General features: G+C 60.7%; 31 protein-coding genes, 2 tRNA genes and 6 rRNA genes (2 of these 39 cut by a window edge). 29 read left to right on the forward strand and 10 right to left on the reverse strand.

The genetic code is table 11. The features are described from left to right. The 8 genes from ABNP31_RS00595 to rrf (ABNP31_RS00630) form a co-directional block, all read left to right on the forward strand. Positions 1 to 1,745, forward strand: a 23S ribosomal RNA gene (locus ABNP31_RS00595); it begins 1,147 nt to the left of the window's first position. Between the two features lie 136 nt (positions 1,746 to 1,881). Further along, a 5S ribosomal RNA gene (rrf, locus tag ABNP31_RS00600) occupies positions 1,882 to 1,997 on the forward strand. 446 nt (positions 1,998 to 2,443) lie between these two features. Continuing rightward, positions 2,444 to 3,980 (forward strand): 16S ribosomal RNA (locus ABNP31_RS00605). Between the two features lie 85 nt (positions 3,981 to 4,065). Continuing rightward, positions 4,066 to 4,142 (forward strand) — tRNA-Ile (locus tag ABNP31_RS00610). A 24-nt stretch (positions 4,143 to 4,166) separates the two neighbouring features. Continuing rightward, positions 4,167 to 4,242, forward strand: a tRNA-Ala gene (locus ABNP31_RS00615). Positions 4,243 to 4,485: 243 nt separating this feature from the next. Then, positions 4,486 to 7,377, forward strand: a 23S ribosomal RNA gene (locus ABNP31_RS00620). A 136-nt stretch (positions 7,378 to 7,513) separates the two neighbouring features. After that, positions 7,514 to 7,629, forward strand: a 5S ribosomal RNA gene (gene rrf / locus ABNP31_RS00625). Positions 7,630 to 7,738: 109 nt separating this feature from the next. Further along, a 5S ribosomal RNA gene (gene rrf, locus ABNP31_RS00630) occupies positions 7,739 to 7,854 on the forward strand. The 16S, 23S and 5S rRNA genes sit together here with 2 tRNA genes alongside, the layout of an rRNA operon. A 133-nt stretch (positions 7,855 to 7,987) precedes the next feature. Here the strand turns inward: rrf (ABNP31_RS00630) and ABNP31_RS00635 are convergent. The 4 genes from ABNP31_RS00635 to ABNP31_RS00650 form a co-directional block, all read right to left on the reverse strand. Next, a complete protein-coding gene (locus ABNP31_RS00635) occupies positions 7,988 to 10,402 on the reverse strand; it encodes a TonB-dependent siderophore receptor (protein WP_350012901.1) in 2,415 nt (804 codons plus the stop codon). Between the two features lie 296 nt (positions 10,403 to 10,698). Next, entirely contained in the window at positions 10,699 to 11,655 is a 957-nt protein-coding gene (locus ABNP31_RS00640; RefSeq protein WP_350013398.1) for a FecR family protein, read from the reverse strand. A gap of 4 nt (positions 11,656 to 11,659) precedes the next feature. Continuing rightward, positions 11,660 to 12,163, reverse strand: coding sequence for a sigma-70 family RNA polymerase sigma factor (locus ABNP31_RS00645; RefSeq protein WP_085619538.1), 504 nt, complete (start codon positions 12,161 to 12,163; stop codon positions 11,660 to 11,662). A 110-nt stretch (positions 12,164 to 12,273) separates the two neighbouring features. Then, the gene (locus ABNP31_RS00650; RefSeq protein WP_025337254.1) at positions 12,274 to 12,963 is read right to left on the reverse strand and encodes a GntR family transcriptional regulator; all 690 of its coding nucleotides are present in this window, start codon (positions 12,961 to 12,963) and stop codon (positions 12,274 to 12,276) included. Positions 12,964 to 13,167: 204 nt separating this feature from the next. On the opposite strand from ABNP31_RS00650, the gene lapG reads away from it, so the two are divergent. After that, on the forward strand, positions 13,168 to 13,929 hold the full coding sequence (gene lapG, locus ABNP31_RS00655; protein ID WP_170929341.1) for a cysteine protease LapG: 762 nt from the start codon (positions 13,168 to 13,170) through the stop codon (positions 13,927 to 13,929). Between the two features lie 10 nt (positions 13,930 to 13,939). Next, entirely contained in the window at positions 13,940 to 15,886 is a 1,947-nt protein-coding gene (gene lapD, locus ABNP31_RS00660; protein ID WP_085665774.1) for a cyclic di-GMP receptor LapD, read from the forward strand. 160 nt (positions 15,887 to 16,046) lie between these two features. On the opposite strand, the gene ABNP31_RS00665 is transcribed toward lapD, so the two are convergent. Then, positions 16,047 to 17,423, reverse strand: coding sequence for an HlyD family type I secretion periplasmic adaptor subunit (locus tag ABNP31_RS00665; RefSeq protein ID WP_038407794.1), 1,377 nt, complete (start codon positions 17,421 to 17,423; stop codon positions 16,047 to 16,049). Continuing rightward, positions 17,413 to 19,569, reverse strand: coding sequence for a type I secretion system permease/ATPase (locus tag ABNP31_RS00670; protein ID WP_085665773.1), 2,157 nt, complete (start codon positions 19,567 to 19,569; stop codon positions 17,413 to 17,415). The genes ABNP31_RS00665 and ABNP31_RS00670 overlap by 11 nt, the downstream gene beginning before the upstream one ends. Positions 19,570 to 20,562: 993 nt before the next feature. Here ABNP31_RS00670 and ABNP31_RS00675 point away from each other — a divergent pair. The 6 genes from ABNP31_RS00675 to ABNP31_RS00700 all read left to right on the forward strand — a co-directional run bounded on the left by ABNP31_RS00675 (position 20,563) and on the right by ABNP31_RS00700 (position 41,897). Next, positions 20,563 to 37,365 carry a retention module-containing protein gene (locus ABNP31_RS00675; protein ID WP_350012902.1) on the forward strand — a complete coding sequence of 5,601 codons (16,803 nt, stop codon included), beginning with the start codon at positions 20,563 to 20,565 and terminating at the stop codon, positions 37,363 to 37,365. 305 nt (positions 37,366 to 37,670) lie between these two features. Beyond that, positions 37,671 to 38,012 carry a hypothetical protein gene (locus ABNP31_RS00680; RefSeq protein WP_025337260.1) on the forward strand — a complete coding sequence of 114 codons (342 nt, stop codon included), beginning with the start codon at positions 37,671 to 37,673 and terminating at the stop codon, positions 38,010 to 38,012. A 199-nt stretch (positions 38,013 to 38,211) separates the two neighbouring features. After that, positions 38,212 to 39,111 carry a TauD/TfdA dioxygenase family protein gene (locus ABNP31_RS00685; RefSeq protein WP_085664210.1) on the forward strand — a complete coding sequence of 300 codons (900 nt, stop codon included), beginning with the start codon at positions 38,212 to 38,214 and terminating at the stop codon, positions 39,109 to 39,111. Between the two features lie 18 nt (positions 39,112 to 39,129). Further along, positions 39,130 to 40,149 (forward strand): ABC transporter substrate-binding protein, encoded by a 1,020-nt coding sequence (locus ABNP31_RS00690; protein ID WP_025337262.1) that lies wholly within the window; start codon positions 39,130 to 39,132, stop codon positions 40,147 to 40,149. A 6-nt stretch (positions 40,150 to 40,155) separates the two neighbouring features. Beyond that, positions 40,156 to 41,019, forward strand: coding sequence for an ABC transporter ATP-binding protein (locus tag ABNP31_RS00695; RefSeq protein ID WP_085664209.1), 864 nt, complete (start codon positions 40,156 to 40,158; stop codon positions 41,017 to 41,019). 14 nt (positions 41,020 to 41,033) lie between these two features. After that, complete coding sequence (locus ABNP31_RS00700) at positions 41,034 to 41,897, forward strand: ABC transporter permease (RefSeq protein WP_085664208.1); 864 nt, start codon at positions 41,034 to 41,036, stop codon at positions 41,895 to 41,897. A gap of 56 nt (positions 41,898 to 41,953) precedes the next feature. On the opposite strand, the gene ABNP31_RS00705 is transcribed toward ABNP31_RS00700, so the two are convergent. Further along, positions 41,954 to 42,514: a WYL domain-containing protein gene (locus ABNP31_RS00705; RefSeq protein ID WP_025337264.1), complete on the reverse strand. Its 561-nt coding sequence runs from the start codon at positions 42,512 to 42,514 to the stop codon at positions 41,954 to 41,956. 207 nt (positions 42,515 to 42,721) lie between these two features. On the opposite strand from ABNP31_RS00705, the gene ABNP31_RS00710 reads away from it, so the two are divergent. The 9 genes from ABNP31_RS00710 (at position 42,722) to ABNP31_RS00750 (ending at position 52,026) form a co-directional block, all read left to right on the forward strand. Next, the gene (locus ABNP31_RS00710; protein ID WP_025337265.1) at positions 42,722 to 43,516 is read left to right on the forward strand and encodes a tetratricopeptide repeat protein; all 795 of its coding nucleotides are present in this window, start codon (positions 42,722 to 42,724) and stop codon (positions 43,514 to 43,516) included. Between the two features lie 234 nt (positions 43,517 to 43,750). Continuing rightward, a complete protein-coding gene (locus tag ABNP31_RS00715) occupies positions 43,751 to 44,203 on the forward strand; it encodes a MarR family winged helix-turn-helix transcriptional regulator (protein WP_025337266.1) in 453 nt (150 codons plus the stop codon). Further along, positions 44,200 to 46,287, forward strand: coding sequence for an FUSC family protein (locus ABNP31_RS00720; RefSeq protein ID WP_085664207.1), 2,088 nt, complete (start codon positions 44,200 to 44,202; stop codon positions 46,285 to 46,287). The genes ABNP31_RS00715 and ABNP31_RS00720 overlap by 4 nt, the downstream gene beginning before the upstream one ends. Further along, entirely contained in the window at positions 46,284 to 46,496 is a 213-nt protein-coding gene (locus ABNP31_RS00725) for a DUF1656 domain-containing protein (protein WP_003255905.1), read from the forward strand. The genes ABNP31_RS00720 and ABNP31_RS00725 overlap by 4 nt, the downstream gene beginning before the upstream one ends. Beyond that, positions 46,493 to 47,368 carry an efflux RND transporter periplasmic adaptor subunit gene (locus tag ABNP31_RS00730; RefSeq protein ID WP_010951565.1) on the forward strand — a complete coding sequence of 292 codons (876 nt, stop codon included), beginning with the start codon at positions 46,493 to 46,495 and terminating at the stop codon, positions 47,366 to 47,368. The genes ABNP31_RS00725 and ABNP31_RS00730 overlap by 4 nt, the downstream gene beginning before the upstream one ends. After that, the gene (locus tag ABNP31_RS00735) at positions 47,365 to 48,783 is read left to right on the forward strand and encodes a TolC family protein (protein WP_350012903.1); all 1,419 of its coding nucleotides are present in this window, start codon (positions 47,365 to 47,367) and stop codon (positions 48,781 to 48,783) included. Before ABNP31_RS00730 ends, ABNP31_RS00735 begins: the two co-directional genes overlap by 4 nt. A gap of 556 nt (positions 48,784 to 49,339) precedes the next feature. Beyond that, positions 49,340 to 49,615 (forward strand): hypothetical protein, encoded by a 276-nt coding sequence (locus ABNP31_RS00740; RefSeq protein WP_350012904.1) that lies wholly within the window; start codon positions 49,340 to 49,342, stop codon positions 49,613 to 49,615. Then, a complete protein-coding gene (locus ABNP31_RS00745; RefSeq protein WP_350012905.1) occupies positions 49,612 to 49,863 on the forward strand; it encodes a DUF3077 domain-containing protein in 252 nt (83 codons plus the stop codon). Before ABNP31_RS00740 ends, ABNP31_RS00745 begins: the two co-directional genes overlap by 4 nt. A gap of 219 nt (positions 49,864 to 50,082) precedes the next feature. Beyond that, positions 50,083 to 52,026: an FTR1 family protein gene (locus ABNP31_RS00750; protein ID WP_350012906.1), complete on the forward strand. Its 1,944-nt coding sequence runs from the start codon at positions 50,083 to 50,085 to the stop codon at positions 52,024 to 52,026. Positions 52,027 to 52,159: 133 nt separating this feature from the next. Here ABNP31_RS00750 and ABNP31_RS00755 read toward each other — a convergent pair whose 3' ends face one another. Together ABNP31_RS00755 and ABNP31_RS00760 are read right to left on the reverse strand one after the other, a co-directional pair. Next, on the reverse strand, positions 52,160 to 52,405 hold the full coding sequence (locus ABNP31_RS00755) for a TIGR02647 family protein (protein ID WP_085664202.1): 246 nt from the start codon (positions 52,403 to 52,405) through the stop codon (positions 52,160 to 52,162). A gap of 70 nt (positions 52,406 to 52,475) precedes the next feature. Beyond that, a complete protein-coding gene (locus tag ABNP31_RS00760; RefSeq protein WP_085591763.1) occupies positions 52,476 to 52,778 on the reverse strand; it encodes a hypothetical protein in 303 nt (100 codons plus the stop codon). Between the two features lie 147 nt (positions 52,779 to 52,925). Between ABNP31_RS00760 and ABNP31_RS00765 the strand changes: the two genes are divergently transcribed. After that, positions 52,926 to 53,588, forward strand: coding sequence for a glutathione S-transferase (locus tag ABNP31_RS00765; RefSeq protein WP_085664201.1), 663 nt, complete (start codon positions 52,926 to 52,928; stop codon positions 53,586 to 53,588). A gap of 105 nt (positions 53,589 to 53,693) precedes the next feature. Here ABNP31_RS00765 and argH read toward each other — a convergent pair whose 3' ends face one another. Then, the gene (gene argH / locus ABNP31_RS00770; protein ID WP_025337274.1) at positions 53,694 to 55,088 is read right to left on the reverse strand and encodes an argininosuccinate lyase; all 1,395 of its coding nucleotides are present in this window, start codon (positions 55,086 to 55,088) and stop codon (positions 53,694 to 53,696) included. A gap of 297 nt (positions 55,089 to 55,385) precedes the next feature. Between argH and ABNP31_RS00775 the strand changes: the two genes are divergently transcribed. From ABNP31_RS00775 to ABNP31_RS00785, 3 genes are all read left to right on the forward strand, one after another. After that, positions 55,386 to 56,129, forward strand: a complete 744-nt coding sequence (locus tag ABNP31_RS00775; protein ID WP_015268539.1) for a LytR/AlgR family response regulator transcription factor — start codon at positions 55,386 to 55,388, stop codon at positions 56,127 to 56,129. Between the two features lie 195 nt (positions 56,130 to 56,324). Beyond that, positions 56,325 to 57,266, forward strand: a complete 942-nt coding sequence (gene hemC / locus ABNP31_RS00780) for a hydroxymethylbilane synthase (protein ID WP_238067129.1) — start codon at positions 56,325 to 56,327, stop codon at positions 57,264 to 57,266. Beyond that, a protein-coding gene (locus ABNP31_RS00785; RefSeq protein ID WP_350012907.1) for a uroporphyrinogen-III synthase crosses the window boundary here: on the forward strand, positions 57,263 to 57,671 show its 5' portion. It continues 359 nt past the right edge of the window; the window shows 409 of its 768 coding nt (coding positions 1–409); the start codon lies at positions 57,263 to 57,265; its stop codon lies beyond the right edge, outside the window. The genes hemC and ABNP31_RS00785 overlap by 4 nt, the downstream gene beginning before the upstream one ends.

Genomic DNA, 57,671 nt, shown 5'->3' on the forward strand with positions numbered 1-57,671 from the left:
AGCTACGGGTGTCATCTTTGATGACGCGGTAGAGGAGCGTTCTGTAAGCCTGTGAAGGTGAGTTGAGAAGCTTGCTGGAGGTATCAGAAGTGCGAATGCTGACATGAGTAACGACAATGCGAGTGAAAAACTCGCACGCCGAAAGACCAAGGTTTCCTGCGCAACGTTAATCGACGCAGGGTTAGTCGGTCCCTAAGGCGAGGCTGAAAAGCGTAGTCGATGGAAAACAGGTTAATATTCCTGTACTTCCAGTTATTGCGATGGAGGGACGGAGAAGGTTAGGCCAGCCTGGCGTTGGTTGTCCAGGTTTAAGGTGGTAGGCTGAAATCTTAGGCAAATCCGGGATTTCAAGGCCGAGAGCTGATGACGAGTTGCCTTCAGGCGACGAAGTGGTTGATACCATGCTTCCAAGAAAAGCTCCTAAGCTTCAGATAACTGGGAACCGTACCCCAAACCGACACAGGTGGTTAGGTAGAGAATACCAAGGCGCTTGAGAGAACTCGGGTGAAGGAACTAGGCAAAATGGCACCGTAACTTCGGGAGAAGGTGCGCCGGCGAGGGTGAAGGACTTGCTCCGTAAGCCCATGCCGGTCGAAGATACCAGGCCGCTGCGACTGTTTATTAAAAACACAGCACTCTGCAAACACGAAAGTGGACGTATAGGGTGTGACGCCTGCCCGGTGCCGGAAGGTTAATTGATGGGGTTAGCGCAAGCGAAGCTCTTGATCGAAGCCCCGGTAAACGGCGGCCGTAACTATAACGGTCCTAAGGTAGCGAAATTCCTTGTCGGGTAAGTTCCGACCTGCACGAATGGCGTAACGATGGCGGCGCTGTCTCCACCCGAGACTCAGTGAAATTGAAATCGCTGTGAAGATGCAGTGTATCCGCGGCTAGACGGAAAGACCCCGTGAACCTTTACTATAGCTTTGCACTGGACTTTGAATTTGCTTGTGTAGGATAGGTGGGAGGCTTTGAAGTGGGGACGCCAGTTCTCATGGAGCCATCCTTGAAATACCACCCTGGCAACTTTGAGGTTCTAACTCAGGTCCGTTATCCGGATCGAGGACAGTGTATGGTGGGTAGTTTGACTGGGGCGGTCTCCTCCCAAAGAGTAACGGAGGAGTACGAAGGTGCGCTCAGACCGGTCGGAAATCGGTCGTAGAGTATAAAGGCAAAAGCGCGCTTGACTGCGAGACAAACACGTCGAGCAGGTACGAAAGTAGGTCTTAGTGATCCGGTGGTTCTGTATGGAAGGGCCATCGCTCAACGGATAAAAGGTACTCCGGGGATAACAGGCTGATACCGCCCAAGAGTTCATATCGACGGCGGTGTTTGGCACCTCGATGTCGGCTCATCACATCCTGGGGCTGAAGCCGGTCCCAAGGGTATGGCTGTTCGCCATTTAAAGTGGTACGCGAGCTGGGTTTAGAACGTCGTGAGACAGTTCGGTCCCTATCTGCCGTGGACGTTTGAGATTTGAGAGGGGCTGCTCCTAGTACGAGAGGACCGGAGTGGACGAACCTCTGGTGTTCCGGTTGTCACGCCAGTGGCATTGCCGGGTAGCTATGTTCGGAAGAGATAACCGCTGAAAGCATCTAAGCGGGAAACTTGCCTCAAGATGAGATCTCACTGGGATCTTGAATCCCCTGAAGGGCCGTCGAAGACTACGACGTTGATAGGTTGGGTGTGTAAGCGCTGTGAGGCGTTGAGCTAACCAATACTAATTGCCCGTGAGGCTTGACCATATAACACCCAAGCAATTTGCGCACGAAAGCCAAATTGTGGTGGTGAAGACGAAAGAACCGAAAGTTCGCAACATCACAAATATCGCATATCCGAATTCGCTGGGCTGTCCATCTGGACATTCTGGCAACAGAATTTCTTGACGACCATAGAGCATTGGAACCACCTGATCCCATCCCGAACTCAGCAGTGAAACGATGCATCGCCGATGGTAGTGTGGGGTTTCCCCATGTGAGAGTAGGTCATCGTCAAGATTCATTTCGCAAAACCCCTATCTGCGCATGCAGGTAGGGGTTTTGTCTTTAAGTAGAAGCTATCGCTTCTCCTGGTAGGCTGAAGGCCAGCCGGTGGTGGTAAAAAGGTGGTTGACAGCGTTTCCGAATGCTGTATTATTCACCTCCCGCGACGAGAGATCGAAGCGAGTTAAGTGTTTGAAGTTAAACGAGTTTCTCGCAAAAACTTCAAAATAAACGCTTGACAGGCCCTGAGGAAAGCGTAGAATGCGCGCCTCGGTTGAGACGAAAAGCTCTTAACCAAACGCTCTTTAACAAATCGAATCAAGCAATTCGTGTGGGTGCTTGTGAGTACGGATTGATAGTCACAAAGATTATCAGCATCACAAGTGGCCATGCGAGAAATCACATAGTCATTTGAGATTGCTGAGCCAAGTTTAGGGTTTCTTAAAAACCCAAGCAGTATTGAACTGAAGAGTTTGATCATGGCTCAGATTGAACGCTGGCGGCAGGCCTAACACATGCAAGTCGAGCGGATGACGGGAGCTTGCTCCTTGATTCAGCGGCGGACGGGTGAGTAATGCCTAGGAATCTGCCTGGTAGTGGGGGACAACGTTTCGAAAGGAACGCTAATACCGCATACGTCCTACGGGAGAAAGCAGGGGACCTTCGGGCCTTGCGCTATCAGATGAGCCTAGGTCGGATTAGCTAGTTGGTGGGGTAATGGCTCACCAAGGCGACGATCCGTAACTGGTCTGAGAGGATGATCAGTCACACTGGAACTGAGACACGGTCCAGACTCCTACGGGAGGCAGCAGTGGGGAATATTGGACAATGGGCGAAAGCCTGATCCAGCCATGCCGCGTGTGTGAAGAAGGTCTTCGGATTGTAAAGCACTTTAAGTTGGGAGGAAGGGCAGTAAGTTAATACCTTGCTGTTTTGACGTTACCGACAGAATAAGCACCGGCTAACTCTGTGCCAGCAGCCGCGGTAATACAGAGGGTGCAAGCGTTAATCGGAATTACTGGGCGTAAAGCGCGCGTAGGTGGTTCGTTAAGTTGGATGTGAAAGCCCCGGGCTCAACCTGGGAACTGCATCCAAAACTGGCGAGCTAGAGTACGGTAGAGGGTGGTGGAATTTCCTGTGTAGCGGTGAAATGCGTAGATATAGGAAGGAACACCAGTGGCGAAGGCGACCACCTGGACTGATACTGACACTGAGGTGCGAAAGCGTGGGGAGCAAACAGGATTAGATACCCTGGTAGTCCACGCCGTAAACGATGTCAACTAGCCGTTGGAATCCTTGAGATTTTAGTGGCGCAGCTAACGCATTAAGTTGACCGCCTGGGGAGTACGGCCGCAAGGTTAAAACTCAAATGAATTGACGGGGGCCCGCACAAGCGGTGGAGCATGTGGTTTAATTCGAAGCAACGCGAAGAACCTTACCAGGCCTTGACATGCAGAGAACTTTCCAGAGATGGATTGGTGCCTTCGGGAACTCTGACACAGGTGCTGCATGGCTGTCGTCAGCTCGTGTCGTGAGATGTTGGGTTAAGTCCCGTAACGAGCGCAACCCTTGTCCTTAGTTACCAGCACGTCATGGTGGGCACTCTAAGGAGACTGCCGGTGACAAACCGGAGGAAGGTGGGGATGACGTCAAGTCATCATGGCCCTTACGGCCTGGGCTACACACGTGCTACAATGGTCGGTACAGAGGGTTGCCAAGCCGCGAGGTGGAGCTAATCTCACAAAACCGATCGTAGTCCGGATCGCAGTCTGCAACTCGACTGCGTGAAGTCGGAATCGCTAGTAATCGCGAATCAGAATGTCGCGGTGAATACGTTCCCGGGCCTTGTACACACCGCCCGTCACACCATGGGAGTGGGTTGCACCAGAAGTAGCTAGTCTAACCTTCGGGGGGACGGTTACCACGGTGTGATTCATGACTGGGGTGAAGTCGTAACAAGGTAGCCGTAGGGGAACCTGCGGCTGGATCACCTCCTTAATCGACGACATCAGCCTGCTGATGAGCTCCCACACGAATTGCTTGATTCATTGTAAAAGACGATGCTGTAACGCGACCCTGTTATAGGTCTGTAGCTCAGTTGGTTAGAGCGCACCCCTGATAAGGGTGAGGTCGGCAGTTCAAATCTGCCCAGACCTACCATTACATGGTTCAGCCGTAGAATACGGGGCCATAGCTCAGCTGGGAGAGCGCCTGCCTTGCACGCAGGAGGTCAGCGGTTCGATCCCGCTTGGCTCCACCACTTTTGCCGTACGCAGTAGCTTGTCAGAACTTAGAAATGAACATTCGCTTCGAATGTTGATTTCTGGCTTTTGTCAGATCGTTCTTTAAAAATTCGGATATGTGATAGATATAGACTGATGACCAGTTTCACTGCTGGTTGATCAGGCTAAGGTAAAATTTGTGAGTTCTGCTCGAAAGAGCAACATGCGAATTTTCGGCGAATGTCGTCTTCACAGTATAACCAGATTGCTTGGGGTTATATGGTCAAGTGAAGAAGCGCATACGGTGGATGCCTTGGCAGTCAGAGGCGATGAAAGACGTGGTAGCCTGCGATAAGCTTTGGGGAGTCGGCAAACAGACTGTGATCCAGAGATCTCTGAATGGGGGAACCCACTCAGCACAAGCTGAGTATCTTGTACTGAATACATAGGTGCAAGAGGCGAACCAGGGGAACTGAAACATCTAAGTACCCTGAGGAAAAGAAATCAACCGAGATTCCCTTAGTAGTGGCGAGCGAACGGGGACCAGCCCTTAAGTTGATTTGAGATTAGTGGAACGCTCTGGAAAGTGCGGCCATAGTGGGTGATAGCCCCGTACACGAAAATCTCTTGTCAATGAAATCGAGTAGGACGGAGCACGAGAAACTTTGTCTGAATATGGGGGGACCATCCTCCAAGGCTAAATACTACTGACTGACCGATAGTGAACCAGTACCGTGAGGGAAAGGCGAAAAGAACCCCGGAGAGGGGAGTGAAATAGAACCTGAAACCGTATGCGTACAAGCAGTGGGAGCCTACTTTGTTAGGTGACTGCGTACCTTTTGTATAATGGGTCAGCGACTTATATTCAGTGGCGAGCTTAACCGAATAGGGGAGGCGTAGCGAAAGCGAGTCTTAATAGGGCGTTTAGTCGCTGGGTATAGACCCGAAACCGGGCGATCTATCCATGGGCAGGTTGAAGGTTAGGTAACACTGACTGGAGGACCGAACCGACTACCGTTGAAAAGTTAGCGGATGACCTGTGGATCGGAGTGAAAGGCTAATCAAGCTCGGAGATAGCTGGTTCTCCTCGAAAGCTATTTAGGTAGCGCCTCATGTATCACTCCAGGGGGTAGAGCACTGTTTCGGCTAGGGGGTCATCCCGACTTACCAAACCGATGCAAACTCCGAATACCTGGAAGTGCCGAGCATGGGAGACACACGGCGGGTGCTAACGTCCGTCGTGAAAAGGGAAACAACCCAGACCGTCAGCTAAGGTCCCAAAGTCATGGTTAAGTGGGAAACGATGTGGGAAGGCTTAGACAGCTAGGAGGTTGGCTTAGAAGCAGCCACCCTTTAAAGAAAGCGTAATAGCTCACTAGTCGAGTCGGCCTGCGCGGAAGATGTAACGGGGCTCAAACCATGCACCGAAGCTACGGGTGTCATCTTTGATGACGCGGTAGAGGAGCGTTCTGTAAGCCTGTGAAGGTGAGTTGAGAAGCTTGCTGGAGGTATCAGAAGTGCGAATGCTGACATGAGTAACGACAATGCGAGTGAAAAACTCGCACGCCGAAAGACCAAGGTTTCCTGCGCAACGTTAATCGACGCAGGGTTAGTCGGTCCCTAAGGCGAGGCTGAAAAGCGTAGTCGATGGAAAACAGGTTAATATTCCTGTACTTCCAGTTATTGCGATGGAGGGACGGAGAAGGTTAGGCCAGCCTGGCGTTGGTTGTCCAGGTTTAAGGTGGTAGGCTGAAATCTTAGGCAAATCCGGGATTTCAAGGCCGAGAGCTGATGACGAGTTGCCTTCAGGCGACGAAGTGGTTGATACCATGCTTCCAAGAAAAGCTCCTAAGCTTCAGATAACTGGGAACCGTACCCCAAACCGACACAGGTGGTTAGGTAGAGAATACCAAGGCGCTTGAGAGAACTCGGGTGAAGGAACTAGGCAAAATGGCACCGTAACTTCGGGAGAAGGTGCGCCGGCGAGGGTGAAGGACTTGCTCCGTAAGCCCATGCCGGTCGAAGATACCAGGCCGCTGCGACTGTTTATTAAAAACACAGCACTCTGCAAACACGAAAGTGGACGTATAGGGTGTGACGCCTGCCCGGTGCCGGAAGGTTAATTGATGGGGTTAGCGCAAGCGAAGCTCTTGATCGAAGCCCCGGTAAACGGCGGCCGTAACTATAACGGTCCTAAGGTAGCGAAATTCCTTGTCGGGTAAGTTCCGACCTGCACGAATGGCGTAACGATGGCGGCGCTGTCTCCACCCGAGACTCAGTGAAATTGAAATCGCTGTGAAGATGCAGTGTATCCGCGGCTAGACGGAAAGACCCCGTGAACCTTTACTATAGCTTTGCACTGGACTTTGAATTTGCTTGTGTAGGATAGGTGGGAGGCTTTGAAGTGGGGACGCCAGTTCTCATGGAGCCATCCTTGAAATACCACCCTGGCAACTTTGAGGTTCTAACTCAGGTCCGTTATCCGGATCGAGGACAGTGTATGGTGGGTAGTTTGACTGGGGCGGTCTCCTCCCAAAGAGTAACGGAGGAGTACGAAGGTGCGCTCAGACCGGTCGGAAATCGGTCGTAGAGTATAAAGGCAAAAGCGCGCTTGACTGCGAGACAAACACGTCGAGCAGGTACGAAAGTAGGTCTTAGTGATCCGGTGGTTCTGTATGGAAGGGCCATCGCTCAACGGATAAAAGGTACTCCGGGGATAACAGGCTGATACCGCCCAAGAGTTCATATCGACGGCGGTGTTTGGCACCTCGATGTCGGCTCATCACATCCTGGGGCTGAAGCCGGTCCCAAGGGTATGGCTGTTCGCCATTTAAAGTGGTACGCGAGCTGGGTTTAGAACGTCGTGAGACAGTTCGGTCCCTATCTGCCGTGGACGTTTGAGATTTGAGAGGGGCTGCTCCTAGTACGAGAGGACCGGAGTGGACGAACCTCTGGTGTTCCGGTTGTCACGCCAGTGGCATTGCCGGGTAGCTATGTTCGGAAGAGATAACCGCTGAAAGCATCTAAGCGGGAAACTTGCCTCAAGATGAGATCTCACTGGGATCTTGAATCCCCTGAAGGGCCGTCGAAGACTACGACGTTGATAGGTTGGGTGTGTAAGCGCTGTGAGGCGTTGAGCTAACCAATACTAATTGCCCGTGAGGCTTGACCATATAACACCCAAGCAATTTGCGCACGAAAGCCAAATTGTGGTGGTGAAGACGAAAGAACCGAAAGTTCGCAACATCACAAATATCGCATATCCGAATTCGCTGGGCTGTCCATCTGGACATTCTGGCAACAGAATTTCTTGACGACCATAGAGCATTGGAACCACCTGATCCCATCCCGAACTCAGCAGTGAAACGATGCATCGCCGATGGTAGTGTGGGGTTTCCCCATGTGAGAGTAGGTCATCGTCAAGATTCATTTCGCAAAACCCCTATCTGCGCATGCAGGTAGGGGTTTTGTCTTTAAGTAGGAACTACAGAGATTCGCAGGTACGTCCGAGGGACGGGCCAGCACACAGAATTTCTTGACGACCATAGAGCATTGGAACCACCTGATCCCATCCCGAACTCAGCAGTGAAACGATGCATCGCCGATGGTAGTGTGGGGTTTCCCCATGTGAGAGTAGGTCATCGTCAAGATTCAAATCCAAAGCCCCTGTCTGCGATGCAGACAGGGGCTTTGTCTTTTCCGGGGGCGCACTTTCATGCGAGCGCGCTTCCCGTGTAGGAGCGGCCTTGTGTCGCGATCGGACGCGTAGCGACCATCATAGAGTCAGAACTGATAGCTGACCGTGGCACTGATATTGCGCTCTTCACCCATGTAGCAGTAGTTCAGGCTTGCACACGAGGTGATGTAGCTTTCATTGGTGAGGTTATTGGCGTTCAGGCGTACATCCATCCCTTGGAGGCCGACCTTGCCCAGGTCATAGCCGATCGAGGCGTCGAACAGGGTATAGGAGGGCACCTTCATGCTGTTTTCCGCATCCACCCAGCTGTACCCCACATACCGCACCCCACCGCCCAAGCGCAGGCCATCCAGGGCCCCCTGGTGGAAGTTGTAGTCAGCCCAAAGCGAGAACATCTGTTTCGGTGCCTGGGTTGGCGAATTGCCCTTGTTATCCAGGTTGCCAGACACCAGGCTGGGCATCGACTTTGCGTACTCGATATCGGTAAAGGTATAGCCGCCCAGCAGCTTCAAGCTGTCGGTCAGTTGCACATGGGCCTCCAGTTCCAGCCCTTGTGAGCGCACTTGCCCTACAGGGCGATAGAAATCTTCGTCAGGCTGCTTCGAGGCCAGGTTCTCCTGCTCGATGCGGAACACCGATGCGGTGAACAGGTTGTCGCTACCCGGCGGCTGATACTTGATACCAGCCTCCCATTGAGTGCCCTCGGTCGGTGCCAGAGGGCGGCCTTGCTGGTCGGATACGGTATTGGGGTTGAACGACTCCGAGTAGCTGACATAGGGCGCAATACCGTTCTCGAACAGGTAGAGCACACCTGCGCGGGTAGTGAACCTGGAGCGCTGGTCACTGACCTTGGTGTTGCTGTCGCGATTCTCCTCGGACACCTTCACCCAGTCCTGGCGCAGCCCCAACGAGAAGCGCCATTGGTTCAGCTCCACCAGGTCCTGCAGGTAAACGCCCGTTTGCTGCAAACGCCGCTGGTAGCGGTTCTCGCCCAGCACCTGAAGGTTGCCGTTGCCGTACTGCGGGTTGCCTGCATCCAACGGATCGACTGTGCCATAACGCCAGGCCACATCAGCCTTGCGTCGCTGGTAGTCGGTGCCCAGCAGCAAGGTGTGTTTGGCGGCCCCGGTGAAGAATTCCGCCTGCAGCATGTTGTCGATGATGTACGAATGCAGGCGTTCGTCGCCGCCGGTATAGGCGCGGTTGAGGATATTGCTGTCGGCATCCGCCCAACCGGCGGAATACACCTGGTCCATCGACACGTCGGAATCCTGATAACGGAAGTTCTGGCGTGCCGTGAATACATCGTTGAAGCGATGCTCGAACTGGTAGCTGAAGGACTGTTGGGTACGCTCGTAGTTGTCGATACCCGGCTCGCCCTCGAAGAAGTGGTCCGACAGGCGCAAGCCGTTGCGTTTGTGCAGCATTCCATCTGCGGGGTTACCGCCGTGATAGCCGCCGTTGGGGTCGTGTTGCAGGTAGGCCTGCAGGGTCAGCGAAGTGTCTTCGCTGAAGTCGATGCTGACGGCCGGCGCGATGGCGTAGCGTTCTTCCTTGTTGTGGTCGAACTGCGTGTCGGAAGTATCCGCCAGGCCTGTCAGGCGATAAGCGATACGCTTGTCGTCATCCACGGGGCCGCTGAAGTCGAAACCCATGCCACGCTGGCCTTGGGTACCGATGGTGGCCTGGACTTGATGGTAGGGGGTAAACAGCGGCTTCTTGGTGGTCAGCGCCACCAGGCCTCCTGGCGAGCTACGGCCATACAGTACCGAAGACGGTCCCTTGAGAATATCGATGCGCTCCAGGAAGTACGGGTCCACCTGCATTGTGCTGTAGGTGCCGTTGTCTCCCATCGACTTGAGCCCGTCGACGTAGATGTTGTCCACCGAGCCGTCGTTGAAGCCTCGCATGGCCACATAGTCATAACGATGGGTCGCCCCGTAGGGGTTGGTCAGTACCCCAGGTGTGTAGCGCATGGCTTGGGCAACGGTTTGTGAGCCTTGGTCGTCCATCTGCTGTCGGGTAACCACCGAGACCGATTGTGATGTCTCTACCAGCGGCATGCTGGTCTTGGTCGCCACTTGGCTATGGGTAGCGTTGTAACCCTCCGTGCTGCCCAGTGCATTGCCGAGGGTGAAGCTGCGGATATCGGTGTCTGGCAATGACAATGCAGCACTTTGGGGTTGTGCCTGCAGCACGTAGCTCCGGCCGTCCTGGCTGACGGCTTCCAGGCCGCTGCCATTGAGCAACTGGTGCAGTGCCTGATCGGTTGGGTATTGCCCCTGCAGGCCGTTCGACTGCAAGCCTTGGGTGAGCTGGGGTGTGCTCGACAAGGTGATGCCAGCCTGGCGGGCGAACTGGTTGAGCACGTCATCCAACTGGCCGGCCGGGATCGCATAGTGGTGACTCATCTGGGCCGTTTCAGCTGCCATGGAAAGTTGCGTGACGGCTGTAAGGCCCAAGGCGGTGCCAAACAGGGCAGCCCGGACTGCTTTGCGCAAAGGCACTGAGTGCAAGACAGGTCGAAAATCATTCGCGTTGAAGGTGCGCGTGTGCACGGGGGCGGTAGGCATGAGGGGTCCGTTGAAGTGTGAGGGCAGGAGGTGTCGCTTACTGTCCTAGCCGGACCGGCATTCAAAACCCGTCAAAAAAGTTATTGGGCCGCTACGCGCCCCATCGCCAGCAAGCCAGCTCCCACAGGTATTGCATAGCCCTCAGGCCTTGTGCGATCCCTGTGGGAGCTGGCTTGCCGGCGATGGGCTGCATAGCAGCCCTGAACGCAATAGCCCCCGTCAGATCAGGCCAGCCCCTCCACGCGAACCCACCAGCGTGTACGTTGGCGAAGCCGCACGGGCAGCGTCCGTGGTAGCAGTTGCAGCAGTTGCTCCGGGTCTTCGAGGCGGAATACACCCGACAAGCGCAAATCGGCAATATCGTCGCTGCAGCTCAGATAGCCATGCCGATAACGGCTGACCTGCGAGAGGAAGTCGAACAGGCGCATGTCCCGGGTGACGATCAGGCCCTCGGTCCAGGCCATCGCATCCATGTCCACCTGCTCGAGCCGGTGTGTACCCTGCGCATCCAGGCGCCAGTTCTGGCCGCTTTCGATCCATTGCAGCGGGCCAATGCCAGGCCGGTGTATCGCCACCCTGCCATGGCTGACACTGACCTGCGTGCAGTCGCTGTCCTGGCGCGCCACAAAGCGCCCTTCGAACCCTTCCAGCAACGCGTCACGAGTTTGTACAAGCAAGGGACGCTGCCGGCTGCAGGCAATCATCAGTTCCCCCTGCTTCAGGCGGACCAGGCGCTGCTGGTCATTGAAGGCCAGGTCGACGGCACTGCGGGTATTGAGTTGCATCAGCGAGCCATCGGGAAGCGCAAAGCTGCGTCGTTCGCCCGTGCCGGTGGCGTAGTCCGATGTCCAGGTGTTGACCGCATCGAGGTCTTTTCCCAGCCATGCCGCCGTCCCCGCCATGGCAACGCCACCAAGCAGCTTCAGCGCCTGCCGACGGTGCAGGCGGCGCTGGCTGGTCTCCAGGGTCTGCAAAGCCAGCCCGGCGCCAGGCACGGCACGCAGGTCGAGGTCCTGATGCAGGTGAATCACCCGTTGCCAGGCCTGTTCGTGTTCGTGGTGGGCAGCGCGCCATTGCCTGCACTGTTGCTGCAAGGCAGGGTCATGCCCGCTCTCCCGCAGCCTCAGCATCCACTGGATGGCCTGTTTGACCGCTGTTGCGCCAGGCTGTGCGGCGGTCATCATCTCAGCACTCGTCGGTGTAGCGCAGCAGGTAGCAATGGTAGAGCGCGTCGGCGATGTAGCGCTCCACGGTACGTACCGAGATGCCCATCTGGTCGGCGATGGCCTGGTGCTTCAGCCCCTCGCATTGGGCCAGCAGGAATGCGCGGCGTACTTTGGGCTTGAGGCCTTCGAGCATGCGCGCGATGCGCTCCAGCAATTCCAGCAGCAGCTCACGGGTTTCGGCCGAGGGGGCCTGTGCTTCCGGCAACTGTGCCAATGCCTCGAGATAGGCCCTGTGCAGTTCCTCGCGCCGCCAGTGGTCGATCACCAGCCCGCGCGCGACCGTCCGCAGGAACGCCCGTGGCGTGTTCAGTTGCAGGTGTTCGCGACGCTGCAACAGGCGCACGAAGGTGTCCTGGGCCAGGTCTGCGGCATCGGCGGCGTTGCCCAGCTTGCTGCGTAGCCAGGCATGCAACCAGCCGTGGTGGTCACTGTAGAGCGTTTGCACGGAATCGTTGCTGGGCATGGGTGAGGGCGCTGCCATCAATGGACATGAATGATAATTAGTCTCATTGTTGGCGGGGTCCGATCATTTTGCAACCCAGCCGACTGCACCATGCGCGCAGTCACTACCCGCTAGCGCCCCAGTTGCGTATCCAGATACTTGCGGATTACCCGCGATGCGTTATTCAGGTGCCGTTCCAGCACCGCTACCGCTTCGTCCACCAGCTTGTCGCCAGCCGCATCCGCCAGTGCGTTGTGATCGTCCTGGGTGAGCTTGCCCAGGCCCATGGACGAAAGATGAAACCGCAGGAAGCGCTCTTCCTCATTCAGTTCGTCCTCGATCAGGCGCAGAAGCTTCTTGTTCGGCGCCTTGTTGTACAACGACATGTGGAACAGGCGATTGAGGCGGCCGATTTCAGCGTGACGCGTTTCGTTTTCCAGTTGCTGGATATACCCGCGGGCGCTGGCGATGTCGCTGGCATCGAGCAGCGGAATGGACTGGCGCAGCGCCTCGGTCTCGAGCAGCACGCGCAGGGCATAGGTGTCCACCGCGTCCTCGCCGATCAAGGGCGCAACCACCGCACCCTTGTGCATTTCCACTTTCAGCAGCGATTGCGCTTCGAGCTGGCGCAGGGCCTCGCGCACGGGCATGCGGCTGACACCGAACAAGGTGGCGAGCTCTTGTTGTCTTACGGCAGTACCTGGGGGCAAGCGGCCATCAAGAATGGCACTGCGCAGGCGTTCTTCGATCACGCCACGGGCCTGGTGCGGCAACAGCTGCTCGCTGGCCAGCACATTGCTCAATTTGATTTTCTCGGCCACGCGACGTCTGCCTCAACGATGACTAAAGTTGGATCCAATGACACTAGTAACAGCTCTTGGGGGTGTCAAACCTTTACCGGTAATGGAACCGGCGCCCCAAAAGCGCGGCTATGGTGGATGAAGTCGCCGGTCAAAGGAAGCGGCCTATGGAAGGTTATAACCAGAAAGTGTAGGTCGGGTGACCGGCGGGTGCATGATTGTAGGGTGCCATTGTCTTTTGCCGTGGCAAGCCGCACCATCGCTGCTTTCGACTGGCCTGAACAGGGCTTCGCAGTGGCGATATCCTGGATGCTCAAAACCGTTGTGCAACGTGTCGGCCTTGCTGTGCTGCTTGGCAGCCTGCTGCTGGGCGGCTTGCACGCGGATTGGGACTTTTCCCAGATCAGCCGCAAGTCGCAGGCCCTGTATGGCCCCTTGGGTGCCGGGCAGGGCCGGATCGATGCCTGGCAGAACCTGATGGCCACGCAGAAGCAGGGTACGGAGCTTGAGCGATTGCAGGTGGTCAACCGCTTCTTCAACCAGCAATTGCGCTATGTCGAGGATATCGACCTGTGGCATGAGGTCGATTATTGGGCCACGCCGGTGCAGGCGCTGATCAAGGGCGCAGGGGACTGCGAGGACTACGCCATCGCCAAGTATTTCAGTCTGCGGCGCATGGGCATCCCCAGCGAAAAGCTGCGCATCACCTACGTCAAGGCGCTGCGACAGAACCGGGCGCACATGGTCCTGACCTATTATTCAAGCCCACAGGCACAACCATTGGTGCTCGACAGCCTGATGGATGCCATCAAGCCGGCCAGCCAGCGTACCGACCTGCTGCCGGTGTACGCCTTCAATGGTGAGGGTTTGTGGCTGACGGGCGCCGCAGGCAACAAGAAGGTCGGCGATACCAAGCGGTTGTCACGCTGGCAGGATTTGCTGAAGAAAATGCAGGCCGAAGGGTTCCCGGCCGAGCCGGTCTACTGAAGGAGCACAGATGTCACTGTTCAAACAATTGCTGTTGGCCATTTGCCTGTTCCTGGTGGTCGCCTTCAGTGGCAGTTTCATGGTCAGCCTGGAAAGTTCGCGCAGCCAATACGTCAACCAGTTGCGCTCGCACGCCCAGGATGCGGCGACCGCGCTGGCGCTGTCGCTGACGCCGAATATTGATGACCCGGCGATGGTCGAGCTGATGGTCAGCTCGATCTTCGACAGTGGTTACTACTCAAGCATCAAGGTTGTCGACTTGAGTTCCAATGCTGTGCTGGTGGAGCGCCACGCTGAGCCGGACCCCGGCGGTGTGCCGCGTTGGTTCGTGCACCTGATCGGCCTGGAAGCCGCCGGTGGCGATGCCATCGTCAGCCGCGGCTGGCAGCAGGCCGCACGCGTTGAAGTAATCAGCCACCCGATGTTCGCCATTGCCAAACTCTGGCAGAGCGCCCTGGGCAGCCTGGGTTGGCTGCTGCTGTGTGGCGCGGCCAGTGCGGTACTCGGCGCCTTGCTCCTGCGTCGCCAGTTGCGGCCGCTGGACTACATGGTCGAGCAGTCCCACGCCATTGCCCGCCGCGAATTCCTCAGCCTGCCCGAGTTGCCGCGCACGCCGGAGCTGCGCCGGGTAGTACAGGCGATGAACCAGATGGTCGAGAAGCTCAAGGCACTGTTTACCGAGCAAGCCGAGCGCAGTGAGCGGCTGCGTGCCGAGTCTTATCAGGACAGCCTGACCGGGCTGTCCAACCGCCGTTATTTCGAGATGCAGCTGAACACGCGGGTGAGCAATCTGGAAGAAGCGCGCGCCGGCTACCTGCTGTTGCTGCGGGTCCAGGGGCTGGCGGGGTTGAACGCCCGTCTTGGCGGCCAGCGTACCGACCAGTTGCTACAGGCCGTGGGTGAGCAGTTGCGTCGCACCTGTGCCAGCTACCCGGAAACCAACGACCTGATTTCCCGCAGCCGGGGGGGCGAGTTCGCCGTGCTGGCGCCGGGTATGGTGCATGAAGAGGCGGTACAGCTTGCCCAGGCCCTGGAAGCGACGCTGCACAGCCTGCACGAGACGGGCGCCAGTGATATCGACCCGGTGGCTTGTATCGGCCTGGCGCCGTTCAGCCCCGGTGATTCACCGCAGGCATTGCTGAAGCTTGCCGACGAGGCCCTGGCCCGCGCCGAGAACCAGCCAACACCGGGTTGGGTATGCCTTGAACAAGGCGTGGCTGCAGTTGCCGCGGATAGCCAGCATGTCTGGCACGAGCGGCTGGACCAGGCGTTCGACAATGGGCATTTCGAACTGTTCTTCCAGCCAGTGGTGGATTGCGCTTCTGCGCAACGGGTACTGCACCACAAAGTGATTTCGCGGTTGCAGGATGGCCAGGGCGAGGCGCTGCCGGCCGGCCGCTTCCTGCCCTGGCTGGAGCGCTTCGGCTGGATGCCGCGGCTTGATGTGCTGGTGTTGGAGAAAGTGCTGGCGCACCTTCGAGGGCATGACCAGGTGTTGGCACTGAACCTGTCCGCCGCCACCCTGGCCGACCCCAAGGCCCTTCAGCGTGTTTTCGAGCTTCTGGGCCAGAACACGGCGCTCGGCCCGCGGCTGGTTTTCGAAATTGGCGAGGAGCAGTTACCTGAGCAGGCGGCCCTGGAGCAACTCACCCGGCGCCTGCACGCGCTTGGCTTCGGCCTGGCGCTGCAACGCTTTGGTGGGCGTTTCAGCATGATCGGCAACCTGGCGCACCTGGGCCTGGCGTACCTGAAGATCGATGGCAGCTACATCCGCAACATTGATCAAGAGCAGCACAAGCGGCTGTTCATAGAAGCGGTCCAGCGCGCCGCACACAGCATCGACCTGCCGCTGATTGCCGAGCGGGTCGAGACGGAAGGTGAGCGGTTGGTGTTGCGGGAGATGGGTGTAGGCGGGATTCAGGGGCAGTTGGTTGGTGAGCCTGCCCCCTGGCGCTGAGGGCATGCGGTCCCTTGTAGGAGCGGCCTTGTGTCGCGAAAGGGCCGCACAGCGGCCCCGGGATTTCAGCAAAGATGCATAAATCGCTGGGGCTGCTGTGCAGCCCTTTCGCGACACAAGGCCGCTCCCACAGTGTGGGTCGCGGCGATGAGTGTGCTTTTTAACGCTCGCGCAACGCTTCCGAACGCGCCTTCATGATCGGCTTGAGCAGGTAGCTCATGATGGTCTTCTTGCCGGTCATGATATCGACCGTCGCCACCATCCCCGGAATGATCAGCAGCGGCTTCTCGTCAGTGCCCAGGTGGCTGCGGTCGGTACGCAGCTTGATCAGGTAGTAGGTGGTCTTCTTGTCTTCATCGGTGATGGTGTCGGCACCGATCTGCTCCAGCTTGGCCTTCAGCCCACCGTAGATGGTGTAGTCATAGGCCGTGAACTTGACCGTCGCCTCCTGCCCAGGGTGCAGGAAAGCGATGTCCTTGGGCAGGATCTTCGCCTCGATGACCAGTGAGTCGTCCAGCGGCACGATTTCTATGATGTCGCTGCCCGGCTGGATTACCCCGCCAATGGTATTCACCAGCAGTTGCTTGACGATACCGCGTACCGGCGAAGTAACCATGGTGCGGTGCACGCGATCATCCAGCGCCTTGCTGGTCGCCGTGGCCTTGTTCAGCTCGGTGCGCGCTTCGTTCAATTGGGTCAGCGCTTCGCTGCGGAATTTGCCACGGGTCTCTTCGATCTTGCTTTGCACCTCGCGAATGGCCGCCTCGGCACGCGGGATGGCCAGCGCCGTGGAGTCCAGCTGACCGCGGTTCTCCACTTCGGCGCGGCGCAGGCGCAGCACCTCAACCTGGGAGATCGCACCGGTGGCCACCAGGGGCTCGGACATGCTGATCTCCTTGCGCAACAATTGCAGGCTGTTGGCGTACTGGGCACGTTTCGAACTGTATTCGCGCAGTTCCTGCTGGCGCTGTACCAGCTGCTGTTGCAGGCCACCAATCTCGTCCTGCAGTTGCTGGCGCCGGCTCTGGTACAACGACTCTTCACTGGCCGCCTGGCTTGGCGCGGCCTTGCGCAGCGCTTCGTCGATCTTCAGCGGGCTGTCCTCGACCTCGGCACTCAGGCGCTCGACGCGCAAGGCCATGGCCAGGCGGTCGGCCTCGGTTTCACCCACGTTGGAGGCGAAGCGGGTTTCATCCAGGCGCAGCAATGGCTGGCCCACTTCGACGATCTGCCCTTCCTTGGCGAAGATCTCGGCGACGATGCCGCCCTCCAGGTTCTGGATCTTCTGCACCTTGGACGACGGAATGGCCTTGCCTTCACCCCGCGTAACTTCGTCGATGGGCGCGACGCTGGCCCACACGATCAGGAACACGAAGAACAGGATCACGCCCCAGATGGTCAGCCGCACGACCCGCGGCGCATCCTCGATCAGGGCCTTGTTGACCTCTGGCAGCGGCTGGCCGCCCAGTGAATCGGAACCCTTGAAATAGCGCCGCAGGCCGTCCTTGAATTGCCCCACATCCAGCTTATGCAACACTGATCTGCCCCTTCTTCAGCGCATCCATGACCGCGGCTTTCGGGCCGTCGGCGACAATCTGCCCGCGATCGATCACGATCAGCCGGTCCACCAGCGACAACAGCGAGGCACGGTGTGTGACCAGCAGCATCGTCTTGCCTTCCACCACCGCCTGCAGGCGCTGCTTGAGGCGTTCTTCGCCGGTGTTGTCCATGGCGCTGGTCGGTTCGTCCAGCAGCAGGATCTGCGGGTTGAGCAACAGCGCGCGGCCCAGGGCGACGTTCTGCCGCTGGCCACCGGACAGGTTCTGCCCGCGTTCACCCACCTGCAACTCGTAGCCGTCCGGGTGCAACCGGGCGAACTCATGCACACCCGCCAGTTCGGCAGCTTGCAGAATCAACTCATCCTCGATGTAGCGAGCCCCGCTGACCAGGTTATCGCGCAGGGTACCGGCCAGCAGCTGGATGTCCTGGGGCACGTAGCCGATGTTGTGGCGCAGTTCGCTGACGTCGATCTGGCGAATGTCCACGCCATCGACCAGCAGCGAGCCGCTATCGGCCTCGTACAGCCCGACGATGAGCTTGGCCAGCGAGCTCTTGCCCGAGCCACTGCGGCCGATAATGCCCACCTTCTCGCCGGGGCGGATGGTGAGGTTGATGTTCTTCAAGGCCTGATTCTGTTGGTTCGGGTAGGTGAAATCGACCCCCCGGAACTCGACGCTGCCCTGCAGCACCTTGCGGCTCAGCGGGCGTTCTTCGAAGTTGCGTTCTTGCGGCAGTTCCATCATGTGGTCGGTGGAGACCATGGTCACCTTGGCTTGCTGGTAGCGGGCGAGCAGGCCGTTGAGCTGGCCCAGCGGGCCGAGGGCACGGCCGCTGAGCATGTAGCAGGCCACGAGGCCGCCCATGCTCAGGTTGCCGTCGATGATCAGGTACACGCCGACGCAGATCATCGCCACGCCTGCCAGTTGCTGGATCAGCAGGGTGATGTTCATCGCCAGGCTCGACAGCACCTTCACCCGCAGTTCCAGGCGGCTGAGGGTACCCAGGGTTTGCTCCCACATGTACTGGCGTTCGCTTTCGGCGTTGTTGACCTTTACCGCATCCAGGCCGGCAAGGGTCTCGATCAGGCTGGACTGGCGCTCCGAGGCCAGGGCCATGGTCCGTTCCATGGTCGCCATCAGTGGCCGTTGCAGGGCGTAACCGATGCCCAGGGCCAGCGGGAAGGCGATGATCGGGATCCACACCAGGTGCCCGCCAATGATGGCGATGACGATCAGGATCAGAATGGTGAACGGCAGGTCGATCAGGCTGGTCAGGGTCAGCGAGGCGAGGAAGTCACGCAGGCCCTGGAATTCGTGAATGTTCTGGGCAAAGCTGCCGACCCTGGCCGGGCGGTACTTCATCGACATGCCGACGATACGTTCGAACAGCGTTGCCGAAATGATCAGGTCGGTCTTCTTGCCGGCCAGGTCCAGGCACAAGCCGCGCAGGCCCTTGAGGATCAGGTCGAAGATGTAGGCACCGGCGATGCCGATGGCCAACACCCAGAGGGTCGAGGTGGCCTGGTTGGGCACCACCCGGTCATATACGTTCATCACGAACAGTGGCGCGGCCAGGGCGATCAGGTTGATCACCAGGCTGGCGGCGATGGCGTCGATATATAGCCACTTGCTGCGCAGCAAGGTATCGCGGAACCACGACTTCGCCCGCGGGATGAGGTTGCCGTGGTTGACGTCGAACTTGTGCTGCGGCTGGGCAAAGAATACCCGGCCACTGTAATCGCTCTGCAGGGCTTCGCGGCTGACATGTACCTCGCCGCCATCGCTCTCGCTGAGCAGCAGGCGCGCGGTGTCTTCGTTTTCCCAGCCCAGCAGCACGGCGCTGCGGCCTTCCTTGAGCAGCAACATGGCCGGCATGGCGATGCTCGGGATCTGCTCCAGCTTACGCTGCAGCAGGCGCCCCTGCAGGCCGGCCCGGGCGGCTGCGCGGGGCAGAAGCTCGGGGCTCAGGCGCTGGGCCGGCAGCGGCAGGCCGGTGGTCAGCATGACCCGGCTGGCGGGTTTCTGGTGCAGTACACACAGGCTCAACAGACTATCCAGCAGGGGATCGTCATGCTGACTGCGTGGATCGTGGCTGAGTTGGACTCGACTGACTTCGGATTCCACGCGGCTCTTCATCCTTGTGGTGGGTGGGGTGGGTGTGCCGCCGTTCAGGCTGGCTCACCCTGGCGTTCAATGGCGCTGCCAGGCAGTGGTCATGAGGCTACGGCACTCTGGCGCTTGGGCAACCGGCCAATGGTCGCCTTGAATCGGTATTGAGTAAACAATTCTACGGTCTTCATTCCTGGCAGACGATGCTGAGTGGTGGATGTTTCATTTTTGATCCAGTCAGCATCCAGCCCGAATTAATTTGCAGCATAGCCTGCCATCCGTCTGGCGGCAGAGGAGTTGTCGGTATCGACTTGTAGCTTGTCAATAAACAGGCGCTTATTTGTTGACGTCATTCGGTAACTAATTAGGCAAAATTTATTATTGGAAAGCAGGTCGTTGACAGGCTTTGGCTCGACAATCGACTACGTTTTCTCATTTTCGGGCTGGCAGTATTTGCGCAGTGGTTCGCTATCTCTTTGATCTACGGCAAATCGGGCACCTGATTGTGCAGCGGTGCGGGCTGCTGGCTCCGTGAGCTATCGTATGGCCGCGCTTTTGCCTGGCCTCCCGATCAAAGTCTGGCTGCCTTCAGGCAAGGTTTGTGCTTGTAACCAGGCAATGACCCGAGCGAGGGAAAGTGACTTGGTTATTGACGCTTGAATCTTTGACAGCTGCCGATGAGCGGTTGTCCAGTCGTATTCTTTGCGGTTACCTAGGCACGAGGAAAGCTGCTGAAAGTACTCACTGAAGACGCTTGGGATGATGTACGACACTTATCCTGAAGAAACGCATGGTTAAGATTCGAATATCAATGTGACATTACATTGCTGATTGTTTAGGATGGCAATGTATAAGGTCAATAGTTTGGCATTTGGTTAATTCCAAAAAGCTATAGACGGAATATTGACGCCAATAAACGTCTAGAGATCATCGACATAGTTCCGCCTGAAGTGGTCTGCAAGTGCCGCTCTGGCAGGGAAGTACCCATCGGGTCACACGGAGAGTCCAATGAGCAGCGTTGTAGCCATCGTCAAAAGTATTGTCGGCCAGGTTATTGCGGTATCCCCAGAGGGCATTCGGCGTGTTCTGATCGAAGGGGACCGCCTGCTGGCCGGTGAAGAAGTGCTCACCGGCCCGGGTGGTGCAGTTACTTTGGAGCTGGCCGATGGCCGTCTGCTCGACCTGGGTCGTGATAGCCAGTGGAGCGCCGATGCGCCAGACAGCAGCACCGACCTGAGCCAGGCGACCGCACAGGCCGCGCCGTCGGTGGAGGAGCTGCAACAGGCGATCGCTGCCGGTGTCGACCCGACTACCGAACTTGAAGCGACTGCGGCTGGCCCATCATCGGCGGGCGGTGGTGGTGCACTGGGCGGTGGCCACAGCTTTGTCATGCTCGAAGAAACCGCGGGCCGGGTCGACCCTACCGTCGGCTTCCCGACTGACGGGCTGGGCTTTGCTGCCGTGCTCGATGGCGAAGAGGTTGGCGTGCTGGATACCACCAGCAACAACCAGGTAACTACGCCGACGACGGATACCAGCGTTGCTACCGACCTGGTTCTTGGCGCTACCCCGTCCATCAGCGAAGCGGGTGGTGTAATCGTTTATACCGCTACGGTTGGCCAGGCACCGAGCACCAACCTGGTGGTTACCCTTTCCAATGGGGCCGTAATCGTCATTCCGGCCGGGCAGACCTCGGGCAGCGTCAACGTCGTGGTTCCGGCAAACGATACCCCGTATATCGACGGGGACCAGATTTCGGCGACCGTAACGGGCACCACCGGGGGCGGTGGGCTGACGGTGACCGTGCCGCAAACACCTGCGGTTACCCAGGTTACCGATACCATCGACACTACCACCGCGACTCTGACCGCTTCGCCAAGCGTGACTGAAGGCGGCGTCATCACCTACACCGTGACCCTGAGCAACCCGGCGCAGACCCCGGTGACAGTAACCCTGTCCAACGGCCAGACCATTACCATCGAAGCTGGCAAGACCCAGGGCAGCGTTGACTTCCAGACCCCGGCCAACGACGTCTACAACAACGGCTCTACCGTCAGCGTCACCATCGAGGGCGCCACGGGCGGCAACTTCGAGCAGCTGACGCCGAATCCGACTCCGGCTCAGACCACGATCAACGACTCGGTCGACAACACCACCGCGACCCTGACGGCGAGCCCGTCGGTGACCGAAGGTGGCGTCATCACCTACACCGTGACCCTGAGCAATCCGGCTCAAACCCCGGTGACCGTAACCCTGTCCAATGGCCAGACCATTACCGTCGAAGCTGGCAAGACCCAGGGCAGTGTTAACTTCCAGACCCCGGCCAACGACGTCTACAACAACGGCTCGACCGTCAGCGTCACCATCGAGGGTGCCACGGGTGGCAACTTCGAGCAGTTGGTGCCGAATCCGACCCCAGCTCAGACCACCATCAACGATTCGATCGACACCACCACCGCGACCCTGACGGCGAACCCGTCGGTAACCGAAGGCGGCGTCATCACCTACACCGTGACCCTGAGCAACCCGGCCCAGTCGCCAGTGACCGTGACCCTGTCCAATGGCCAGACCATCACCGTCGAAGCCGGCAAGACCCAGGGCAGCGTCGATTTCCAGACTCCGGCTAACGACGTCTACAACAACGGTTCAACTGTCAGCGCCACGATTACCGGTGCGACCGGTGGCAACTTCGAGCAGTTGGTGCCGAATCCGACTCCAGCTCAGACCACCATCAACGACTCGATCGACACCACCACCGCGACCCTGACGGCGAGCCCGTCGGTGACCGAAGGTGGCGTCATCACCTACACCGTGACCCTGAGCAATCCGGCTCAAACCCCGGTGACCGTGACCCTGTCCAATGGCCAGACCATTACCGTCGAAGCCGGTAAAACCCAGGGCAGTGTTGACTTCCAGACCCCGGCCAACGACGTCTACAACAACGGCTCGACCGTCAGCACCACGATTACCGGTGCGACCGGCGGTAACTTCGAGCAGTTGGTGCCGAACCCGACCCCGGCTCAGACCACCATCAACGACTCGATCGACACCACCACCGCGACCCTGACGGCGAGCCCGTCGGTGACCGAAGGTGGCGTCATCACCTACACCGTGACCCTGAGCAATCCGGCTCAAACCCCGGTGACCGTGACCCTGTCCAATGGCCAGACCATTACCGTCGAAGCCGGTAAAACCCAGGGCAGTGTTGACTTCCAGACCCCGGCCAACGACGTCTACAACAACGGCTCGACCGTCAGCACCACGATTACCGGTGCGACCGGCGGTAACTTCGAGCAGTTGGTGCCGAATCCGACTCCAGCTCAGACCACCATCAACGACTCGATCGACACCACCACCGCGACCCTGACGGCGAGCCCGTCGGTGACCGAAGGTGGCGTCATCACCTACACCGTGACCCTGAGCAATCCGGCTCAAACCCCGGTGACCGTAACCCTGTCCAATGGCCAGACAATTACCGTCGAAGCCGGTAAAACCCAGGGCAGTGTTGACTTCCAGACCCCGGCCAACGACGTTTACAACAACGGCTCGACCGTCAGCGTAACCATCGAAAGCGCCACAGGCGGCAACTTCGAGCAGCTGACCCCGAACCCGACACCAGCTTCGACTGTGATCAGTGACAGTATCGATACTGTCACCGTAAGCATCGTCAGCAATGGCAATGTGACCGAAGACCAGCAGCCTTCCTTCACCGTGAAAGTAAGCCAGGCACTGGACCGTCCTCTGACTGTCACTTTGTCCAACGGCGACACCGTGACTATCGAAGCTGGCAAGACCGAAGTCGAGTACAAGACCTCGGCCCAGGGTGATGACGTAATCAAAGACGCTGGCTCTGTCACCCTCAGCGTCACAGACGCTACCGTATCGGGTGCCACTTTCGAGAAGCTGGACCTTGGTGGGCCGGCGACCGTTGAAATCTCGGACACCATCAGTGAAGTCGTCGCTACTCTGACCGTCGACAAGGCCTCCGTAGCCGAGGGTGGCCAGGTGACCTACACCGTCACCCTGACCAACACGCAGGGTCTGCCTGTTACTCAGCACGGCGCGTTGACCTTCACTCTGAGTGATGGGACGAAAGTCACCATCCCGGCCAACAACGCGTCGGGTACCGCGACCATCACGGTCGCCGATGACGTTTATGTCGGTGGTCAGGCGGCTATCGCGAACAAGCTGGAATCCGTATCGGGTGCGGACAGCTTCGAGAAGCTGACGCTCAGCGGTGATACCGTCACCACCTCCGTAACCGACGAGCCAGGCTCCGGCATTCCGGGTACTGGTAACCAGGGCGATCTGGTACAGGTCACCATCACCGCCGACCAGCCCTCGGTGGCTGAGAACCTCAAGCCGACCTTCACCGTACGCATCAATGCCCCATTGGAACACGACCTGGTCGTGACCCTGAGCAACAATGCCCAGGTCACCATCAAGGCTGGCGATATCAGCGCGCCGTATACTCACGACGCGCAGGGCGATGATGTCTATAACGACGCCGGCCAGATCAGTCTGGGCGTCGAGTCGGCGGCAGATGTCGACGGGCGAGTCTTCGAGAACCTGCAGCTGGGCGGTCCCGCTTCGGTCGAGGTGACCGATACCATCAGCGAAGTGGTGGCCAAGCTGACGGCCACCGAGTCCGTCACCGAAGGTGGCGAGATCACCTACACCGTCACGCTGACCAGCAAAGACGGCTTGCCGCTCAACAGCCACTCGACGCTGTACTTCACCCTCAGTGATGGCAAGACCGTTGTTGTGGTACCGGCCAACAGCACCACCGGTTCGATCACCGTGACCGCGCCGGACAACGTATACGTGGGCGCCAATGCGCCAGTGGTCAACGCGATCGACTCGGTCAGCGGTGCAGACGCGTGGAAGTTCGAAAAACTGACCTTGGACAAGACCGAAGTCAGCACAACGGTGACTGACGAGCCCGGAACCCCAGGCCCTGGCGGCGATATCGTCAAGGTCACCATCGAGGCCAATCAGGAGTCGGTCTTCGAGAACCAGAACCCGACCTTCACCGTGAAGATCAACACCGTTCTGGCGCACGATCTGGTCGTGACCCTGAGCAACAATGCCCAGGTCACTATCAAGGCGGGCGAAACCAGCGTGCAGTACACCCACGCCGAGCAGGGTGAAGACGTTTATCAGGATGCTGGCGAAATCAGCGTGGGCCTCAAGTCGGCGGCCGATACCGCAGGCAGCAGCTTCGAAAACCTGCAATTGGGCGGCGATGCGTCGGTGAAAGTAACCGACACCATCAACGAAGTGGTGGCCAAGCTGACGGCCACCGAGTCCGTCACCGAAGGTGGCGAGATTACCTACACCGTCACGCTGACCAGCAAAGACGGCCTGCCGATCAATAGCCACTCGACGCTGTATTTCACCCTCAGCGACGGCAAGACAGTTGTTGTAGTGCCGGCCAACAGCACCACCGGCTCGATCACCGTGACCGCGCCGAATGACATCTATGTAGGCGCTCAGCCTGTCGTCAATGCGATCGACTCGGTCAGCGGTGCAGATGCGTGGAAGTTTGAAAAGCTGACCCTGGACAAGACAGAGATCAGCACCACCGTCACAGACGGACCAGACTCTGAGGACACCACCTTCCTGACCCTGTCTGCTACGCCGACAGTGGCCGAAGGCGGCAAGATCACCTACACCGCCACCTTGACCAACAAGGCCGGTACTGACCTGGTGATCAAGCTGAGCAACGGTGAAACCATCACCATCGCCGCTGGCTCGAAAGAAGCGTCGATCACCATCGATGCCCCAAGCGACGACGTCTACGTCGATGCCGAAGACCTGAGCGTGACCGTCACCGGCACCACCGGTGGTGACTTCGAGAAGCTGGACGTCAGCAGTACTGCGGCTGTGACCAAGGTCACTGACACCATCGACACCACTACCGTCACCCTGACCGCCACGCAAAGCGTGCTCGAGGGTGGCGTGGTGACCTACACCGCATCGGTCAACCACAAGGTCACCGGTTCCGATCTGGTAGTGAAGTTGGCCAACGGCCAGACCATTACCATTCCGGTGGGCGAGTCGTCGGCTTCGGTACCGTTCACTGCGCCGAACAACGTCCACAACACCAACCTGGACCTGACCAACAAGATCACCAATATCTCGGGCGGCAATTACGAGAAGACCGTGGCCGTTGGCGAGCCGGTGACCACCGTCACCGACAACCCGGCGACTCCGGACGTCACCACGCTCACCCTGACCGCGACGGACACCGTGGCCGAAGGCGGCAAGATCACCTACACCGCCACCTTGACCAACAAGGCCGGTACCGACCTGGTGATCAAACTGAGCAACGGTGAAACCATCACCATCGCCGCTGGCTCGAAGGAAGCGTCGATCACCGTCGATGCCCCAAGCGACGACGTCTACGTCGATGCCGAAGACCTGAGCGTAACCGTCACCGGCACCACCGGTGGCGACTTCGAGAAACTTGATGTCAGCAGCACCGCGGCTGTGACCAAGGTCACCGACACCATCGACACCACTACCGTCACCCTGACCGCGACTTCGACCGTCGCTGAAGGCGGCGTGGTGACTTACACCGCGTCGGTCAACCACAAAGTCACCGGTTCCGATCTGGTAGTGAAACTGGCCAACGGCCAGACCATCACCATTCCGGTGGGTGAGTCGTCGGCTTCGGTACCGTTCACCGCACCGAACAACGTCCACAACACCAACCTGGACCTGACCAACAAGATCACCGATATCTCGGGCGGCAACTACGAGAAGACCGTGGCGGTTGGCGAGCCAGTGACCAATGTCACTGACAACCCGGCCACACCAGATGTAACGAACCTGAGCCTCAGCGCCACCAGCACTGTCGCTGAAGGCGGCAAGATCACCTACACCGCCACCTTGACCAACAAGGCCGGTACCGACCTGGTGATCAAGCTGAGCAACGGTGAGAGCATCACCATCGCGGCTGGCTCGAAAGAAGCCTCGATCACCATCGATGCGCCGAGCGACGATGTGTATGTCGATGCCGAAGACCTGAGCGTGACCGTTACCGGCACCACCGGCGGTGACTTCGAGAAGCTGGAGGTCAGCAACACTGCGGCCGTGACCAAGGTCACCGACACCATTGACACCACTACCGTCACCCTGACGGCGACTTCGACTGTCGCTGAAGGCGGCGTGGTGACTTACACCGCTTCGGTGAACCACAAAGTCACCGGTTCGGACCTGGTGGTGAAGTTGGCCAACGGCCAGACCATCACCATCCCGGTAGGCGAGTCGTCTGCTTCTGTGCCATTCACCGCACCGAACAACGTCCACAACACCAACCTGGACCTGACCAACAAGATCACCGATATCTCGGGCGGCAACTACGAGAAGACCGTGGCGGTTGGCGAGCCAGTGACCACCGTCACCGACAATCCGGCGACTCCGGATGTCACCACGCTCACCCTGACCGCGACGGACACCGTGGCCGAAGGCGGCAAGATCACCTACACCGCTACCTTGACCAACAAGGCCGGTACCGACCTGGTGATCAAACTGAGCAACGGTGAAACCATCACCATCGCCGCTGGCTCGAAGGAAGCGTCGATCACCGTCGATGCCCCAAGCGACGACGTCTACGTCGATGCCGAAGACCTGAGCGTGACCGTCACCGGCACCACCGGTGGTGACTTCGAGAAGCTGGACGTCAGCAGTACTGAGGCTGTGACCAAGGTCACTGACACCATCGACACCACTACCGTCACCCTGACCGCCACGCAAAGTGTGGTCGAGGGCGGCGTGGTGACCTACACCGCATCGGTCAACCACAAGGTCACCGGTTCCGATCTGGTAGTGAAGTTGGCCAACGGCCAGACCATTACCATTCCGGTGGGCGAGTCGTCGGCTTCGGTACCGTTCACTGCGCCGAACAACGTCCACAACACCAACCTGGACCTGACCAACAAGATCACCGACATCTCGGGCGGCAATTACGAGAAGACCGTGGCGGTTGGCGAGCCAGTGACGACGGTCACTGACAACCCGGCCATGCCAGATGTAACGAACCTGAGCCTCAGCGCCACCAGCACTGTCGCTGAAGGCGGCAAGATCACCTACACCGCCACCTTGACCAACAAGGCTGGTACCGACCTGGTGATCAAGCTGAGCAACGGTGAGAGCATCACCATCGCGGCTGGCTCGAAAGAAGCCTCGATCACCATCGATGCGCCGAGCGACGATGTGTATGTCGATGCCGAAGACCTGAGCGTGACCGTTACCGGCACCACCGGCGGTGACTTCGAGAAGCTGGAGGTCAGCAACACTGCGGCCGTGACCAAGGTCACCGACACCATTGACACCACTACCGTCACCCTGACGGCGACTTCGACTGTCGCTGAAGGCGGCGTGGTGACTTACACCGCTTCGGTGAACCACAAAGTCACCGGTTCGGACCTGGTGGTGAAGTTGGCCAACGGCCAGACCATCACCATCCCGGTAGGCGAGTCGTCTGCTTCTGTGCCATTCACCGCACCGAACAACGTCCACAACACCAACCTGGACCTGACCAACAAGATCACCAATATCTCGGGTGGCAATTACGAGAAGACCGTGGCGGTTGGTGAACCGGTGACCACTGTCACCGATAATCCGGCGACTCCGGACATCACCACGCTCACCCTGACCGCAACGGACACCGTGGCCGAAGGCGGCAAGATCACCTACACCGCCACCTTGACCAACAAGGCCGGTACCGACCTGGTGATCAAGCTGAGCAACGGTGAGAGCATCACCATCGCGGCTGGCTCGAAAGAAGCCTCGATCACCATCGATGCGCCGAGCGACGATGTGTATGTCGATGCCGAAGACCTCAGCGTGACCGTTACCGGCACCACCGGCGGTGACTTCGAGAAGCTGGAGGTCAGCAACACTGCGGCCGTGACCAAGGTCACCGACACCATTGACACCACTACCGTCACCCTGACGGCGACTTCGACTGTCGCTGAAGGCGGCGTGGTGACTTACACCGCTTCGGTGAACCACAAAGTCACCGGTTCGGACCTGGTGGTGAAGTTGGCCAACGGCCAGACCATCACCATCCCGGTGGGCGAGTCGTCGGCTTCGGTACCGTTCACTGCGCCGAACAACGTCCACAACACCAACCTGGACCTGACCAACAAGATCACCGACATCTCGGGCGGCAATTACGAGAAGACCGTGGCGGTTGGCGAGCCAGTGACGACGGTCACTGACAACCCGGCCATGCCAGATGTAACGAACCTGAGCCTCAGCGCCACCAGCACTGTCGCTGAAGGCGGCAAGATCACCTACACCGCCACCTTGACCAACAAGGCTGGTACCGACCTGGTCATCAAGCTGAGCAACGGTGAAACCATCACCATTGCCGCGGGCTCGAAGGAAGCTTCGATCACCATCGATGCCCCAAGCGACGATGTGTATGTCGATGCCGAAGACCTGAGCGTGACCGTCACCGGCACCACCGGTGGTGACTTCGAGAAGTTGGACGTCAGCAGCACTGCGGCCGTGACCAAGGTCACCGACACCATCGACACCACTACCGTCACCCTGACGGCGACTTCGACTGTCGCTGAAGGCGGCGTGGTGACCTACACCGCGTCGGTTAACCACAAGGTCACCGGTTCGGACCTGGTGGTGAAGTTGGCCAACGGCCAGACCATCACCATTCCGGTGGGCGAGTCGTCGGCTTCGGTACCGTTCACTGCACCGAACAACGTCCACAACACCAACCTGGATCTGACCAACAAGATCACCAATATCTCGGGCGGCAACTACGAGAAGACCGTGGCCGTTGGCGAGCCGGTGACCACGGTCACCGACAACCCGGCGACTCCGGACGTCACCACGCTCACCCTGACCGCGACGGACACCGTGGCCGAAGGCGGCAAGATCACCTACACCGCCACCTTGACCAACAAGGCCGGTACCGACCTGGTGATCAAGCTGAGCAACGGTGAGAGCATCACCATCGCCGCGGGCTCGAAAGAAGCCTCGATCACCATCGATGCCCCAAGCGACGATGTGTATGTCGATGCCGAAGACCTGAGCGTGACCGTTACCGGCACCACCGGCGGTGACTTCGAGAAGCTGGAGGTCAGCAACACTGCGGCCGTGACCAAGGTCACCGACACCATTGACACCACTACCGTCACCCTGACGGCGACTTCGACTGTCGCTGAAGGCGGCGTGGTGACTTACACCGCGTCGGTCAACCACAAAGTCACCGGTTCGGACCTGGTGGTGAAGTTGGCCAACGGCCAGACCATCACCATTCCAGTGGGCGAGTCGTCGGCATCGGTGCCGTTCACTGCACCAGACAACGTCCACAGCACCAACCCGGATCTCACCAACAAGATCACCGATATCTCGGGCGGCAACTACGAGAAGACCGTGGCCACCGGCGAGCCGGTGACAACCGTGACCGATGGTCCAGGTACCAAGGACGTTACTCACCTGACCCTGAGCGCGACGCCGACAGTTGCCGAGGGTGGCAAGATCACCTACACCGCTACCTTGACCAACAAGGCCGGTACCGATCTGGTCATCAAACTGAGCAATGGCGAGACCATCACCATTGCGGCTGGCTCGAAGGAAGCTTCGATCACCATCGATGCGCCAAGCGATGATGTGTATGTCGATGCTGAAGTCCTTCAGGTAAAAATGACCGAAACTTCGGGTGGTGACTTCGAGAAGCTGAATGTAAACAGCGGCGCAGCGGTGACCAAGGTCACTGACACCATTGACACGACTACCGTGACGCTGACGGCGACTTCGACCGTCGCTGAAGGTGGTGTGGTCACTTACACCGCGTCGGTCAACCACAAGGTCACCGGATCGGACCTGGTGGTGAAGTTGGCCAACGGCCAGACCATCACCATCCCGGTGGGCGAGTCGTCGGCTTCGGTGCCGTTCACCGCACCGAACAACGTCCATAACACCAACCTGGACCTGACCAACAAGATCACCGACATCTCGGGTGGCAACTACGAGAAGACCGCGGCCGTTGGCGAGCCGGTGACCACCGTCACCGACAACCCGGCGACTCCGGATGTCACCACGCTCACCCTGACCGCAACGGACACCGTGGCCGAAGGTGGCAAGATCACCTACACCGCCACCTTGACCAACAAGGCGGGCACCGACCTGGTGATCAAGCTGAGCAACGGTGAAACCATCACCATCGCCGCGGGCTCGAAAGAAGCCTCGATCACTATCGATGCACCAAGCGACGACGTCTACGTCGATGCCGAAGACTTGAGCGTAACCGTCACCGGCACCACCGGTGGCGACTTCGAGAAACTCGACGTCAGCAGCACCGCGGCTGTGACCAAGGTCACCGACACCATCGACACCACTACCGTCACCCTGACCGCCACGCAAAGCGTGGTCGAGGGTGGCGTGGTGACCTACACCGCGTCGGTCAACCACAAAGTCACCGGTTCGGATCTGGTGGTGAAGTTGGCCAACGGCCAGACCATCACCATTCCGGTGGGCGAGTCGTCTGCTTCGGTACCGTTCACCGCGCCGAACAACGTCCACAACACCAACCTGGACCTGACCAACAAGATCACCGACATCTCGGGTGGCAACTACGAGAAGACCGTGGCAGTTGGCGAGCCGGTGACCACCGTCACCGACAACCCGGCGACTCCGGACGTCACCACGCTCACCCTGACCGCGACGGATACCGTGGCCGAAGGCGGCAAGATCACCTACACCGCCACCTTGACCAACAAGGCCGGTACCGACCTGGTGATCAAGCTGAGCAACGGTGAGAGCATCACCATCGCCGCGGGCTCGAAAGAAGCCTCGATCACCATCGATGCCCCAAGCGACGATGTGTATGTCGATGCCGAAGACCTGAGCGTGACCGTTACCGGCACCACCGGTGGTGACTTCGAGAAACTGGACGTCAGCAGTACTGCGGCCGTGACCAAGGTGACCGATACCATCGACACCACCACCGTGACCCTGACCGCCACACAAAGTGTGGTCGAGGGCGGCGTGGTGACTTACACCGCGTCGGTCAACCACAAGGTCACCGGTTCGGACCTGGTGGTAAAGTTGGCCAACGGCCAGACCATCACCATCCCGGTGGGTGAGTCGTCTGCTTCGGTACCGTTCACTGCACCGAACAACGTGCACAACACCAACCTGGACCTGACCAACAAGATCACCAATATCTCGGGTGGCAATTACGAGAAGACCGTGGCGGTTGGTGAACCGGTGACCACTGTCACCGATAATCCGGCGACTCCGGACATCACCACGCTCACCCTGACCGCAACGGACACCGTGGCCGAAGGCGGCAAGATCACCTACACCGCCACCTTGACCAACAAGGCCGGTACCGACCTGGTGATCAAGCTGAGCAACGGTGAGAGCATCACCATCGCCGCGGGCTCGAAAGAAGCCTCGATCACCATCGATGCCCCAAGCGACGATGTGTATGTCGATGCCGAAGACCTGAGCGTGACCGTTACCGGCACCACCGGTGGTGACTTCGAGAAACTGGACGTCAGCAGTACTGCGGCCGTGACCAAGGTGACCGATACCATCGACACCACCACCGTGACCCTGACCGCCACACAAAGTGTGGTCGAGGGCGGCGTGGTGACCTACACCGCGTCGGTCAACCACAAGGTCACCGGTTCCGATCTGGTAGTGAAGTTGGCCAACGGCCAGACCATCACCATCCCGGTGGGCGAGTCGTCGGCTTCGGTACCGTTCACTGCACCGAACAACGTGCACAACACCAACCTGGATCTGACCAACAAGATCACCAATATCTCGGGCGGCAACTACGAGAAGACCGTGGCGGTTGGTGAACCGGTGACCACGGTCACCGACAACCCGGCGACTCCGGACGTCACCACGCTCACCCTGACCGCGACGGATACCGTGGCTGAAGGCGGGGCGATCACCTATACCGCCAGCCTGACCAACAAGGCGGGCACTGACCTCGTGATCAAGCTGAGCAACGGCGAGACCATCACCATCGCCGCCGGCTCGAAAGAAGCCTCGATCACTATCGACGCCCCAAGCGACGACGTCTACGTCGATGCCGGAGACCTCAGCGTGACCGTTACCGGCACCACCGGTGGCGACTTCGAGAAGCTGAACATCAGCAGCACTGCAGCCGTGACCAAGGTCACCGACACCATCGACACCACTACCGTCACCCTGACCGCGACTTCGACCGTCGCTGAAGGCGGCGTGGTGACCTACACGGCGTCGGTTAATCACAAGGTCACCGGTTCGGACCTAGTGGTGAAGTTGGCCAACGGCCAGACCATCACCATTCCGGTGGGCGAGTCGTCGGCTTCGGTACCGTTCACCGCACCGAACAACGTCCACAACACCAACCTGGACCTGACCAACAAGATCACCGACATCTCGGGCGGCAATTACGAGAAGACCGTGGCCGTAGGCGAGCCGGTGACCACTGTCACTGACAATCCGGCCACTCCGGACATCACCACGCTCACCCTGACCGCAACGGACACCGTGGCCGAAGGTGGCAAGATCACCTACACCGCCACCCTGACCAACAAGGCTGGCACCGACCTGGTGATCAAGCTGAGCAACGGTGAGACGATCACCATCGCCGCCGGTTCGAAAGAAGCGTCGATCACCATCAATGCCCCAAGCGATGACGTGTACCTCGATGCCGAAAACCTGAGCGTGACTGTCACCGGCACTACCGGTGGCGACTTCGAGAAGCTGAACATCAGCAACTCTGCAGCTGTGACCAAAGTCACCGACACCCTCGATAACACCGGTCTGACCCTGACTGCCACTCCTACCGTCCAGGAAGGTGGCCAGATCACCTACACCGCCACCTTGACCAACAAGGCCGGCACCGACATGACCATCAAGCTAAGCAACGGCGCCGTCATCAGCATCGAAGCGGGCAAGCTCTCCGGTAGCGTTACCGTTCCGGCGCCTACCGATGACGTCTATATCGATGCAGGCAACGTTTCGGCGAAGATCACCGAAACCAGCGGTGGCAACTTCGAGAAACTGAATGTCAGCGATACGGCGGCGGTCACTGCGGTAACGGATACCATCCAGACCACCACCCTCAGCATCAGCGGCACCTCCGCGGTCGCCGAAGGTGGCGATGCCACGTACGTCCTGAACCTGACCAACAAGGCCGAGAGCGACGTCACCGTCAAACTGACCTACACCGGCACCGCGGCCGATGGCACGGACTACACCGGCGTGGCCACCGTGGTGATCAAGGCCAACAGCACGCAGGCAACGTTCACCATCCCGACCCTCAAGGACAACTTCACCGAGGGCACCGAGCATTTCACCGTCAAGATCGATTCGGCCACTGGCGGCAACTTCGAGAAGCTCGACATCAGCTCCAGCGCCGGCAGCGTGACCACCCAGATCTTCGAGCCAGCCCCGGTTCTGGACCTGGATGGCAACGACTCCAGCGGCAAGACCGGTGCCGACTACCAGACCACCTTCACCGAGAACCAGCCAGGCAGTGGTGTGTCGATCGGCGATGTGGACGTCACCATCACCGACTTCGACAGCTCGAAGCTGACTGGCGCGACGGTCACCCTGACCAACCGCCAGCCGGGTGACGCGTTGAACCTGGGCAACAGTGTCAACGGCATCTCGATCAATGCCAACAGCACCGACGGCAAGGTAGTCCTGACCCTGAGCGGCGCTGCATCGCTGGCCGACTATATCCAGGCGATCAAGAACATCACCTTCATCAACAGCAGCGAGAACCCGAGCACCACGCCTCGCATCATTACCGTGACGGTGACCGACGGCGTTAATACCTCGAACACCGCCACGACCACGGTGAATGTGATCGCAGTCAACGACGCACCGGTTGCCACCGGCGGCGCCGTCACTGGCGTCGAAGACACGCCGCTGGTGCTGACCTGGAACGACTTCAACATTTCCGACGTCGACAGCGCCCTGTCGAGTCTGGGTGTGACCTTCACCCAGCTGCCAGCGGGTTCCCTGCAGCTCTTCAACGGCACCGCCTGGGTCAACGTCGCCCAGAACCAGACCGTCAGCCAGGCCGACATCGCTGCCGGCAACCTGCGGTTCGTGCCGAAACCCAACGAGTCGGGTATCGACGGATATGGCGGAACGGGCGTCGGCAACAAGCAGGCCGACTATGCCCAGATCAAGTACAAGCCTACCGACGGTACCGCTGCTGGTGGCGAGGCCACGCTGAAGGTCGATATTGCACCTGTAGCCGACAAGCCTGGCCTGAACATCGGCAGCAACACCCCCGATTCGCTTGGCCTGACCAAGGAAACCTGGAACAGCCTCACGGGCCTGGGCACCAACGGCAACGGCATCAGCGGTACTGCGCTGAAGAACGTGTTCGCCAACTCTGGCAGTGCCAGCAAGACCGAGCAGGTTACCAGCGCCGATTCGGGCGGTAGCGTTGCCGCCGGCACTGGCTCCAAGACCTCCGGCCTGATCTACCTGGAAGCCGGCCAGACCTACACCTTCAGCGGCACCGCCGATGACAGCCTGCAGGTCTACATCGGCAAAACCAGCGTGGTCGGCGCCACCTGGGGGGCGGGCGGTACGATCTCCGGCAGCTTCTCGCCGCCTGTCAGCGGCTACTACACCCTGGAGATCTACCACGCCAACCAGTCCGGCCCGGGCAGCCTGGATATCAACGTCAAGGTCGGTAACGGCCCGGTGACCGACCTGAGCAGCTCGGCCATCCCGATGTACCCGAACGTTGCGGCGATGGGTAACGCCGGGCTTTCCGTGTCCGATTTCCATGGCAGTGACGGCCAGGGCTACTACGACGGCTACAAGCTCAACGAAGGGCCGGAGAACGGCACCGTCAAGCTGGTTGGCATTTCCACCAACCTGACCGACACCGACGGCTCCGAGAGCCTGAGCGTCAAGCTGGACGGCATTCCGGCAGGTTCGGTGGTCAGCGATGGCGCCGGTCATACCGTAACCGTCGGCGCCACTTCGGTTGACGTCACCGGCTGGAGCCTCAACGGCCTGAGCATCAAACCGCCGGCGTACTACCAGGGCAGTTTCGATGTGAAGGTCACCTCGACCGCCACCGAGAGCGTGGGCGGCAGCAAAGCTTCCACCGAAGGCACGATCAAGGTAACTGTCTATCCGGACACCTACACCGCCAACAACCTGACCACCGACAGCGACAGTTTCACCGGCACCGCCACCAGCGACATCATCGTTGCCGACATCAGTGGCCTGCATGTGACGCCGGGTCAGGACTACAACATTGCGTTCATCGTCGATACCTCAGGCAGCATGGGCAGCGCGGTGGATGCCGCGCGCAACTCGCTGAAGTCGGTGTTCGATACCTTGGCCAACAGCGTCAAGGGCGCGCAGTCCGGTACAGTGAACATCCTGCTGGTGGACTTCTCCACCCAGGTGAACAGTACGGTTTCGGTCAACCTGGGCGACAAGAACGCGTTGAGCACGCTCTACACTGCGCTCAATACGCTCTATTCCAGCGGCTCGACCAACTACGAGGATGCCTTCAAGACCACCGCCAACTGGTTCAAGCAATTGATGGACGCGGGCAACACCGGCAGCCGCCAGACGTTCTTCATCACCGACGGCCAGCCGAACGTGTACCAGGCTGGCGAACGTGAGGGCACCTTCAAGAACATCGGCACCACGGTGGATTCCGTGCTCAAGTCGATCGGCTACAAGTTGGGCGACGTGGTCACCAACAAGATGGTGGGCAGCGACAACCGCTTCAGCATCGATGCCAAAGGCAACATGACCGCCGAGTACTGGGGCAAAAAGGGCTGGACCAACGACAATGGTGCGTCTGGACAGCTGCATGCCCAAGGTGATGGCACCTTTGAGTTCTCCTACGCTGAAAGCGGTTACTACTATGTGGACTACAACTCGCAACAAAGCTTCCTGTTGCTGTCCAACCTGTCTGGCGTGGAAGCCATCGGCCTGAACAGCGCGGTCAATGTCAACGACCTGAAGCCCTACGACACCGATAGCAAGCCGCAGACCAACATCGACCCGAGCAAACTGGCGGAAGCGATCCTGGGCCACACCGAAGCCACCGTGCCGGGCAATGACACCGTCAACGGTGGTGATGGCAACGACATCATCTTCGGTGACCTGGTGAGCTTCGGTTCGGTCGCCGGCAACGGTGTCGAAGCCATACAGGGCTATGTCGCAGGCCAGCTGGGTGTGGCCCTGGGTGATGTCGACGGTCGCGTGCTGCACAAGTACATCGTCGAGCACGTCAGCGAATTCGATGTCTCGCGCAGCAACGATGGCAATGACATTCTCAACGGTGGTGCGGGCAATGACCTCCTGTTCGGCCAGGGCGGCGACGACACCCTCGACGGTGGCAAGGGCAATGACATCCTGATCGGTGGCCTGGGCAAGGACACTTTGCTCGGTGGTGAAGGCAATGACATCCTGCTTGGCGGCAAGGGCGATGACACCATGACCGGTGGCAGCGGTGCCGACACCTTCGTATGGAAGGCTGGCGATACCGGCAATGACGTGATCAAGGACTTCAAGGTGGCCGAAGGCGACCGCATCGACCTGAAGGACCTGCTCCAGGGCGAGAAGGGCAGCACCATCGACAACTACCTGAAGCTCACCACGGTGGAAGGCACGACGACGCTGCAGGTCAGCAGCGAAGGCAAGCTCAATGCCGCCGGTGGTATCGCCAACGCCGATGTGACCATCAAGCTGGAAGGGGTGAACTGGTCCAACACCACGATCAACTCGTTGATCAGCGGTGCTGACCCGACCATCATCGTCCACAACAAGGACAGCTGATGCGCCAATGGGCTGCCCTGCAGCCCATCGCCATCACCGGCTTCAGGCTGGCGCTGTCCCTGTAGGAGCGGCCTTGTGTCGCGATGGGCTGCAGAGCAGCCCCCAGGTCTCCGGCATTGTTGCCGAAACCGTGGGGCCGCTTTGCGGCCCTATCGCGACACAAGGCCGCTCCTACAGGGCGCGTGCCTGGGCCTTTCCCGCAACTCCATGACAGCGCATACTCTGGCGCCGGGCCGGCGTGCCTGGTGATCTTTGCCTATGCTGCTGTCTACCACCAAGGAACCAATGTGACGAGGGACACCGCCATGTTCTACGTGCAACGCGATGCCGCTGGCCAGTTGCTGCGGGTAGAAGCAGCCGCTTTTGACGAGTTCACCGAAATGCTCCCCGCCGACCATGCCGATATCCAGGAATGGTTTGCCCATGACGTGGTGGAAAACAGCCTCAATCAGCTCAAGCAAAGCGACCTCGACATGATCCGCGTGCTCGAGGACCTGATCGATGTGCTGACCGCCAAGGGTGTGTTCAAGATCACCGACCTGCCCCCCGGTGCGCAGGCCAAGCTGCTCAACCGTTCTACAGCGCGCAAGGCGCTCAGCAGCCTGAACAATCTCATCGATGAAGAAGAGCAGGGCGGCTTGATCTGATTGCGTAGCACCCCTGGCAGCAGTGCTATGGTTATTCTTTAACGGTATTTAAAATATAGCTCTTATGACTTTATAGTCACTTCCACTGCGTACCCGTCGACCAATCGATGCGCCGCACGACTTGAACCCACACGGGAAATCCCCGTGCGTTTCTGATCGTTGCGCGCCATTGAAGTCGCGCACTGCGTGGGAGTGAAAAATGTCAGCCGCCTCGAACGCCTTGTCGATCATCGACAGCGCCCAGCCGCAACGCTTCGAAATCCGCCCGTTCTCCGGTGCCGTAGGCGCCGAGATCATCGGCCTGGATCTGGCCAAACCGGTCAACGCCGAGGATTTCGCCCGTATCCATCGCGCCCACCTCGATCACCATGTGTTGGTGTTCCGCGACCAGCGCATCAGCCCCGACCAGCAGATCGCCTTCAGCCGCCGTTTTGGTCCATTGCAGATCCATGTGCTCAAGCAGTTCCTGCTCGCCGGCCACCCCGAGATCCTGATCGTTTCCAACATCGTCGAAAACGGCCAGAACATCGGCCTGGGTGATGCCGGCAAGTTCTGGCACTCGGACCTGTCGTACAAGGAACTGCCCAGCCTCGGCTCCATGCTGCATGCCCAGGAACTGCCCGACGAGGGCGGCGATACCTTGTTCGCCGACATGCACAAGGCCTGGGACGCCGTACCCGCGGCCCTGCGCAAGGTCATCGAGGGCCGTGATGCTGCGCACTCCTACACCGCCCGTTACGCCGAGACCAAATTCGAAGGCAACTGGCGCCCGACCCTGACCGCCGAGCAACTGGAGCAGGTACAGGAAGTCATCCACCCGGTGGTCCGTACCCACCCGGAAAACGGCCGCAAGGCGCTGTTCGTCAGCGAAGGTTTCACCACCCGCATCGTCGGCCTGCCAAGCGACGAAAGCCGCGACGTGCTGCAACAGCTGTATGCCCTGAGCGTGCTGGAGCAGAACATCTACCGCCACCAGTGGCAGCCCCACGACATGGTGTTCTGGGACAACCGCTCGCTGATCCACCTGGCCACCGGCTGCCCCGCACACCTGCGGCGCAAGCTTTACCGCACCACCATCCAGGGCGATGCCCCGTTCTGACGACTGAGGAAACCCATCATGCGTAAATCCATCAGCCGCCTGGCGGCAAGCATCGGCCTGGGCGCAAGCCTGGTCGTAGGCAGCCTGGCGGCCCCCGCCGCGGCGCAAGCAGAAGGCAAGATTCGCATCGCCGAACAGTTCGGCATTGTCTACCTGCTGCTGAACGTAGTGCGTGACCAGCATCTGATCGAAAAACATGGCAAGGAGCAGGGCATCGACATCGAAGTCGATTGGGCCCAGCTGTCGGGTGGGTCGGCCATCAACGACGCACTGCTGTCCGGTTCGGTGGACATCGCCGGTGCCGGCGTCGGCCCACTGTTGACCGTGTGGGACCGTACCAAGGGCCGACAGAACGTCAAGGCCGTGGCCTCGCTGGGCAACTTCCCGTACTACCTGGTCAGCAGCAACCCCAACGTGAAGACCATTGCCGACCTCTCCGACAAGGACCGCATCGCCGTGCCGGCGGTAGGCGTTTCGGTGCAGTCGCGCTTCCTGCAATACGCCGCCGCCCAGCAATGGGGCGACAAGGAATACAACCGCCTCGACAAGTACACCCTGGCCGTGCCGCACCCGGATGCCACTGCCGCGCTGCTGGCCGGCGGCACCGAACTCAACGGGCACTTCTCCAACCCGCCGTTCCAGGACCAGGTGCTGGCCAACAAGAACGTGCACGTGGTGCTCAACAGCTACGACCTGCTCGGCCCCAACTCGCCGACCTTGCTGTTCGCCACCGAAAAATTCCGCAAGGACAACCCCAAGACCTACAAGGCCTTCGTCGATGCGCTGGCCGAAGCCGCGGACTTTGCCCAGAAGGACAAGGCGGCCGCCGCCGACACCTACATCCGCGTGACCAAGGCCAAGATCGACCGCGACACGTTGATCAAGCTGATCGACAACCCGCAGTACGAATTCACCGTCACGCCAAAGAACACCTACAAGCTGGCCGACTTCCTCTATCGAGTAGGCGCCATCAAGCACAAGCCGGAATCGTGGAAGGACTACTTCTTCCAGGATGAACGCCCGCTGCAGGGGAGCTGACCGATCATGACCGCCCCATTGCCAGGCCACACGGCCAGCAACCTGAGCCGTGTCGCAACGCCGCCTTTGCTCAAGGTGGATAACCTCAGCCTCGAATACCGCACCGCGCAACGCGTGGTGCGGGCCACCCACCAGGTCAGCTTCGAAGTCGACCGTGCCGACCGCTTCGTGCTGCTCGGCCCCTCCGGCTGCGGCAAGTCCACCTTGCTCAAGGCCGTGGCCGGGTTCATCTCGCCCCAGGAGGGGCAGATTCTACTGCAAGGTCAGCCAGTCAGCGGCCCAGGCCCCGACCGCATCGTGGTGTTCCAGGAGTTCGACCAGCTGCCGCCATGGAAGACGGTGAAACAGAACGTCATGTTCCCTCTTCTGGTGTCGGGCCAGCTGAAACGCGCCGAGGCCGAGGAGCGGGCGCTGCACTACCTGGACAAAGTCGGCCTGGCCGCCTTCGCCGATGCCTACCCACACACCCTGTCGGGCGGTATGAAAGCGCGCGTGGCAATTGCCCGGGCCTTGGCCACGCAGCCGAAGATCCTGCTGATGGACGAACCGTTCGCGGCACTTGATGCGCTGACCCGGCGCAAGATGCAGGAAGAACTGCTGCTGCTGTGGGAGGAGGTGCGTTTTACCCTGCTGTTCGTTACCCACTCCATCGAAGAGGCTCTGGTGGTCGGCAACCGCATCCTGCTGTTGTCCCCCCACCCGGGGCGGGTGCGCGCCGAAGTGCACAGCCACCAGTACGACTTGGGCAGCCTGGGTGGTAGCGACTTCCAGGCCAGTGCCCGGCGCATCCATCGTTTGCTGTTCGATGAGGTGGATGCCCCCGAACAGCCCGACGATCTTGGTTTCAACGATATCCGTATCGCCTACTGACAGGAGCTTCAGCCATGACCACTACACCTGTACGCCAGGAATACGAGGTGCAGCTGGAGCCTTTGCTCAGTGTGCCTGTGGAGCGCAACCTGCCGTTGGCTCAGCGCCTGTGGCAGCACGGCTGGTTGCGCAAGGCGGTCATCCTGCTGGTGATCGCCGCGCTGTGGGAGGCCATTGCCCGCTACCAGGGCAACGACCTGCTGCTACCGACCTTCCTGCAGACGGCCACGGCGCTGTGGGACGGCATGGTCAGCGGTGAGTTGCCGGCCAAGGTTGGCGTGTCGCTGGTGATTCTGCTCAAGGGTTACCTGCTGGGGATCATCCTGGCCTTCGGCCTCACCAGCCTGGCGGTGTCGACCCAGCTTGGGCGCGATCTGCTGGGCACCCTTACCTCGATGTTCAACCCGTTGCCGGCGATTGCCCTGTTGCCGCTGGCTTTGCTGTGGTTCGGGCTGGGCGACAACAGCCTGATCTTCGTGCTGGTGCACTCGGTGCTATGGGCGCTGGCGCTGAACACCTATGCGGGCTTTCTCGGCGTGTCGGAAACCCTGCGTATGGCCGGGCGCAATTACGGCCTGAAAGGGCTGCGGCTGGTGCTGCATATCCTGGTGCCGGCGGCGTTGCCGTCGATCCTCTCGGGGCTGAAGATCGGCTGGGCATTCGCCTGGCGCACACTGATCGCTGCCGAGCTGGTGTTCGGGGCCAGCAGTGGCAAAGGCGGGTTGGGTTGGTACATCTTCCAGAACCGCAACGAGCTGTACACCGACAAGGTGTTTGCCGGGTTGGCGGTGGTGATCCTGATCGGCTTGCTGGTGGAAGGGCTGGTGTTCAATACCCTCGAGCGGCTGACGGTACGGCGTTGGGGCATGCAGCGCTAACTGGTATGCCTGTGCCGGCCTCTTAGCGGGCAAGCCCGCGAAGAGGCCAGCACAGGCTAAAAATTCTGGTACTGCGCCGCCGCATTGCTCAGGATCTTGCCAATCTCCTCCCGCAAGCCGCCCGGCTGCTCCACCACCACCCCATCGCCATGGCTCAACAGCCACCAGCGCAACGGCCAGCCGTCACTCACCGTGGCCTGCAACCGATGCCCGTGCTCCAAGGCCGTCAGCTGCATGTCGCTACTCAACGGCGCAACCCGCAACTGCCGCGCCAGCGTATCGCTGATCCGCGCCACCAACTCCACCCCCTCACCCCGAGCCGGTTGCAGCGCATCACCGCGCAGGTGCGTCAACAAGTCGAAATTGCCGCGCAAGTCGCCCACTGCGCTCGCCGACCAATGCCAGCCAAACGGGATGCTCTTGTCATTGCGCTCCAGCGGAAATATCAGCGACAGCTCATTGAGATCACGCTCGACAGTGCGTTTGCTGACAGTGAAGCCCACGTCACGCAGGCGCCAGACCAATTCGGCGCTGGTAATGCCTGGGGAGCGGCTGGGCAACTGGCGCAGCAGCGCCCACTGTCGGCTGAGGGTGGCGCGAGTTGTGGCGAACGGCAAAAGATAACGTCCTTGTCTAGGCTTGCCGCAATAGGATGGCGGCAGGCGTGGGTCATGGCAATTGGCCACAGCCTGCTCAGATCAAGGAAGTCGCATTTGGTTGCCTGGCGCCGAATCGTTCGCGACAGGTTTTGACGTTACGTCACGCAGAATCACGCCTCATCACAGCCGAAGGTTGGGGTTGTGTGTCGTTCAATGAGGATGAACATGTCTGCTGCCAGCAATATCCATTCGCTGCTTGCCCGCCTTTTGCCCGAGCGGGTCATTGCCCCACCGGCCGCTGTCGGGAGGCGACAGCGACTGTTTGCCGGGATAGGGTTGCCCAGCCAGCGCTCGCTGCTGGTCAGCCGCTTGGACGAAGCCAGCGACTTGCAGGCGGTGTACGTCGACCTGCGCCGCCAGGCCTTGCAAGGCAGCGTGGCGGCGCTCAACGACCTTGGCTGGATCTGGCTCAACGGCAAATACTGGCGTGCTGACACCGTGTTGGCCGGCCACCTGTTGCGCATGGCGGCCCTGCAAGGCAATGCCGCGGCATGGTTCAACCTTGGGCAGCAACATTACTTTGGCAAAGGCATCGAGCCCTCTTACATGCAGGCGGCGGAGTGCTACCGGCAGGCTTTCGAGCGGGGCATGCTGCATGCCGCTGCCGCGCTGGGCGACCTGTACGAGGAAGAGGTGTGTGATGGCGGCCTGCAGTGGCAGGTCGACCTAGTGCAGGCCTACCAGTGGTTCCTGCGCGGGGCCGAGCAGGGCGAGGCACGCTGCCGTTTCGAGGTGGGCTACCGGCTGATGCATGGGCTGTACGTGGAGGCTGATCTAAAGGCCGCGCTGTACTGGCTGGAGCTGGCGGCAGCTGCGGGGGTGGTACAGGCGGCCGAAGAGCTGGCGGTGCACTTCAGCAGCCGTGACGAGGGCCGCTACCAGGAGTGGCGTGACCGGGCGGTGCAGATGGGCAGTACACTGGCCTTGACCATGAAGCTGGAAGACCAGATACAGCCCTGAATGCTCTGTTGCCTGTCCGGGCCTCTTCGCGGGTAAACCCGCTCCCACAGGTACCGCGCATGGCTGAATCCTATGCAGCACCTGTGGGAGCGGGTTTACCCGCGAAGAGGCCGGCACAGGCAGGCCAGAAGGCCCAGCATGAACAACAATTCATCCATCCCCCTGGTTGACGACAGGGGGAGGCACAGGCGTATATTGATAGTTAGCAAACTATGAATATCCTTGGTTCCTGTCATGTCCCTTGATCTCCTGCGCCTGCAAGTCAGCAGTGGCATGGTGGTTGCCGCCCGCCATTGGCGGCGCATCTGCCATACCGCCCTGACCGGTTACGGCATTTCCGAGGCCTGCGCCGCGCCGTTGCTGATGATCGTGCGCCTGGGTGACGGCGTGCATCAGGTGGCCGTGGCCCAGGCCGCCGGCCTGGAAAGCCCGTCGCTGGTGCGCCTGCTCGACCAGCTGTGCAAGGCTGGCCTGGTATGTCGCAGCGAAGACCCGCTGGACCGCCGCGCCAAGGCCCTGAGCCTGACCGCCGAAGGCCGCACCCTGGCCGAGTCCATCGAAGCCGAACTGGTGCGCCTGCGTCGCGAGGTGCTGCATGGCATCGACCAGGCCGACCTGGAAGCCGCCTTGCGCGTGCTGCGTGCCTTCGAAGCCGCCGGCCTGGGCAACACAGGCGGGGCAGCATGAACGGTTTCTTCAGCTCGGTGCCCCCGGCCCGCGACTGGTTCTATGGCGTGCGTACCTTTGCCGCCTCCATGATCGCCCTGTACATCGCCCTGCTCATGCAGTTGCCGCGCCCCTATTGGGCCATGGCCACGGTGTACATCGTCTCCAGCCCGTTCCTTGGCCCCACCAGCTCCAAGGCCCTGTACCGTGCCGTGGGCACGCTGCTCGGTGCCGGCGGGGCGATTTTCCTGGTACCACCGCTGGTGCAGTCGCCGTTGCTGCTGAGCATCGCCATCGCTCTGTGGACCGGCACCTTGCTGTTCCTTTCGCTGAACCTGCGCACCGCCAACAACTACGTGCTGATGCTGGCCGGCTACACCTTGCCGATGATTGCCCTGGCGGTGGTCGACAACCCGCTTGCTGTGTTCGACGTGGCGTCTTCCCGCGCCCAGGAAATCTGCCTGGGGATCGTCTGCGCGGCGGTGGTCGGAGCGATCTTCTGGCCACGCCGGCTGGCGCCAGTTGTAGTCGGTGCCACTGGTAGCTGGTTCACCGAAGCGATCCGCTACAGCGACACCTACCTGGCCCGCCAGGCCAGCGCAGACCAGGTTGGCGGCATGCGCGGGGCGATGGTCGCCACCTTCAACTCGCTGGAGCTGATGATCGGCCAGCTCGGCCATGAAGGCGCTGGTCCGCACACCCTGAAGAATGCCCGCGAGTTGCGCGGGCGCATGATCCACCTGCTGCCCGTGATCGATGCCCTCGACGACGCCCTGGTCGCCCTCGAAGGCCGCGCCCCGGCACAGTTCGCCCAGTTGCAGCCGTTGCTCGATGCCGCCCGCGAATGGCTCAAAGGCACCGTCGACAGCGCCTCGGTCGCCCGCTGGACCGCCCTGCACGAACAGATCGAGCGCCTGCAGCCCGGCGCCGCTGCCCTCGACCAGCGCGCCGAACTGCTGCTGTCCAACGCCCTGTATCGCCTGACCGAATGGGCCGACCTGTGGCAGGACTGCTGCAGCCTGCAACATGCCCTGCGCAGCGACGATCCCAAACCCTGGCGCGCGGTGTACCGCCACTGGCGCCTGGGTCGCCTGACGGCGTTCTTCGACCGTGGCCTGATGCTGTATTCGGTGGCCTCAACCGTGCTGGCGATCGTTGTCGCCTGCGGCTTGTGGATTGGCCTGGGCTGGAACGACGGCGCCAGCGCAGTGATCCTCGCCGCCGTGTCGTGCAGCTTCTTCGCCGCCATGGATGACCCGGCGCCGCAGATCTACAGGTTCTTCTTCTGGACGCTGATGTCGGTCATCTTCTCCAGCCTGTACCTATTCCTGGTGCTGCCCAACCTGCACGACTTCCCGATGCTGGTGCTGGCCTTCGCCGTGCCATTCATCTGCGTTGGCACCCTGACCGTGCAGCCGCGCTTCTACCTGGGTACCTTGCTGACCATCGTCAACACCTCGACCTTCATCAGCATCCAGGGTGCCTACGATGCTGACTTCTTCACCTTCCTCAATTCCAACCTGGCCGGCCCCGTGGGGCTGCTGTTCGCCTTCATCTGGACCTTGGTGATGCGCCCGTTCGGCGTGGAGCTGGCAGCCAAGCGCATGACCCGCTTCGCCTGGCGCGACATCGTCGAAATGACCGAGCCGGCCACCCTGGCCGAGCACCGCCAGGTCGGTGTGCAGATGCTCGACCGCCTGATGCAGCACCTGCCGCGCTTGTCGCAAACCGGGCAGGACAGCGGCGTGGCACTGCGCGACCTGCGCGTGGGGTTGAACCTGCTCGACCTGCTGGCCTATATGCCGCGTGCCGGGCAGCAGGCTCGTGAGCGCCTGAACACGGTAGTCGAGGAAGTCGGCGCACACTACGCCGCCTGCCTGCGCGCCGGCGAGCGCCTGCACGCCCCGGCCGCGCTGCTGCGCAACATGGAGCGCGCGCGCCTGGCGCTGAACCTGGATGAGCTGTACGAGCGCGGCGATGCCCGTACCCACCTGCTGCACGCGCTGAGCGGCCTGCGCCTGGCGCTGCTGCCGGGCGTGGAGGTGATGCTCGAGCCAGCCGAACAACCGCAACTGCCCCCCGGCCTCGACGGAGCGCCCCTGTGATTGGTGAACTGGATATCAGCGGGGTATTCCTGCCCACGCTGCTGGTGATGATGTTTGGCACCTACCTGCTGTTCCTCGGGGTGCACGCGGTGCTGGTGCGCCTGCATTTCTACCGCCTGGTCTGGCACCGGGCGTTGTTCAACGTTGCTCTGTATGCCGTGCTGCTTGGTGCGGTGGACCACTTTTGCCGAAACCTGATGCTGCCATGAAAAAACCTTTGCTGACCCTGGGCCGTGTGGTCCTGACCTTGCTGGTAGTGACCTTCGCCGCCGTGCTCGTGTGGCAGATGGTGGTGTACTACATGTTCGCCCCCTGGACCCGCGACGGCCACATCCGCGCCGACGTGATCCAGATTGCCCCGGACGTGTCCGGGCTGATCCAGAAGGTCGAGGTGCGTGACAACCAGACCGTCAAGCGCGGCGATGTGCTGTTCACCATCGACCAGGACCGCTTCACCCTGGCCCTGCGCCAGGCCAAGGCGACCCTGGGTGAGCGCCAGGAAACCCTGGCCCAGGCCTCCCGCGAAGCGCAGCGCAACCGCAAGCTGGGCAACCTGGTGGCCGCCGAGCAGCTGGAAGAAAGCCAGTCCCGCGAGGCCCGTGCCCGTTCCGCCGTCAGCGAAGCGCAGGTGGCCGTCGATACCGCCCAGCTCAACCTCGACCGCTCGGTGGTGCGCAGCCCGGTGGACGGTTACCTGAACGACCGAGCACCGCGTAATCACGAATTCGTCACCGCCGGCCGCCCGGTGCTGTCGGTGGTCGACAGCGCCTCGTACCACGTCGATGGCTACTTCGAGGAAACCAAGCTTGGCGGTATCCACATCGGCGATGCCGTGGACATTCGCGTCATGGGCGACAACACCCGCCTGCGTGGCCATGTGCAAAGCTTTGCCGCCGGCATCGAAGACCGCGACCGCAGCAGTGGTGCCAACCTGTTGCCCAACGTCAACCCCGCATTCAGCTGGGTGCGCCTGGCCCAGCGTATTCCGGTGCGCATCGCCTTTGATGAAGTGCCGCAAGACTTCCGCATGATTGCCGGGCGAACCGCCACGGTGTCGATCATCGAGGGCCAGCGCCCATGAAACAGCTGATCCTGGCGGGGCTGTGCCTGTCGTTGGGGGCCTGCATGATGGTCGGCCCCGACTATGAGGTGCCGAAGGACGCGGCGGTGCAACGCAGCGACCTCAACGGCCCGCTGCGCCAGGATGCCGACAGCGTGGTATCGGCACCGGTGCCTGAGGACTGGTGGCAGCTGTACCAGGATCAACGGCTGAACGAGCTGGTGCGCCAGGCCCTGAGTGCCAACACCGACCTGCGCGTGGCTGCCGCCAACATTGCCAAGGCGCGCGCCCAGGTCGAAGTGGCTGAGTCGCAAGGTGGCTTCAACGGCGGCGTCAAACTTGGCGCCCAGCGCCTGCAGGAATCGGGCGAGGCCTTCCTGCTGCCAGAGAAAGTGCCGGTGGCCAACATCGGCGAAGCCATCATCAGTGCTTCGTACCAGTTCGACCTGTGGGGTACTTTCAAGCGTGGCACCGAGGCGGCCAAGGCCAATGCCGACGCAGTGCAGGCCGCCGCCGATACCGCCCGCATCACCCTGGTGGCGGATGTGGTCAAGGCCTACACCCAGGTGTGCTCGGCCAACGAGGAATACCACATTGCCCGCGAGTCGCTCGACCTGCAGGAGCAGAGCGTGAAGCTTAACCAGCGCCTGCGTGATGCCGGGCGTGGCGACGAAACCCAGGTCACCCGCTCGCAGACCCAGTTCAAATCCTTGCGCGCCGAACTGCCACGCTTCAAGGCGGAGCGCGAGACTGGCATGTACACACTGGCCGCTTTGTTGGCAAAACCGGTTGATCAGTTGCCTGCCGGCACTGCCGATTGTGCCGAGCTGCCGCACCTGAACCAGCTGGTCCCGGTGGGCGATGGCGCGGCGTTGCTCAAGCGCCGTCCCGACGTGCGTCAGGCCGAACGGCAGCTGGCCGCTGCCACTGCCTACATCGGCGTGGCCACCGGCGCCCTGTACCCCGACATCAGCATTGGCGCCCAGATTGGCACCATCGGTATCCTCGAGAACCTTGGCGAGCCGGCGACCAACCGCTGGGGCTTCGGCCCGCAGATCAGCTGGACCATCCCCACCAACGGCACCCGCGCCCGCATTCGCATGGCCGAAGCCTCGACCCAGGCAGCCCTGGCGAATTTTGACGGGGTAGTGTTGAACGCCATTCGCGAGACCCAGACCCGCCTGGCGCAGTACAGCGCCCTGCTGGACCGGCGTGACGCGCTGGCCGAGGCGGAGAAGTCGGCCAAGGAAGCGGCGGACCAGACTCATCGCTATTACCAGGCGGGGCGTGAATCGTTCCTGGCCGACCTACAGGCGACGCGTACCTATACCGACATGCGCGCGCAGCTGGCAGCGGCCAATAGCCAAGTGGCTCAGGGGCAGATTGGTGTGTTCCTGGCGTTGGGTGGGGGGTGGAAGGGCACCGCCAAGCCTTGAGGCCCAATCGCCGGCAAGCCAGCTCCCATAGAGCTGCACATAACTTACTGATTTAGCGGGGACCCTGTGGGAGCGGGCGTGCCCGCGAACACCGGCGCAGCCGGTGCCAGCCACCGCGTTGAATTCTTCGCGGGCACGCCCGCTCCCACATGTACTGCGCTGTTTTCGAGCCCTGTAGTCCACCTGTGGGAGCTGGCTTGCCGGCGATCGAGGGCAAAGCCCTCGCCTAGGCCCTAGAGCTGTAAGACATTTCCGAACCTGAAACCAAATGCTTCAGTTCGGATGCCATGTCGAATTATCCTACAGCACCTGTCGGAAGGTGCTGTCTTGGCTGGGAAGTGTTCCCGGACTACTGTCGTGGGGTCGCCTCGCAAGGCGATCGGGCGTGAGACACCCGGTTTACATTCGGTAGCACCGCGTTATGGCGGTCGTGTGCGGACAGGCTTCGGCCTGGCCGGGGTTACCGTATGTCCCGTGTCTCACACCGTACACGACTGCCACCCAACTTCGTGAGACAAGGAGGAGAGCAGTTCAATCCACCATACGGAGTTCTGCCATGAATAAGCTCGTCCCCGATCCACCTGTTACCGATCTGCTTTTGCTCGACCCTCCCGCGCTCTCACTAATCGAGCCACTTAGCCCCCAAGACTGCGAAGAACTGGTCAGCGCCTTCACCCTGACCATCGACCACACCACCACAGTCCTTCTCGACAACCCTCCCGGCGACAAGCGCAATGCCATGGGCATGAATATTCGTTTGCTCTGCCGCCTGATCAATGCCGTGTGTGATCACGCACATGCAACCCACCGCGATCAAGGAGCGGCCCGATGAGCAATGACCCGAGAGACTCTGCAACCGCAGGGGTGGAAACCTTTGACCTGTTCCGCCTGCAGCCCAACGTGCCGTTCAGCCATGCATTTTCTCAGCTATCGGTGTTGCTTGGCTGTATCCGCCACTTGACCACCGAAGCGGAAATGGATAACGACCGCATTGCCGGCAGTGCTGCGCGGATACTCAGCGAGATGGCCAAGGCGCTGATCGATGATATGGAGCTAGGGCTGAACAAGGGTCTTCAGTAACCATCAGGAACCTGCGGCCGCTACAGCAGGCCTCGCGTTAGGGTTGGCAGGTGTTCGCCGCTAGATGTTCCTCGCCTGTGAGATCGAGCGCCGCCCGCGCGGCGCTCGATCTCACAGGCGAGGAACATCCAACGGCGGACATCCCATCATCTGATTTGTAGCAAGATTTTTCATGAAATCCGCCCGGCACCCTTGAGCGAAGCAAAGTGGAAGTGAACAATGTTCTCTTTCGCATTTCCTTCGAGACTGGCCATGAAAACCCGTTCCCGTCTGCTTGCCTGGCTGCCGGCTATATTGCTCGGCCCGGTGCTGGCGCTGTGTAGCACTTTGGCGCTGGCCGAAGCCCCCGCCGAGGCCACCAAGGCCTTGCACCTGCTCGACTACATTGGCGCCGACTACCCGCCGACCGTGCAAGAAGGCAAGGTGATCGACGATGGTGAATACCGCGAGCAGCAGGAGTTCAGCGCGGTGTTGGCCGACTTGGTCAAAGGCCTGCCTGCGCATGCCGAACAAGCGGCCTTGGAGCAGGGCGTCCAGGCGCTGCGTCAGGCCATCGACCAGCGTCAGGACGGCCCAACGGTGGCCAAGCAGGCCCGTCAGCTGGGCGCGCGCCTGGCAGTGGCCTATGAGGTCAGCCAAGCCCCGGTTATCACGCCTGACCCAGCCCGTGGCGCTTCGCTGTACGCGCAAAACTGCTCGATCTGCCACGGTGATAACGGCGCGGGCGACGGCCCGGCAGGCGTAGGCCTTGAGCCGGCACCGGCCAACCTGCGCGATGTTTCGCGCCTCGACCAGTTGAGCCTGTTCGACCTTTACAACACCCTGGCCCTGGGTATCGATGGCACCGAGATGCCTTCGTTTGCCGACCAGCTGGACGACCGCCAGCGTTGGGATGTGGCTGCCTACATCGCCAGCTTCACCGCCAAGCCAGAAGCCGGCAAAGGCGACAAGACCTGGAACATCGCCGACCTGGCCCGCCAGACCCCGGCCGAAGTCTCCGCCAGCGAAGGTGCCACGGTCGTGGAGGCGTTCCGCGCCCAGCGCGCCCAGCCGCCACAGGTCAAGCGTGGCCCGGCGCAATTGCTCGAATACACCGCGAGCACCTTGGACAAGAGCCTGGCGACCTACCGCGCAGGTGATCACGACCAGGCCTATGACCTGTCAGTGGCGGCCTACCTGGAAGGCTTCGAGCTGGTGGAAAGCTCGCTGGACAACATCGACACCCAGGCGCGCAAGGACACCGAAAAATCGCTGATGGCGTACCGTCAGTCGCTGCAGGACGGCTTGCCCGTGGCCCAGGCCGAGCAACGCCTGAGCGAAGCCAAGGCCAAGCTCGAGCAGGCTTCCAAGCTGCTGGGCAGCGATGGCCTGAGCTGGTCGCTGAGCTTTGTATCCGGCTTGCTGATCCTGCTGCGCGAAGGCCTGGAGGCGATTCTGGTGCTGGCGGCGATCCTGGCCTTCCTGCGCAATACCGGCCAGCAGTCGGCGGTGCGCAGCGTCAACATCGGCTGGGGCCTGGCGTTGGTGGCTGGTTTCGCAACCTGGGCGCTGGCAGCCTACGTGATCGACGTCGGTGGCGCCCAGCGCGAACTGCTGGAAGGCTGCACGGCGCTTTTCGCCGCGGTGATGGTGCTGTGGCTTGGCGTGTGGATGCACGACCGCCGCCATGCCGCCGCCTGGCAGGACTACATCAAGAGCAGCCTGGTCAGTGGTGGCGGACGTTTCGGTTTTGCCGTGCTGGCGTTCTTCTCGGTTTACCGCGAACTGTTCGAAGTGATCCTGTTCTACGAAACCCTGTGGCTGCAGGCCGGCCCAGCCGGGCACCAGGCGGTGCTGGCGGGTGGTGCCACGGCGCTGGTGCTGCTGGTGGGGTTGGCCTGGGTGATCCTGCGTGGCTCGGCCAAGCTGCCGCTGTCGCTGTTCTTCAGCATCAACGCCGCGCTGCTATGTGCCTTGTCGGTGGTGTTCGCCGGGCATGGCGTGAAGGCGCTGCAAGAGGCCGGGGTACTTGGAACGCGGCCGGTGGCGTTCTTCGAGTTCGACTGGCTGGGGATTCACGCTGACGCCTACTCGCTTTCGGCGCAGGCGCTGGCCTTGCTGGCCATCGTGTTCCTGTACGGGCGCTCGCGCCTGGCGGAGAAGCGCAGGGCAGCGGCCAACTGATTGGGGCCGCGCTGCGGCCCATCGCCGGCAAGCCAGCTCCCACCCCGACCGCATCGGCCTCAAGCCATTTGCAGTACCTGTGGGAGCCGGCTTGCCGGCGATGGGCTGCAAGGCAGCCCCTGGCATTATCAGTTCAGGCCGGCTGTGGCGCCTTGAGAATGTTCTGCAGCAACTGGACGCTTTCGACAGCGTCATGACCCAGGCTGGTCAGGTAGCCGCCATCAGGTTGATCGGTCAGCCCCTTTTCATGCAGGCGTTTTGCAGCCGCGATCAGGGCGGGGGCGGCGGTGCTGGTTATCTTGATGCCTTCCTGGCTGCTATCGTGTTTGAACAGCGCGAGTACTTCCAGTTCGTCGATCAGATCGGGGGTAAAAGGCATGGCGACTCCTGACTTCCAGACAAGGATGACGGCACCGTTCTACGGTGCCTGACCTTCGAGTGTAGCCGGGTTATTCGTCCTCGCCTTGATCCATCTCAGGCGGCAGTTCCGGCAGCGCGCGCAGGGCATTCTCGTACCACTCGCGGTCGAACTCGCGGTCTTCCACCAGCATATTGTCAATTTCGAAGGCCAGTACATGGGCCATCAGGTTGAGAATGTCTTCGCGCTCGTAACCGACCAGGGTCAGTTTGTTGAATGTGGCTTTCGCCGCCGCCGGGTCGCCGCTTTCGATCTGGTTCTCGATGGCCTGGGTCAGCGTTGCCTCGGCGAAGGCTTCGTCGTCGTCATTGTCGATGTCGGTGGGCTCGCTCATGGCGGTACTCCTGTGATGGGATGCACAGTGTGCCACGCCTGTGGCGGCAATGCCCGGGCATTGACGGGGCGCATGACGCTGGTCAGGAGCGGGCGTACGGTCTATAAAAGCCGGGCCAACCCCTTACGGCCTGGAGGCTGTTACCTCATGCTCAAGCTTCATGGATTCTCGGTCAGCAACTACTACAACATGGTCAAGCTGGCCCTGCTGGAAAAAGGCCTGCCCTTCGAGGAAGTCACCTTCTATGGCGGCCAGGCGCCACAGGCGCTGGAAGTGAGCCCGCGAGGCAAGGTGCCGGTGCTGCAGACCGAACACGGCTTCCTCAGCGAAACCAGTGTGATCCTCGACTATATCGAGCAGACCCAGGGCGGCAAGGCGCTGCTGCCGGCCGACCCGTTCGGGCAGGCCAAGGTGCGTGAGCTGCTCAAGGAAATCGAGCTGTACATCGAACTGCCGGCGCGTACCTGCTATGCCGAGTCTTTCTTTGGTATGCAGGTCGAGCCGCTGATAAAGGAAAAAGCCCGCGCCGACCTGCTGGCCGGTTTTGCCACGCTCAAGCGCAACGGCCGCTTCGCACCCTATGTGGCGGGTGAGCAACTGACCCTGGCAGACCTGATGTTCTGCTTCTCGGTAGACCTGGCCTGTGCGGTGGGCAAGAAGGTGCTGAACATCGACTTCCTGGCGGACTTCCCAGAGGCCAAGGCGTTGCTGCAGCTGATGGGCGACAATCCGCACATGGCGCGGATCGTGGCGGACAAGGAGGCGGCGATGCCGGCCTTCATGGAGATGATTCGCAGCGGCAAGCGCTGAGTCTGGTGTTGGACCCTTCGCGGGCACGCCCGCTCCCACAGGGAAACGATGTACCTGTGGGAGCGGGCGTGCCCGCGAACGAGGGCGAAGCCCTCGCAATGGGCCTTAACGCGAAGCCAGCAGCGCCTTGCCGCGGGCGACGGCCGCACGCACCTGCGCCGGTGCGGTACCACCAATGTGGTTACGGGCATTCACCGAGCCTTCCAGGGTCAGCACGGCAAACACGTCCTGCTCGATCTGGTCGCTGAACTGGCGCAGTTCGTCCAGGCTCATTTCGGCCAGGTCCTTGCCGGTGTCCACGCCATACTTCACCGCGTGACCCACGATCTCGTGGCAGTCACGGAACGGCAGGCCACGGCGTACCAGGTAGTCGGCCAGGTCGGTGGCGGTGGAGAAACCGCGCAGGGCCGCTTCACGCATGATGGCGTGCTTGGGCTTGATTGCCGGGATCATGTCGGCAAAGGCACGCAGCGAGTCGCGCAGGGTGTCGGCGGCGTCGAACAGCGGTTCCTTGTCTTCCTGGTTGTCCTTGTTGTAGGCCAGCGGCTGGCCTTTCATCAGGGTCAGCAGGCCAGTCAGGGCGCCGAACACACGGCCGCTCTTGCCACGTACCAGTTCCGGCACGTCCGGGTTCTTTTTCTGCGGCATGATGGAGCTGCCGGTGCAGAAGCGGTCTGGCAGGTCGATGAACTGGAACTGTGCGCTGGTCCACAGCACCAGCTCTTCGGAGAAGCGCGACAGGTGCATCATCGCCACGCTGGCGGCGGCGCAGAATTCGATGGCGAAGTCGCGGTCCGACACGCCGTCCAGCGAGTTGCCGGCCACGGCTTCGAAGCCCAGCAGCTTGCAGGTGAGTTCACGGTCGATCGGGTAGGTGGTGCCTGCCAGCGCGGCGCTGCCCAGGGGCATGCGGTTGGCACGCTTGCGGCAGTCGACCAGGCGCTCGTAGTCGCGGCTGAGCATTTCGAACCAGGCCAGCAGGTGGTGGCCGAAGGTGACCGGCTGGGCAGTTTGCAGGTGGGTGAAGCCGGGCATGATGGTTTCGGCTTCACGTTCGGCCTGCTCCAGCAGGCCCTGCTGCAGGCGGGTGATTTCGGCCAGAATCAGGTCGATTTCGTCGCGCAGCCAAAGGCGAATGTCGGTGGCCACCTGGTCGTTGCGGCTACGGCCGGTGTGCAGCTTCTTGCCAGTGATGCCGATACGGTCGGTCAGGCGTGCCTCGATGTTCATGTGCACGTCTTCGAGGTCGACACGCCAGTCGAAGGTGCCAGCCTCGATCTCGCCCTGGATGGTCTTCAGGCCATCGATGATGGTGTCGCGCTCGGCATCGCTGAGCACGCCGACTTGCGCCAGCATGGTGGCATGGGCGATCGAACCCATGATGTCGTGGCGGTACAGGCGCTTGTCGAAATCGACCGAGGCGGTGAAACGGGCGACGAAGGCGTCGACGGGCTCACTGAAGCGGCCGCCCCAGGACTGATTGGTCTTGTCGGTGCTCATGGATTCACTCATTGCAGGCGTGAACGAAAAAGTGGCGCCGATGATAGCAGGGTTTGGGCTGGCCGCCGCAGGGCGCTGGTCGAGAGAAATGCGCGGAAAACGATAGAGAAGGATTTGCAGGAATGAACGGCAGTGTTCCACGGACCGTCTACAGTTGGACAGAGGACTGGCAGTGAATCTGCCGGCCGAGTGAATCTTTGGCCATCGCACCGGTCTAGAGCGTGACCTTAGTGTCGCTCGAACCATACCTGTCTACGCTATACCTGTGCGAGACTCATTCAGGAATCCAGCGCAATTATGAATGTCCTGATCGTTGATGACGAACCCCAAGGCCGTGAGCGGCTTAGCCGGCTGCTCGGCGAACTGGAGGGTTACACCGTGCTGGAGCCTAGCGCCACCAACGGCGAGGAGGCCTTGGCGCTGATCGAAAGCCTCAAGCCCGATGTGGTCCTGCTGGACATCGGCATGCCGGGCCTGGACGGCCTGCAGGTTGCTGCTCGCCTGTGCGAGCGCGAGGCGCCGCCGGCGGTGGTGTTTTGCACCGGGGACGATGAATACGGTGCCGAGGCTTTCAAGGACAGTACCCTCAGCCATGTGACCAAACCTTTCCAGGCCCAGGCCTTGCGCGATGCCTTGCGCAAGGCTGAAAAGCCCAACCGCGCCCAATTGGCGGCGCTCACCAGGCCCGCCAATGAAGGCGGTGGCCCGCGTAGCCACATCAGTGCCCGCACGCGCAAAGGCATCGAACTGATCCCTTTGCCCCAGGTGATCTATTTCATTGCCGATCACAAGTACGTGACCTTGCGCCACGAGGCCGGGGAAGTACTGCTGGACGAGCCCCTCAAGGCCCTGGAAGACGAGTTTGGCGAACGCTTCGTGCGTATCCACCGCAATGCGCTGGTCGCCCGCGAGCGTATCGAACGCCTGCAGCGCACGCCGCTGGGGCATTTCCAGCTATACCTGAAAGGCCTGGACGGTGACGCCCTGACCGTCAGCCGGCGCCATGTGGCCGGTGTGCGCAAGATGATGCAAACCCTCTGAGCCTGTACCGGCCCAATCGCCGGCAAGCCAGCTCCCACAGGTATAGCGTCAGCCTTGAGCCTTGCACGGCTTCTGTGGGAGCTGGCTTGCCGGCGATTGGGCGGTACAGGTAAGCACAGGATCCTGATCCACATCTGCTAGCGATACCGGCGATGCTGTTATCATCGACAGCATTTCTCTGGATCGGGGCGTTCCATGTCCACTCGCGAAATCCGCATTGCCACCCGTAAAAGTGCCTTGGCCCTGTGGCAGGCCGAATACGTCAAAGCCCGCCTCGAGCAGGCCCACCCCGGTCTGCTGGTGACCCTGGTGCCCATGGTCAGCCGTGGCGACAAGCTGCTCGACGCGCCGCTGGCAAAGATCGGTGGCAAGGGCTTGTTCGTCAAGGAACTGGAAACCGCCCTGCTGGACAACGAAGCCGACATCGCCGTGCATTCGATGAAGGACGTGCCCATGGACTTCCCCGAAGGCCTGGGCCTGTATTGCATCTGCGAGCGGGAAGACCCGCGCGATGCCTTCGTTTCCAATACCTTTGACAGCCTCGATGAGCTGCCTGCCGGCAGCATCGTCGGTACCTCCAGCCTGCGTCGCCAGGCCCAGTTGCTGGCGCGTCGCCCGGACCTGCAAATCCGCTTCCTGCGCGGCAACGTCAACACCCGCCTGGCCAAGCTGGATGCCGGTGAGTACGACGCCATCATCCTCGCCGCCGCCGGCTTGATCCGCCTGGGCTTCGAAGACCGCATCACCTCCACCATCAGCGTCGATGACAGCCTGCCGGCTGGCGGCCAGGGCGCGGTGGGCATCGAATGCCGCAGCGCCGACCAGCAAATCCACGCGCTGCTGGCGCCGCTGCACCATGCCGATACCGCCGACCGGGTGGTGGCCGAGCGCGCCCTGAACAAACGCCTGAATGGCGGCTGCCAGGTACCGATTGCCTGCTATGCGGTGCTGGAAGGCGACCAGCTGTGGCTGCGTGGCCTGGTCGGCCAGCCCAGCGGCGGTACCCTGCTGGTGGCCGATGCCCGCGCACCACGTACTGCCGCCGAAACCCTGGGCGTGCAGGTGGCCGAGGACCTGCTGGGGCAGGGCGCCGAGGCCATCCTCAAGGAAGTCTACGGCGAGGCCGGCCACCCGTGAGTTCGTGGCGCCTGTTGCTGACCCGGCCTGCCGAGGACTGTGCGGCACTGGCGCAAAGCCTGGCAGCGGCGGGGGTAGCCAGCAGCTGCCTGCCGCTGCTGGCAATCGAGCCCGTCGCTGTGGAAAACCAGCAACGCCTGTTGCTGGAAGGCCTGCAGGGCTTCCGGGCGATCATCGTGGTCAGCAAGCCGGCAGCCCGGTTGTTGCTTGAGCAACTGGCCGATGCCGGCCTGCAGCCACCCGTGCAAGGCTGGTTCACTGTGGGCGAGGCAACCGCCGCCGTGCTGCAGGGCGCGGGCCTGGCGGTGAGCTTCCCCCCACGTGGCGATGACAGCGAAGCGTTGCTGGCGCTGCCAGCCCTGCGCCAGGCAGTTGCCGTGCCGGCACCGCGGATCTTGATCGTTC

The organism is Pseudomonas asiatica (assembly GCF_040214835.1).
Taxonomy (GTDB): Bacteria; Pseudomonadota; Gammaproteobacteria; order Pseudomonadales; family Pseudomonadaceae; genus Aquipseudomonas; species Aquipseudomonas putida_Z.

Coding starts and splice junctions, on each gene's coding strand:
- ABNP31_RS00710 (WP_025337265.1), top strand. CDS start 42,722: ATGTCTGCTGCCAGCAATATCCATTCGCTGCTTGCCCGCCTTTTGCCC.
- ABNP31_RS00700 (WP_085664208.1), top strand. CDS start 41,034: ATGACCACTACACCTGTACGCCAGGAATACGAGGTGCAGCTGGAGCCT.
- ABNP31_RS00765 (WP_085664201.1), top strand. CDS start 52,926: ATGCTCAAGCTTCATGGATTCTCGGTCAGCAACTACTACAACATGGTC.
- ABNP31_RS00745 (WP_350012905.1), top strand. CDS start 49,612: ATGAGCAATGACCCGAGAGACTCTGCAACCGCAGGGGTGGAAACCTTT.
- ABNP31_RS00695 (WP_085664209.1), top strand. CDS start 40,156: ATGACCGCCCCATTGCCAGGCCACACGGCCAGCAACCTGAGCCGTGTC.
- ABNP31_RS00735 (WP_350012903.1), top strand. CDS start 47,365: ATGAAACAGCTGATCCTGGCGGGGCTGTGCCTGTCGTTGGGGGCCTGC.
- ABNP31_RS00750 (WP_350012906.1), top strand. CDS start 50,083: ATGTTCTCTTTCGCATTTCCTTCGAGACTGGCCATGAAAACCCGTTCC.
- ABNP31_RS00640 (WP_350013398.1), bottom strand. CDS start 11,655: ATGACCGCCGCACAGCCTGGCGCAACAGCGGTCAAACAGGCCATCCAG.
- ABNP31_RS00675 (WP_350012902.1), top strand. CDS start 20,563: ATGAGCAGCGTTGTAGCCATCGTCAAAAGTATTGTCGGCCAGGTTATT.
- ABNP31_RS00755 (WP_085664202.1), bottom strand. CDS start 52,405: ATGCCTTTTACCCCCGATCTGATCGACGAACTGGAAGTACTCGCGCTG.
- hemC (WP_238067129.1), top strand. CDS start 56,325: ATGTCCACTCGCGAAATCCGCATTGCCACCCGTAAAAGTGCCTTGGCC.
- ABNP31_RS00645 (WP_085619538.1), bottom strand. CDS start 12,163: ATGCCCAGCAACGATTCCGTGCAAACGCTCTACAGTGACCACCACGGC.
- lapD (WP_085665774.1), top strand. CDS start 13,940: ATGTCACTGTTCAAACAATTGCTGTTGGCCATTTGCCTGTTCCTGGTG.
- ABNP31_RS00730 (WP_010951565.1), top strand. CDS start 46,493: ATGAAAAAACCTTTGCTGACCCTGGGCCGTGTGGTCCTGACCTTGCTG.
- ABNP31_RS00685 (WP_085664210.1), top strand. CDS start 38,212: ATGTCAGCCGCCTCGAACGCCTTGTCGATCATCGACAGCGCCCAGCCG.
- ABNP31_RS00720 (WP_085664207.1), top strand. CDS start 44,200: ATGAACGGTTTCTTCAGCTCGGTGCCCCCGGCCCGCGACTGGTTCTAT.
- ABNP31_RS00715 (WP_025337266.1), top strand. CDS start 43,751: ATGTCCCTTGATCTCCTGCGCCTGCAAGTCAGCAGTGGCATGGTGGTT.
- ABNP31_RS00680 (WP_025337260.1), top strand. CDS start 37,671: ATGTTCTACGTGCAACGCGATGCCGCTGGCCAGTTGCTGCGGGTAGAA.
- argH (WP_025337274.1), bottom strand. CDS start 55,088: ATGAGCACCGACAAGACCAATCAGTCCTGGGGCGGCCGCTTCAGTGAG.
- ABNP31_RS00775 (WP_015268539.1), top strand. CDS start 55,386: ATGAATGTCCTGATCGTTGATGACGAACCCCAAGGCCGTGAGCGGCTT.
- ABNP31_RS00690 (WP_025337262.1), top strand. CDS start 39,130: ATGCGTAAATCCATCAGCCGCCTGGCGGCAAGCATCGGCCTGGGCGCA.
- ABNP31_RS00760 (WP_085591763.1), bottom strand. CDS start 52,778: ATGAGCGAGCCCACCGACATCGACAATGACGACGACGAAGCCTTCGCC.
- ABNP31_RS00740 (WP_350012904.1), top strand. CDS start 49,340: ATGAATAAGCTCGTCCCCGATCCACCTGTTACCGATCTGCTTTTGCTC.